Source organism: Microbulbifer regidiadema (SeqCode) (assembly GCF_052467605.1).
Map to the genome: position 1 here is coordinate 70,001 of NZ_CP174315.1, position 52,680 is coordinate 122,680.

Here is a 52,680-nt window from a genome sequence, read left to right on the forward strand (position 1 = left end):
CTATAGATCCAGCCTTATGCCCCTCGAACCAACACTTATCACCGCAATCACAAAACTTATGCCCGCAAAGACCAACACCACATAGCACCAAGCATAGACAGACCAGATACCAGCACCGCTAGCTCGTACCAACACCCCACCATTCCACCAAACGCTCAAACCAGGCCCACCTCAAGCCCCGACTTCACACCAATCGCAAACCGGAACGCATTTCCAGCCACCAACTCACCAGCACCAAAGTCTCAAGGAGAACATTACGGGAATGGACCACGACCAAAACATGCCCCATGCTCCAAACATGCAACACCGCAGACGGACAAGTCCGGGTTCTTTGACAATTGAAGAAAGAAAAGCACCACCTCACAACTAAGCGGGAGAGGTAAATACACGCAGACAGTAAAGGGTGTCTCGCTATGCTTTTGAGGGAAGGAAGGAGAAGCTGTCACAAGCCATAAACAGCCATCTCAAGCACAAGCATAAGTCGCTGGCATTATAATATCAGTAGGGAGGGAAACGCAGCTGTAAAAACCCAAAGGTTACTCACTAAAACGACAAGGGTCTAACAAAAGCCGAAGACCATCACGGCATCACAGCATCACAGCATCACAGCATCACAGCATCACAGACAATGTAGCAGGCATCGCCCCACCCAAGTCAAAAGCTTGTCGCATGTGAGCCGCGACAAGCTGTAGAACTCACATCAATGCACAGAAAGCCAGTCCCGGGCCGCGCGCTGTGCTTCTGCAATTTCCATGGAGGACATTTCCTGAGATACCTCGCGGCGATAACGCACCGCTTGAGTGCTACCGCGCATGGCAGCCAGATTAAACCATTTGTGCGCTTCAATCAGATCGCAAGCACCCGCTTTGCCGGAGGCTGCATCAAGACCACGCCGTAACAGAGATTCCACTTCGCACGCATTTTGCTTCACATGCCGATGAATTACGCCATCAAACTGCAACACAGTCATTAAATCTCTCTCCTAAAACACAGTGAACTCGTTTGGTATTGCTCGTAATTTTTGATGAGATAAGAGGAGGCTCATGACCTCCCCGAAATCTAATTGACGTCGCGGACTATTAGATTTTGACACTCTAAAAAGGCGGTTAAAAACCATGATTGAAACGAAAAAAGCGGCCTCAAAAGCAAAATTTAAGTAGTTCTGTCACGGTGTAAACCAAGGGATATTGCACTGAATGATTTGATGGGTTGTGCGAATCAAGTCCGGGGAGAACATGTCTAGTCCACTGATTGATTGCCTTGCACATTCCTGAGCTTACGATAAGGTAAGGTCATTCTTAAAAGCTTCAGTGTTTTGGGAGGAACCATGAAAGCACCCTTTTTGAAGACATCTCTGGCTGCCCTGCTCTCGCTTGGCCTCACCACATCGGCTCTAGCTGCAGATGCAACTGGCACCTGGATGCGGGCTAACGGGACTGCAAAAATCAAGATCTCCAAGTGTGGAGGCAATCTGTGCGGCAACATTGTTTGGCTGAAGAAACCACGCAAAGATACCGAGAACCCGGACCCCAAACTGCGCGATCGTTCGCTGATCGGTACAAAAACCATCCTTGGCATGAAGCCAAACGGCAAAAACAGCTGGAAAGGGAAGGTTTACAACGCAGAAGACGGCAAAACCTACTCTGGTAAGATGGAGCTGGTTTCTGACAACAAGCTAAAACTTGAAGGCTGCGTTCTGATCTTCTGTAAAGGCGACACCTGGACCCGTACAAAGTAAATTTACCTTAGGCTCAAAGGGCCCAAGCCGAGACAGGCCTGTTATGTTAGCTAAACACCTGCTTCTTGAATGTAGCAGGTGTTTAGGCAAACAGGTTGGAAATGATCCGTCCAGGCATCATCTTTTACTTCTTTCTTTTCACAGCTCCATTGGCAACCCCTGCCCATAGCTCCGATTTGCACGGCCTCTGGCAAACGGCAAAAGGTGCAATCATCAACATTTCCCAGTGTGGCACAGCCATGTGCGCACGGTTGCAGTCCTTCAGGCCACCTGATGGTCAACGACAACAAGACGTATTGGATCTGCGAAACCACGACACTGCGAAACGCTCACGTAAAGTTCTCGGTCTCAGAGTTCTCTGGAACATAAAAGCGGCAGGTGAAAACAAATGGCAAGCGGAAGGGTATGACCCGCGGCGAGGATATGAAGTCAGCATAGACCTGCACCTTCTGCCCAGCGGTCTTTTAAGAATGACAGGCTGCAAAAAAGTTGTCCTCAACTTCTGCGAAAACGTCAATTGGCAACGCCGCTAGCCCTCCCCCTCTTCAGCATCGAAAACTCAACAAATTGAGACATATCTCGCAGCAATCGTTTCCTGTTCTTTTCCCGCTATATGTTAAGGACAAGCCCTTGAACACCTTGCTGACTGGCATCTGAGCACGAACTTTTCGAGATTATGCCAGAAAGGCATGGCATCTGCTTTTGGTTTGCGTGAGCAGAAATCTAAGGATGGTTCAGCGGTTCATGGCCAGCAACAAGAATCCCGATGATTTAATCCCGCCGCACAGGTTGGAAGAGATTTTTAAGATTGCCTTCCAGCTACTGCTGCGAAAGGGACGCGAAGCCGCAAGTATGGATGCAGTGGCTAAAGCTGCTGATATTGATGCTGATCTGCTGAGGCAAAGGTTCGAAGGAGAGCATGATCTCGTCGCCCCGGCCATGCGTTGGTACTTCATGCGGTTCAGCCAGCAGGTCAGCTCCAGTTCGGCCATGTACGCCGATATCTATTCCTGTATGTATCTGATGTTGACTGATTTCGCAGAACTTTGCGAAGAGCAGAACTGCATCGAGGGCAGTCTTTACTGGTCAACCATTGGAGAGATTGGACGGTTTGACCCTGTTTTGGGAGAAGAGTATCTCGCCCTACGCCTTGAATGGGCTGCTGAAATTCGCAGGCGTCTAGTCAAATTTGAAGGGGATCTGCAAACACCGGAGGACATTGATCATCTGGTGGACTACTTCATGATGGCGTTTGAAGGCATTATTCAGATGGTCAAGTTTGAAACTCCGCTGGATCAAATCTTCACCGCTATCGACATTACAATGGAAGCGCTCACCAGCCGCATGAAAAAGAGCCCGAACATGCCGGGCTCCAAATAAGCGCATTATAAGTCTGAGGTGACTTCACCTCATATGTACACTCAGTTCCCTGAGGCAATGGTGCCTTTGCCCTGAAGGTGGCCGATAAAGGTCTCTTGGATCTGTGGAGCATCCCATTCCAGCGATCCTGGAATTCCACCAAGAACACCGCCGTTTTCATCCAGAAAGATTGTGTAGGGCATGGCCGCAACCTGGAACGCAGTGCCCATCGCCTGCATATCGACAGCCTGATAGCTGGTAAAGCGCTCAAGACCCAGACGATCCTGCAGGAAGCTTTGAATACGGCCATAAGGAATATCTTCCAGCGCAACCACGACAAACTGGCCATCGAGCCCTTGCGCTTTCAGCTCATCTTCGAAGCGCTCCATCGCTGGAAGCTCAACGCGGCAGTTTGGGCACCAAGTCGCCCAGAAATGCAAGATAGCTGGCCCTTTGGTGAAAGCCTCACCAAGTGTTTTCGTGCCATTGGCATCTCTCAGTTCAAGGCTGAACTTTGGAACTTCAAAGGAGGCCGCTGAAACGGGAGAGATCAGCGCCCAAACAGCCAGAAAAAGGGAAGTCAGCAGTATTTTTTGAGCCCGCATCATATCAAGGTCCATTCGCAAGTGATTTCAATTTATCATTCTGCGAGAGCCTAATTTTGGCGGCACGCTGGTTCAAATCAACTTAAAGTGCCGGTGTCGTGATTAAAGCTTAAAACTGCTGATCGTTGCAGGTATCAGCGCTGATTGAACAACACAGATTGTGCCTGCTTGTCCTCCGCAATATTGGAGCTATCAGCCTCTGCCTTGCCAACCTCAAGCCCTTTCACAACAGCTGATCGCGCCAGCAACCGCTCACGCCAGGCTTTCACATGCGGGAACTCCTCCAGATCCATGCCCTGACGCTCCCAACGATGAGACCAGCCGAAAATCGCCATATCGGCAATCGTGTATTCTCCGGCGGCCACATAGGAGCGATCTGCAAGCCGCTTGTTGAGCACCCCATAAAGTCGGTGGGTTTCATTGAAATAGCGGGTCATGGCGTATTCAATTTTCTCGGGTGCATAAATGCGGAAATGGTGGTTCTGACCAAGCATGGGTCCAAACCCGCCCATCTGCCACATCAGCCATTCCTCAGTTTCCACTCGGCCGCGCTCGTCAGACGGGTAGAACCGATCAAACTTGCGCCCCAGATACTGCATGATAGCCCCGGACTCGAAAATGGAAATAGGTTCGCCGCCCGGCCCTTCAGGGTCAACAATGGCAGGCATGCGATTGTTTGGGGCAATCTTTAAAAACTCAGGATCAAACTGTTCCCCGCGCCCAATGTTCACCAGTTTCAGATCATAGGGAACGCCCAGTTCTTCCAGCATAATGGAAATTTTCCAGCCATTTGGCGTTGGCCAGTAATAAAGCTCAATGGGTTTGGTCTGTGTTGCGGCCATGGGTCACCTGAAAACAAGAATAGAAGAAAAGCGGAAATAAGGGATTGGCACTGCCGGTCAGATACGAAACTTATTTCAGAACTAGCCAGCAGGAAACATTCGATGTAGCTGCCAGTTAACAGTTAGAAAACCAGCTTGAAGCCTTCGTGTGTCGGCACAAATCCGTTGCTCTCATAAAAGCGGTGCGCATCGGCACGCTCCTTATTGGATGTGAGCTGCACCATACAGCAGCCCTTTTCACGCGCCAACTCAACTGCATGTGAAAGCATCGCCTTGCCAAGCCCCTTGCCGCGCATGTCAGAGCGGGTATGCATGCTTTCAATCTGCCCGCGCGGTTTGCCATTAAAGGCCAGCCCGATCAGAAAGGACAGCTGAAACGTAGCCACTGGCTCACCCGGCTCCAGCTCGCCAACATAAATATCGGTGTCTGCCGCCTGCTGGATGGCGAGGAAAGCTGGTCTGTACGTGTCAATCTCACCGCTTTCCAGATGAACACGTTGGGAGGAGGCCCCTCCGTTCATCATTTGCACAACAGCTTCAAGGTCTTCAGGCCGGGCGACACGTATCTTCAACATCAAAACACCACGTAAGAACTAGCGACAAATTTCAGAATCGCTATCCACTTTGGCGATCCCGAATGTGGTTTTACGGAAGTTCTCCTTCTTCCACAAATGAGGCCAGCTCACATCGATTTGGTGGGAACGCAATGTTTTGTCATGTGCCGGGGCTTTGCTGGACGCAAACCCGCCGCTGCTGAGCGCGGTTTGCATCCCGCGATTGGTACCATCATCGCCCATATCCCAGACGATAAAACAGTCTGAGCGCTGATCTGTGCTGGGTTGGAAGCTTTGGATGATGTGGCGGGCGTCTGGCAAGGTGACGCGTAGGTTGCCGCCGGTGTATTCATCCAGAGAGACGATAGTTGCTTGTGCAGCCTCCGGGAATTGCGCCTTGAGCTGCTCACCGAGGTCCTCGTAGGGCTTCATATGCCGGCAGTAGCCGCCGCACATTTTTTTGTCGGGAGCCAGAAAGCCAGAGATGCGGATGCCGAGGACGACGAGAACCAGAACCGCCAGAACGCTGCTGTAGATTTTCACCGATCGCGCCGCATACGTTCTACGCGAGATCTGAAAAAAGATCACCAGCGGCAACAGCAGCAACACCGGATGCATGTGGCGCTCTTTGATGTATTGCGCACCGCTGAGCAGAACGCCCGTAAACGCCAGGGCCAGCGAGATCAGCAGAGCGCGTTGCAGCAGTTGGCCGACGCGATACACCTCTGGATCAGGAGCGGTACGCTCCCTCACCTTCCCCTTACCAAACAGCGCCGGGAAGAACAGCAGCAAAACCAAGGGCAGAAACGGGGCGGAGAAGCCAAGCAGGCTGGTGAGCAGGCGCAGTTCACCGGTCAGGATGCGGCTCACATCACTCCCCTGCTCTCCTTCCCGCATCACGTTGAGGGCAGAGCCGACCAAGGCTTGCTCGCTGCTGACAACCCAATAGAGGTAGGGGCTGTACATCAGCACCGCGATCACGCCGGAGGCCACCAGCAACGGCAGCCGTATCTGCCCGCGCCAGTGACGATCACTTAAGGCCGCCAGAAACATCGCGGCAGGCACCAGAACGTAAGAGTGCTTTGAGAGCATCCCCAAACCAACAGCAAGACCCAGACACACCGCCGCTCCGACCGTCTTGTCCCGCAGCACCCACAAGGAAGCAGTAGACCGTGGCAGCGGAGGCGGCCATCAACACCGCAGTGTGGGTCACCCCCTCATGCAGGTTGAAGCCGATCTGGTAGAACGCCACCCAGGAGAACACAGCCAAAGCCGCCAGCTTCTCATTGGCAATGGCCTGCCGCGCCACGCCGTAAAGAAACAGCGCAAAACACAACACCAGCGAATACTTGAGAACCAGAAAGCTCCAGATGGTCGGGCCGAAAATCTTCTGCACGCCATAAAGCAGCCACTCGTAAACGGGAGGCTGGCGCACCTGATAGCCAAGCTTCAGCTCCTGCACAAACACGTTCTCAAACATGTCATCTGTGCTGAGTGTGGGAGAGAAATAGCCGCGCAAAAGCAAATGCAGCAGCAAGTAGCCTGCAATCAGAACAACAACGCCCGCCGGTCGCCACCAAAAGCGGGTTGAAACTGTCTCTTCCGGCATTCACTCATCCCCCATGGAGACCCAGACCGGAAGCTTAAACACTGGACAAAACGCCAGATACAAAGAGGGCCACATCCCAGCTGCTCAGCTGGTGGATGTGGCCCTCAAAGCACAAATGAACGGGTTATACCCTAAGATCTGCGGAGTATTTTTCCACATGGGCGAGCAGTTGGGCCGCGCCCTTCTGATCAGAGGAAAGCACAAACCCCAAACGCTCGGCAGCACGACTGCCCACATTGTATGAGCTTGCCCAGATGATGAACGGTGCCAGCAGCATCGGCAGCGCAACCGGCATCACCCACAGCCACAGCGCGGCTTCACCAATCCAGCTCAGGCCCATGGCCAGCGCACCAATCACGCTCACCCACCAAACAGACCGCAAACATTCCAGTAGCGGAAGGCGCGCAGCATCACGGTGAGCATTGGTCCATCCGCTGTCACGGCCCATCAGAACCTCAAACACAGAGCGACACTGGAACGCCATCAGAACCGGAGCGAAAACCGCAGAGCTGATCAGCTCAACAAAACCGCCCAAAACACCTTTGCGAGAGGTCGTCTGATCACCCAAAAACACTTCTTTCAAAACAACAAGCGTCTTTGGCAGCACCAGCAGAGCAACAACACCAAACAATAGAGCAGCACCTTCATACGCCGCACTCATAGGTATGTGACCCAAAACCGGCAGATGGTTCTTGAAGGTGTAAGCTTCCAGCACAGGCAGATCCAGCGGAGCAAACAGGCTGGCCAGCAAAAACGCAGCCCAGACCGGGGAGCTCAGATAAGACATGATGCCAAGCATCAGAGAGAACCGGCCCCAAGGTTTGAGCGCACGCGCACCAATCACGCGGGAGTGCTGCAGGTTGCCCTGACACCAGCGCCGGTCACGCGCCGCGTAGCCAAGAATATTCTCAGGCGCGGCCTCATAAGAACCGGTGATCCGCGGATCACACTCCACCTGCCAGCCGGCACGGGCCAAAAGCACCGCTTCCACACTATCATGGCTCAGGATGTGTCCACCAAACGCCGCTGTATCATCCAGCTCCGGCAAACCACAGCTGGAGGCAAACGCACGAGTACGGATGATGGCGTTGTGGCCCCAGAAAGGTCCGCACTCTCCCTGCATGGCAGCAAGGCCAAAGGCATAGGCACGGCCAAACATGCCAGAGGCAAACATCAGGCTACGGCCAAAATAGCTTTTCAAACCAACCAGCATCGGCACGGTCTGCAGCAGGCCAAGGTTTGGCTCCGCTTCCATACGACCAACCATATGCACCAATGTGTCAGCACGCATCAGGCTGTCCGCGTCCAGCACCACCATGTAACGGTAGGCACCACCACAACGCTGCACAAACTCGGCCACATTCCCGGCCTTCCGACCATGGTTATCAGTCCGGCGGCGGTAGAAGATCTTTTGCTCCGGATAACGCGCAACCAGTTGACGAACAACCTGTTCTTCCTGCACCGCAATCTCATCATTGCGGCTGTCAGAAAGCACATGCCAGTGAAACAGGTGTGTTGCATTCTTCGCGCGCAAATCATCCATCATGGCAGCAAGGCGCGCAGCAACTTCAGGCGCATCCTCGTGATAGATCGGCATCAGAATTGCTGTGGCAGAAGCTGGCAGAGCGCGCGGATCAGCATCAAGAGGCTTAACAGAGCGGCCATAAAGAAGGCCCAGCAAAACAGTTGCTCCACCCCAGGAAAGCCAGAGCGTGCTGATGAACAGCAGCGCGATCCGAACCACCTCATAGATGTTGAGGTGGTCAGCGCTCAGGGCTGCATAAAACAACCCTGTAAAGCTGAGGGACAATGCAAGACAGAAGACAAAAGCCGCAGCCCGGCGGTGCCCTACCCCGTCGCGAAACGGCTTATCCATGGATTACCGCTCCGAGAAGGTGGAAATGGCTTTTCGCAAACTCGTCCGCTTGCCTGGCAAAGCTGAGTAGCTGCGCCCAAACCGCAGGCGGCGCCAGATCAGAACAAACCAGCTGTCACCGGCAGAAAGGTCCTGCACTGGCATGGCAAGCGGTGCAACAGGGCCGCTGCTCAGGTTAACGTGTGTAGAAAATAGTTCAGATTTCATAGGTCTCATGAGCTCCACCCCCACTGGTAAAGCCACTCTTCGGAAACTGCTTTTTCGCCGTCAGTCAGCTGAAGGCGTAACTCAACCGGGATTTCAAGGTCATCGCGGGAAACATCAAGAAACACACGATAAACACCCAGTTCTTCAATGTAGCGAACGTCCGCAAAGTCTACTGTGCCGTTTAAAGCAGCGTTTTCGATAAATGGTTTAGCGCGTACAAGCTGCTCCCCATTCAATCCGCTTTCAGCAAACAAAGAGGCATCAAAGTCCACCACAAACTTGCGGGTCAGCGAGTTCTCTTCAGAAGCTGAATGGCCTGCTTTACCAGAACGGGTCTGGGTAATCGGCATCAGCATCTGCTCAGAACGACCAACTTCATCACCCCAGTACATCTTGTAGTGGAACGAGAGTTCATCACCGGCTTTCACCGCTTCATTGGGCGACCAGAAGGCAACGATGTTGTCGTTGATTTCCTGATCGGTTGGAATTTCTGCAAGCATCACAGCACCGGAACCCCAGTCACCAAGAGGCTCGATCCAAAGGCTTGGACGCTTGTCATAGCGCGCTTCAAGGTCTTGATAATTCTCAAGATTTTTATCGCGCTGCATCAAGCCGAACCCTGCTGGAGAACGTGCTCCAATGAAGGAAAGCTGCAGATTATCCGGGTTGGAAAGTGGCCGCCAGGAGGTCTTGCCATTGGCAAAACGCAGCTTCAGGCCATCACTGTCATGCACCTCAGGTCTGAAGTCATCAAACCCGACACGGTCGTTTTCACCGTAAAGATACATGGAAGTTAGTGGTGCAATCCCAAGCCGCTCCACATCACTGCGGAAGAACAGATGTGCAGTCACATCCACTTCTGTCTGCTGGCCAGGTTCAAAAACAAACTGATACGCACCTGTAACACTTGGGCTATCAAGTTCCGCCCACACAGTCACCTTGTCGGAGCCCTCAACAGGCTTGCCAAGGTAAAATGCGGTGAAGTTCGGAAACTCCTCCGGCTTGCCGCTGGCTGTATCAATAGCAAGCGCACGGGCAGACAAGCCATAAACATTGCCAGCACCCAAAGCACGGAAGTAGCTGGCGCCCAAAAACGCCACCAGTTCATCCATCCGCCCTTCCACGTTCAGTGGGTTCAGCAGGCGGAATCCGGCCACGCCGGGAAAAGAAACATCGCTCAGAGATGCGGTCAGTTCTGCATCCTGATAGTCAAAGTCAGCAGCTTCAAACACAAATGGCTGAGCCGCGCCCTCTTTTACCTCATGAATTTTCAGAGGATTTTTGAACAGCCAGCCCGGATGGAAAGCATGAACACGGAAATTCTCGGTGTCCTTCCACTTGCTGCGGTCACGCTTATAGGCAATTTTCCGATAACCATCGTACTTCAATGCAGCCAGCGCTTCCGGCAATTCTCCGGATGGTTCTGTATAGGCTTCCTGCGCCTGTGCCTTCATCTTTGCCACGAGTGCGCCAAAGGTAAATGGCATCTGAGACTGAGAGCTTTCGCTTGCACCAGCAGCTGCAGAAGAAGCGAAAGCCCCAAACCCAACACTGGAGCAAATGACGCCTAATACAGCGATATTGGAAAGAAAACTACTTCGTTGATTAAGCAACGAGACGCCCCCAAGGTTTCAAATACAACAAAGTGCAGTGTTCGCATACACTGCGCAACTATAAGTTCTAGCAGAGCCTAGATCTCAGACCAGACAAGTCTCCATAACGCCCGATCACCTGAAGTTTATCGTAGCGTAATAAGGCGGAGATGTGGTCGTGGCTAGGCAGAGAGGTGATGATTCACAGCGAAAATTAACCCTGTGAAACATCTCTAAACCATTAGAATTACTGAGATATTAGGGGCAACTTATTCAGGCGACACGTTTTCACCACGCTCTAACCCCAAACCCACCAAAAGCAATCCCGTCTCTTCGTCAACTTCTTTGCCTGCATAGGCTGTGATCTGACTATTCTTGGCAAACCCCAGACACTCAAATTCAGATGATATCCAGTCAACTTTTCTTGGGTGCAGCGCTATCTAGTGCCGCTATGGCAGCAATACTTACACAGAACAACACGCATTCTTATCAGTTTCTCTGAGCAGTTTTTAAGGCACTCCCCCTACCCTTTTCATAGGTTCTGAAGGAGGCCCTATGGAAATTGGCATCGGTCTGATCGGCGGCGGATACATGGGAAAGCTACATGCAGTGGCATTAAACGCAGCCGGTGCAGTGTTTGACACCCAACTTCGCACCCGGTTGGAAATGATCTGCACCACCACAGAAGACGGGGCGGAGGACAAAGCCAGACAGTTCGGGTTTGCACGCGCCACCAGCGATTGGCGCATACTGGTCAACGATCCGCACGTAGAAGCAATCGTCATCGCCAGCCCCCAGACCACTCATAGAGAGATTGCACTTGAAGCATTTCGTCTCGGTAAACCGGTCCTCTGCGAAAAGCCTCTCGGCGCCAGCCTGTCGGATGCCACCGCCATGGCACAGGCCGCAGAAGAATCCGGCCAGATCAACATGGTGGGCTTCAACTACATCCGCACCCCGGCAACCCAATTGGCCCTTAAACTCATCAAAGATGGGATCATCGGCGACATCACCTTCTTTCGCGGAGAACATACAGAAGACTTTTTCGCAGACCCGAATGCCCCGGCAACATGGCGCTCCAGCGGAGATGCCAACGGCACCATGGGGGACCTCTCCCCTCACATGATCAACTGTGCTCATGTTCTGGTTGGTGCAATCAAAAGTGTGAATGCCCAGATCGAAACCGTCTTCAAATCCCGCCCTTCCCAATGTGCACCCAACATCGTCGAGCAAGTCACCAACGATGATGTCGCTCAATTTATGTGTACTTTTGAAAATGGTGTCACCGGCCATCTGCTCTTCAGCCGCGTGGCTCTGGGCAAGAAGATGGGCATCATCTATGAGATCACCGGAACCAAAGGAGCCCTGCGGTTTGATCAGGAAGACCAGAACGCACTCTGGCTCTACCGCATGAAAGACGGCCCGGAACAATCCGGCTTCCGCAAGATCCTCACCAACCCGCATCACCCGGATTACGCCGCCTTCTGCCTCGGCCCCGGACACGGCACTGGTTATCAGGATCAGCTGATCATCGAAGCCCGCGATTTTCTGGAGGCCATCGCAACAGGCGAAACCAAATGGCCAACTTTCAAGGACGGCCTTGAAGTCTCCAAAGTGGTCGACGCCGCCCGCCGCTCGCACCAATCCGGCAGCTGGGTTGATGTGAACTAGCCATCCGCAACAAAAAAGGCCCACCAGATCGGCGGGCCTTTGAATTCTTTAAAGCTGGAAAACTGGCTTATTCCAGACCGATCTTCGCTTTCAGCATGTCAGACACAGCCTGCGGGTTTGCTTTACCCTTAGAGGCTTTCATCACCTGACCAACGAACCAACCCAGCATGCCTGGCTTTTCTTTCGCCTGCTCTGCTTTGTCAGCGTTCGCTGCAAGGATCTCGTCCACGATGCCTTCAATCGCACCAAGGTCAGTTACCTGCTTCATGCCGCGATCTTCAACGATCTGCGCTGGATCACCACCTTCAGTCCAAACGATCTCAAAGAGGTCCTTCGCGATCTTACCTGAAATGGTGCCTGCCTTGATCAGATCAATGATCTTACCCAGCTGCTCAGCAGAGATCGGGCTGGTGGTAACGTCCAGACCTTCTTTGTTCAGACGGCCAAAGGTATCGTTGATCACCCAGTTCGCTGCCAGCTTCGCATCACGGCCCTTCGCAACTTCCTCAAAGAAGTCACAGGAAACGCGCTCAGCAACCAGAATGTCAGCGTCGTATGGGGTCAGACCAAATTCATTGATGTAACGTGCCTTCTTCTCATCCGGCAGTTCTGGCAGGTCTGCTGCCATCTCATCAACCAGCGCCTGAGTGAACTCAAGCGGCAGCAGGTCTGGATCTGGGAAGTAGCGGTAATCATGCGCTTCTTCTTTAGAGCGCATGGAACGGGTCTCACCCTTCACGCTATCGAACAGACGTGTTTCCTGATCGATCTCGCCGCCATCTTCCAGAATGCCGATCTGACGACGTGCTTCATATTCAATCGCCTGACCAACAAAACGGATGGAGTTCACGTTCTTGATCTCACAGCGCGTACCGAACTCACCGCCCGGCTTGCGAACAGAAACGTTCACGTCCGCACGCATGGAACCCTGGTCCATGTTGCCGTCACAAGTGCCGAGGTAACGCAGAATGGTGCGCAGCTTGGTCAGGTACGCTTTTGCTTCATCAGCAGAGCGGATATCTGGCTTGGAAACGATTTCCATCAGCGCCACGCCTGAACGGTTCAGGTCCACAAAAGACATGGTTGGGTGCTGGTCATGCAGGGATTTACCCGCATCCTGCTCCAGATGCAGACGCTCAACGCCCACTTCAACCTGTTCCCCGTCCTTCATGTCCAGATGGATGGTGCCTTCACCAACGATCGGCTGTTTGAACTGGGAGATCTGGTAGCCTTGCGGCAGATCCGGGTAGAAGTAGTTTTTGCGGTCAAAAACAGACTTCAGGTTGATCTCTGCCTTCAGGCCAAGACCGGTACGGATCGCCTGACGCACACACTCTTCGTTGATCACTGGCAGCATGCCTGGCATCGCTGCATCAACCAAGCTCACATTATTATTCGGATCGCTGCCAAAGCTGGTGGAAGCGCCCGAGAAAAGCTTGGCCTCAGAGGTCACCTGAGCGTGAACCTCCATGCCGATTACGATTTCCCAGTCGCCTGTTGCACCCTTAATGAATTTCTTCGGGTCTGGCGTCCGCGTATCGACAAGCGTCATGCGATCAATATCCTGTGTTCGTTAAAGTCTTCGCGTAAAAAATCGGCCACGCAAATGCACGACCACGAAGACCACCTAATTTCTCAATGGTGTTGGGTAGGCCATCAACCCCGCAATGGCAAGTGAATCTTCGCCCGTTTTTTGCGCAGAGTGCCTAAATTTCGGGGAGAAGCCTGTAGAAAGTCATCTTCAGACGTACCAAGCTTGACCCACGCTGAAGTCAGCGCCCTCGCCCATCACTTTGCACGGCGACGGCGTGCCCCGATTTTCATAGCAATAGCACTTACAATCAGGCCCGTTGCAAAGCGGAACGGAAACAGCGCCAGCGGACCAACCTCCGGGTTCCACGGCATCGGAATCCCCACCAACTTGATCGCACCTTCTAAAAACAGGCTCAGCGCAGCAGCAGCAAATCCGGCAATGAAGATCTTTGCTCTCTGATTGGAATAGTAACCCATATAAGCGGCAATCAGGATCGCAAACGGATTCAAAAGCCCCGGCCAGAGCAGGATTACGGAGATATCATCAGTCATCTAAGTCTCATTCAGATCAGGACGGCGGTATCTGTGAACCGCCACATATGCGCTACGTAGTTCCCCTAGCACATTCTACAGGGAACTACTCAATAGACTTAGAGCGCATCCCCGAAAATGCACTCTTACATGACCTAAACCCGGCAAAACCGCCCTGCAACACCCTCACATGCGCAAATCTGCAACACTCTCTCAGCTCCGCGCAGCACGCCTCCTCACTTCCCTTGCATCACTGCACCCCCTTGCCTATAAGGCAGCCATCAATCAATGGAGTTTTGATGCGAGCTCGACAAGAGTCCCGGTAAAGCCCTGTCGAAGATAGACAGGGCATGCACATAGAAACCAACCTCACTGACCGCATGAGCGGGCAGACGAGATAAGTGCATCTTCAAAACTCAAAGACATCAATGGATATTTCGAAAGCTGAACAGCGCATTTTGCATGTGTTGGCACAAGGCGGCTGCATTGAATTGCGCCGCGACGACGACGGCACTCTGGAAGAAATGAACTGCATCACCCGCGACGGATGGTACTACGCCGGCCTTTCTGAACACATCTTCAGAAAGCTGAAGTACCGGCGCCTGATCTCCTCCAAAGGAGGCCGTCCATACCGGATCACCAAACTGGGCCTCTCCCGCGTCCGCAGCCAGCTCGACAATCGCTGACAAAACCACCCCGCAGCATCAGGCTGCGGGGTAAACTTTCACATCTCGCTATCTGGCATGATCAGAGATCTGCTTCAAAACCGCAGCAACAATTGCTTCAGGCCGATCTTCCTGAACCAGATGCCCTGCCTCAAAGATCAACTGACACGCTCGACCAGATAAGGACTGCGCAAGCACCTCCCCTTTCTCAGGAGAAATCCACTCATCACAAGCCCCCCAGAGAACTGAAACCGGACAATCCAACGGCCCGTAAAGCGACTCAATCTCATCCGTATAGATCTGATCCATCTGTGCAATTTGTCGGTAAAAGGCTGGCTGCCCAACCGGACCAATCCACGGCGCGCTGTAAATCTCCAGCGCTTCTTCAGATAGCTTATTATGAGCAGCCGTTTGCAGATAAGCGCGCAACATCGCCTTATGCATATACTCCGGCATCTCGGCAAAGGCGGCTGTGTGCTTGCGAACATGCTGAACCAACGGCGAGCCCCAGGGCGCCAGCGCAACAGCATCGAAAATAGTCAATGAACCATAACGCAAGCCATCCAGATAATAGGCTCGCAAAACCGTTGCTCCGCCAAAATCATGCGCCAACACATCTGGACGCGTCAAACCCCACTCTTCAAACAAGGCTGCCAACACCTTGTTCTGCACACCAAGCGAAACATCCTGCCCTTCACGCATTTCAGAAAGACCGTAACCAACCAGATCAAAATAGTAGACTGTTCTGCGGTCTATGATATGGGGCACAATTCTGCGCCAGACCTGAGATGAAAATGGTGTTCCGTGAACAGCCACCAACGGCGGCCCGTCACCCATTTTGCCCCAGCGCACGGCATTCCCATGAATGTTGGAGGTATATGGAAGTTCAAGCATAACACGACTCACATTGACATTTAGCTAAATGACTATATGAATATTCAAATGGAAAGAGCAATACAAATAAAGGCCATCTCCAGCGAGCCTAGGCTGAAAGTTCTGCGCCTCCTCACAGAGCCTCAAAAACACTTCAGCCATCAGCAATCCGCTGATCCGGTTGAGTTTGGCGTGTGCATGACATTGATTGCCGAAGCTTTAGGTGTTGCCCAACCCACAGCCAGCAGGCATCTGGACATCCTCAAGCAGGCTGGTTTCATAACAGCCCAGAAGCACCTGAAATGGTCCTACTGCAAACGCGATGAAGCAGCGATAAAAGACTTCCTGAAATGGCTGGGAGATGAGATTGCACCGTTCTAACCAACCAGCCCCGCAGTTACGCACTACAAGGGCTGGCACTCACTTCCACAGATGAGCTTGGCCATCAGCAAGTCGTGAAAAAGAACCTGCGATCCTTCTTTTCGCGAAATGGATAAACATGACAGGTAGTTTGATACCATCCCCGATCCCACAGCTCGACGGTAATATGAGTTGCAGATGGGGTTCCGCCGGGATGCCACACGCCGTTCTCATCACGCAGGCGCAGGTACAAACCGTCAGTTCCTTCTGCATTGCGATAAGCACGTTGAATGTTGGTATTGTAGGACTCGCTCAACACTTGCCGAACGGTTGGACCGGTAAAACTTGATCGCGAGTTCAAGGTAGCATTGCCAACAAGCTTATCAGGATCAGCGGCCCAATAAATATCAGCCTGCGCACTCGGCAGAGCAACTCCCAGTGTCAGCAAACAGACACTCATAAACTTTCCGATTTTCATTATTTCTTCCTTTCCCCGAAACTTCGGGCAAAAGGAAGACGCAGCAAACTTGGTGATGCGCAGCTGAAATCAGTAACAGTGTGAACACATCCAAAGCTCTAGCCCATTAAAAACCGCAGGCTATTGCCGCAACAACTCACGCTCATCCACCACGTAGCGCACCGGCTGCATCATGCCGACTGCGAGGTGCCAGATGTTGTGACAGTGGTACGCCCACATGCCGGGATTGTTGGCCAGAAATTCAATGGTCACCGTCTCCCCCTTCGGCACCCAGACCGTATCCATAATCGGAGCAAAGTCATCATCTGCACTGCCAAGCACACGGAAGGTATGGCCATGTAAATGCATCGGGTGAGACATCGGCGAGCGGTTGATCATACGCAGCTGAACCACCTCTCCCTGCTGAATGTCCAGATATGTCTTTTCTGGATGAGGACCAGCAAAAGGCTCTGGCCAGTAATGGTTGTTCATCATCCACTCGTACTTCTTCATCTTGCCGGAAAGAAGCACGTCATAAACCCGGTCAACCTTGCGCCCAAAACCGGATGGATTGAGCGATTGCAAACTCCGGAAATCAACCGTCACCCCATCAAATGTGGGTCGTTTGTCATTCACAGTTACCTGCGCATCATCAGTATGAATGACGCCAAGGCACTGCTTATCATCACCTAAGGCTGCTGCATGAATCGTGTAGCTGCCGCTGTCCGGCACATCAACCAGCACATCATAGCGCGCAGAGGTCGGCACAATCACATTCTGCCCTTCAATGGGCTTTACCCGATTACCATCCACCTCGATGACAGAAAACTTCAATGAAGCTGACGAAAAACGCGAAAGCGTTTCACGATAAATGCGAAAACAAGGATTCATTCCTGATGAACACGGTTAATATCGGCTGGACAACCAACGAAGAACAGACCAGACATAACAAAGAATGCTCTGGCGCCCTTACTGCCCGAACTGGATGTGGTGAGTGGGGTGATGAAAGGGACCCCACCGCTGCAAGGAGTAGTCGAAAGCCTCCCGCACGAGCGTGTGCTCGTGCTACCTCTCCTCTTAAGTAACGGTGACTCCTGCAAAACTGTCCTGCCCGTGGATTGGTGAAGCGGCGCACGAAAAACGCGAAAGCGTTTCACGATAAATGCGCAAAAACTCACAGAGATGGAGTCGTTCTGGGTTATTTGGCGCTTTTTCAATAACGGGTCAAGGTATACAAAAAATTTTTTTTTTTTTTTTTTTTTTTTTTGAAACATATCCATCAGGTTTGTGCAGAAAAAAAACATAACCGACTACCGAGTAAACAGATGTTCCATCTCCATGGCCCGAACCAGAGGCTTGGCCAGTTTTTCCAGCTTGTTTGTGCAGATAGCGGTTTTCCAGCCTGCTTCTCTCAAGCGCGCAATTGTTTCCAGCGCCTGAGGAAAAGCGTGAGTGTGATCGGCAATGTGGGTTTCGTAGTAACGAATAAACTTGGCAAGCAGCGGTTCCAGAACTTCGTCTGTCACTTCAATCTTGTTCGCCTCAAGCCCACGGGTCATCAGCACTTTCACGCCAGCACCCACCATTTTTCTGACCCGTTCAGGTTCAATGGCTTCAAATCCGGCTTCTACCAAAACATGATTCATCGACGCTGTTAGGTCTCCCATGGTCTCCAGGAGAGTACCGTCTAGGTCGAAAACCAGAACTGGTGTTGTCATACTTAAGCTCGTTTCTGTTGAGAAAATCCGCGCCACCCTAACGAAATTCGCCGTGAAGTCAATTTGCGAGGAAAACCTATAGTGTGTTGGGTGGATTGCTGCTTGGCGGGGCTGGCACCTCATGGTAATCAGCAGGAGTTATGTCAGAGTAGACCCAAGCGGTATAACTAGGCAAAATTGTTCTGAATTGTGAATGTTTCCTAAGAAGCTTAGGGTCCGGGGAAGAGAAAATAGTCAGATGGCAATGAGTTTGAAGGCGCAGGCCGCAGCTGCAGCACTCAAGGAAGTTAAGCCCGGCATGAAGCTGGGGATAGGTTCTGGATCAACAGTCAACGAAATGATCCGCCTTCTGGCAGATATGGTCAAGGATGGTTTCGAGATCATCGGTGTTCCGGCCTCCTCTTACTCTCAGGCGCTTTGCGATGAACTGGGAGTTCCACTGACCACACTGGATGAAACGCCAGTGCTGGACCTTGTAATTGATGGTGCGGACGAGATCGATCCGCAGCTGAACCTCATCAAAGGTGGCGGTGCGGCGCTGCTCCGCGAAAAAATCATCGCGGCAGCATCTGGCCGTATGCTTGTCATCGCAGATGAGAGCAAAATTGTTGATACCCTCGGAAAGTTCCCGCTTCCCGTGGAGGTTATCCCATTCGGGCTTGAGGCTACCCGGCAGATGATGCAAAACAGCTTGGACGCTGAGGGGCTGCAAGGCGAGATGATCCTGCGTATGGCAGGTGATAAGCCACTTGTAACCGATAACGGCAACTACATTCTTGATTGCCACCTGAAGGCAATCAGCGATCCGAAGTCACTGGCAAAACGCCTGGAAGTTATTCCGGGTGTCGTTGAACACGGGTTGTTTATTGATATGGCGGTACGGGCTTATGTCGCCGGTACTGATGAAATTCGTGTCTTGGAACCTTAAGCTATCCTGACAGTCATTTAGGGACAGCTGTTTAAAATATAGGGGAGCCATTTTATGCTCGCTAAGTTCAAGTCTGCAGCAATTGCAGGTGTCGCATCACTGGTTGTTGCTGGTGTGCTGATTTCCAGCCCGGTCATGGCTCAGGACAATTCCATTTCTGAAAGCCACATCGAAGCTGCAAAAGCAGCCGTTCGTGCAACAAAGTCCATCGAGAACTTCGACAACATCCTTCCAGATGTTGCTGAGCGCACACGCACCCTGTTCATCCGCTCCAATCCGGCTATGAGTGCTGAGATCGACATCGCTGTCAACGAAGCTGCTGTTGAACTTATCCCACGCCGTCAGGAACTGGACCGCGTGATCTACGAAGTGTGGGCACGCCGCTTCACCGAAGAGCAGCTCAACGAAATCGCGACTTTCTACAACTCTGACACTGGTAAGCGTCTTGCTGACCTGTCCGGCACACTGTCCGCGCTGACCATCGGTGCAGCAAAGCAGTGGGGCGACGCAATCAGCACCGACATGGTTGCGATTGCACGTCAGAAACTTGCTGCGATGGCTGCTCAATAAGCGATCACGAAATCGCCATCCAAAATGAACAGTTAGATCAGATACGCCCCTTGAAATTTGGGCGTATCTGGCCCAAGTCTGAGCCTACGTTTTTATAAGACAAGACCTTAGAGCGTAACGAAACGTCGTTGCATAAGGTTCTATTGCTAACGAAAGTGGGCTGTAATGACTAATTTCGACTACGATCTCTTTGTTATTGGGGCTGGTTCCGGCGGTGTGCGCGCAGCACGTATCGCAGCAACCCATGGCGCCCGTGTTGGTATTGCTGAAGAATTTCGCTACGGCGGTACTTGCGTAATCCGCGGCTGCGTTCCAAAAAAACTCTTTGTATATGCTTCCAAATTCACGGAAGAATTCGCCAACGCTGACGGGTATGGCTGGAGCCTGAACGGCACGCCGACCTTCGACTTTGATAAGCTGGTTGAAAACAAAGACAAGGAAATCACCCGCCTCGAAGGCATCTACCGCCGCAACCTGGACAAGTCCGGTGTTGAGTTGCACGACAGCCGTGCTGTTATCGAAGGCCCGAACACCGTTCGCTTGCTCTCCACTGATCAGGTCATCACAGCTGAGCGCATTCTCGTTGCTGTTGGCGCAACGCCAAACGTGGATGCTGGCCTTGTTGGCTGTGAGCACACCATCACATCCAACGAAGCATTCCACCTCTCCGAGTTCCCGAAGCGCACCATTGTTGTCGGTGGCGGCTACATCGCGGTCGAGTTCGCTGGCATCTTCAACGGAATGGGCTCTGAAACCACGCTGGTTTACCGTGGCGAAGAGATCCTGCGCGGTTTTGATATGGACCTGCGCACCGGTCTGCATGAGCAGATGGAAGAAAAGGGCATCACAGTCAAAACCAAGTCCACCATCGCTTCTATTGTGAAGCATGAGGGCGGCCTGACAGTGACCACCCATGCTGGTGAAGTGATTGAAGCAGATCAGGTGCTTTATGCAATCGGTCGTCGTCCAAACACAGCAGGCCTCGGCCTCGAAGAAGCTGGTGTTGAGCTCGATAAGGCAGGGGCAATCGTCGTGACCCCGCAGAGCCAGAGCTCCGTACCAAGCATCTTTGCTGTTGGTGACGTAACCAACCGCGCCAACCTGACCCCAGTTGCGATCCGTGAAGGCCATGCTTTTGCTGACAGCACCTATGGTGGCAAAGAATGGCATGTAGATCACTCCATGATCCCAACCGCTGTTTTCTCCCAGCCAGAAATCGGCACCGCCGGTCTGACGCAGGAAGAAGCGGAAGCGCGTTTCGACAACATTGATATCTACACCTCTTCCTTCCGTCCAATGAAGAACACGCTATCCGGCAAGCCGGGCAAGATGTTCCTCAAGATGCTGGTGGATGCAGACACAGACAAAATCCTTGGCATTCACATCATGGGCCCGGATTCTGGTGAGCTGATCCAGATCATCGGCGTCACGCTGACCATGGGTGCTACCAAGGCAGATTATGATCGCACCATTGCGGTTCACCCAACTGCCGCGGAAGAGTTGGTGACAATGCGCGAACCAACTGAGCGCATCCGCAAGAATTAAACTTTAGTCGACTTTCAAAGAACCGCTAGTCCTTGCTAGCGGTTCTTTTTTGCCTTGCGACAAGAGCAGGGCATCTCTCAAGTTTTGATAGGAATACCCGTGACTGACCTCACACAGGACCAGATTTGCTATTTTGGTTATGGCTCACTTGTAAACGAAGAAACTCTGCCAACCGGCACAACCGTGATTGCCGGACAGCTGAGTGGATGGAAACGGGAATGGCGTGGCTGCTCAAAGGGCAAAGAAGGCAATGGCCGCATGTCTGGTGTCGGCGTCTGTGCACTTGGCGTTCGCCGTGAAGAAGGCTCTGTCATCCGCGGTGCAATGGTTCTCGATACCAAAGCCAACCTGCCAGCACTGGACAAACGCGAATGGCACTATTCGCGCAAGTCTCTGACTGAAGGAAGCTTCGTGCCAGACTGTGGCAGACAGATGCCTGCGGACACGTTCCTCTATCAGGTTCAGGACCAGTACGCCCATTGGGGCAATGATGAGCACCCAATCCTGCAGAGTTACGCAGACTGTGTCATGGCTGGTTTCTACCGCCTCTGGGGGCAGGAGGGCCTGGAGCACTTCGTGGAAACCACCGATGGTTGGGACCGCGTGCCGATCCTGAAGGACCGCGAGGATCCGTACTATCCACGGGCAATCGTGCTCTCCAATGAGCTGGCCGCGACCATTGACGATCTACTCAAATCTGTGAATGCTCAATATTTAAATCGCTGAAATATGCCTTGAGGATCAGCAGTGTGAACGCTTCATGTATCTTTACACAAGTGTTCATCCGCGATCCAAAAGGGTGCTTTGAAATAATTCTCTACCAAGTTTCGATTCTTTGGAACATAATAGCTCTAAAGCAGATTGGTTTGATGGATTCTCGTGAGAGCTGAATTTTTTGAGGTATCCTCAACCTACAGCGATAAAACAACGTATACGTACCCCTAGTCAGACAATCGGGCGGCGTGTATAAGCCTTTCTGGGCTTTTGTCAGAAAATGAGAACTGCTCGAAAGAATTATAGCTGCCAAAGACAAGTGCATTGGGCGCGCTGGCAGCATTCCGTATTGATGGAGTTTTAAAATGGCGGAGAAATGGACACCGGATTCCTGGCGATCAAAACCGATCGTGCAGGTGCCGGACTATCCAGATAAGGAAGCATTGGCAGACGTTGAAAGTCGCCTCGCATCTTATCCGCCGCTCGTGTTTGCAGGTGAGGCGCGCAAGTTGAAAGCGCAGCTCGCTGATGTTGCCGAGGGGCGTGGATTCCTCTTGCAAGGTGGTGATTGTGCGGAAAGCTTTGCGGAGCACCACGCTGATCACATCCGCGACTTTTTTAGAGCATTCCTGCAGATGGCTGTGGCCCTTACCTATGGTGCACAGCAGCCGGTTGTGAAAGTAGGCCGTATTGCAGGTCAGTTCGCAAAGCCACGTTCTTCCAACATTGAGAAGAAAGATGGCATCGAGCTGCCAAGCTACCGTGGTGACATCATCAACGGTATCGAGTTCAACGAAGAGTCTCGTATCCCGGATCCTGAGCGTCAGGTAAAGGCATACCGTCAGTCTGCTGCGACCCTGAACCTGCTGCGTGCATTCGCGCAGGGTGGTTTTGCAAACCTTGACCACGTGCACCAGTGGATGCTCGGCTTCGTAAAGGGCAGTGTTTGCGTACTGGTTGGGGTTTTGCCAGCGCGATTAACGGTTTCATCTTATCGGAGGGAATGGAGTTTTCGCATTTATCGTGAAACGCTTTCGCGTTTTTCGTGCGCCGCTTCAGCGGTGTGCCTGCGGGCTGTCTTTTACGAAGCCGAGCATCCACTGGTGCACGTGGTCAAGGTTTGCAAAACCACCCTGCGCGAATGCACGCAGCAGGTTCAGGGTCGCAGCAGACTGACGGTATGCCTTTACCTGACGCTCAGGATCAGGGATACGAAGAAACTCTTCGTTGAACTCGATACCGTTGATGATGTCACCACGGTAGCCTGGCAGCTCGATGCCATCTTTCTTCTCAATGTTGGAAGAACGTGGCTTTGCGAACTGACCTGCAATACGGCCTACTTTCACAACCGGCTGCTGTGCACCATCGGTAAGGGCCACAGCCATCTGCAGGAATGCTCAAAAAAGTCGCGGATGTGATCAGCGTGGTGCTCCGCAAAGCTTTCCGCACAATCACCACCTTGCAGATCCGCACCCTCGGCAACATCAGCGAGCTGCGCTTTCAACTTCCACCTCACCTGCAAACACGAGCGGCGGATAGATCCCAGAGGCGACTTTCAACGTCTGCCAATGCTTCCTTATCTGGATAGTCCGGCACCTGCACGATCGGTTTTGATCACCAGAAATCCGGTATTACCATTTCTCCGCCATTTTAAAACTCCATCAATATCCGGAATGCTGCCAGCGCGCCCAATGCACTTGTCTTTGGCAGCTATAATTCTTTCGAGCAGTTCTCATTTTCTGACAAAAGCCCAGAAAGGCTTATACACGCCGCCCGATTGTCTGACTTCGGGTACGTATACGTTGTTTTATCGCTGTAGTTCAGATTGCTACGGAAAAAATTCAGCTCTCACGAGAATCCATCAAACCAATCGGCTTTAGAGCTATTATGTTACAAAATCGAAACTTGGTAGAGAATCTTTCAAAGCACCCTTTTGGATCGCGGATGAACACTTGTGTAAAGATACATGAAGCGTTCACACTGCTGATCCTCAAGGCATATTTCAGCGATTTAAATCTGAGCATTCACAGATTTGAGTAGATCGTCAATGGTCGCGGCCAGCTCATTGGAGAGCACGATTGCCCGTGGATCGTACGGATCCTCGCGGTCCTTCAGGATCGGCACGCGGTCCCAACCATCGGTGGTTTCCACGAAGTGCTCCAGGCCCCTCCTGCCCCCAGAGGCGGTAGAAACCAGCCATGACACAGTCTGCGTAACTCTGCAGGATTGGGTGCTCATCATTGCCCCAATGGGCGTACTGGTCCTGAACCTGATAGAGGAACGTGTCCGCAGGCATCTGTCTGCCACAGTCTGGCACGAAGCTTCCTCGATGAGAGACTTTGCGCGAATAGTGCCATTCGCGTTTGTCCAGTGCTGGCAGGTTGGCTTTGGTATCGAGAACCATTGCACCGCGGATGACGACCTTCTTCACGGCGAACGCCAAGTGCACCAACGCCGACACCAGACATGCGGCCATTGCCTTCTTTGCCCTTTGAGCAGCCACGCCATTCCCGTTTCCATCCACTCAGCTGTCCGGCAATCACGGTTGTGCCGGTTGGCAGAGTTTCTTCGTTTACAAGTGAGCCATAACCAAAATAGCAAATCTGGTCCTGTGTGAGGTCAGTCACGGGTATTCCTATCAAAACTTGAGAGATGCCCTGCTCTTGTCGCAAGGCAAAAAAGAACCGCTAGCAAGGACTCACGGTTCTTTGAAAGTCGACTAAAGTTTAATTCTTGCGGATGCGCTCAGTTGGTTCGCGCATTGTCACCAACTCTTCCGCGGCAGTTGGGTGAACCGCAATGGTGCGATCATAATCTGCCTTGGTAGCACCCATGGTCAGCGTGACGCCGATGATCTGGATCAGCTCGCCAGAATCCGGACCATGATGTGAATGCCAAGGATTTTGTCTGTGTCTGCATCCACCAGCATCTTGAGGAACATCTTGCCCGGCTTGCCGGATAGCGTGTTCTTCATTGGACGGAAGGAAGAGGTGTAGATATCAATGTTGTTGAAACGCGCTTCCGCTTCTTCCTGCGTCAGACCGGCGGTGCCGATTTCTGGCTGGGAGAAAACAGCGTAGGGATCATGGAGTGATCTACATGCCATTCTTTGCCACCATAGGTGCTGTCAGCAAAAGCATGGCCTTCACGGATCGCAACTGAGGGTCAGGTTGGCGCGGTTGGTTACGTCACCAACAGCAAAGATGCTTGGTACGGAGCTCTGGCTCTGCGGGGTCACGACGATTGCCCCTGCCTTATCGAGCTCAACACCAGCTTCTTCGAGGCCGAGGCCTGCTATCTTTGGACGACGACCGATTGCGTGAACCACCTGATCTGCTTCAATCACTTCACCAGCATGGGTGGTCACTGTCAGGCCGCCCTCATGCTTCACAATAGAAGCGATGGTGGACTTGGTTTTGACTGTGATGCCCTTTCTTCCATCTGCTCATGCAGACCGGTGCGCAGGTCCATATCAAAACCGCGCAGGATCTTCTTCGCCACGGTAAACCAGCGTGGTTTCAGAGCCCATTCCGTTGAAGATGCCAGCGAACTCGACCGCGATGTAGCCGCCACCGACAACAATGGTGCGCTTCGGGAACTCGGAGAGGTGGAATGCTTCGTTGGATGTGATGGTGTGCTCACAGCCAACAAGGCCAGCATCCACGTTTGGCGTTGCGCGAACAGCAACGAGAATGCGCTCAGCTGTGATGACCTGATCAGTGGAGAGCAAGCGAACGGTGTTCGGGCCTTCGATAACAGCACGGCTGTCGTGCAACTCAACACCGGACTTGTCCAGGTTGCGGCGGTAGATGCCTTCGAGGCGGGTGATTTCCTTGTCTTTGTTTTCAACCAGCTTATACTCTCAAGTCGAAGGTCGGCGTGCCGTTCAGGCTCCAGCCATACCCGTCAGCGTTGGCGAATTCTTCCGTGAATTTGGAAGCATATACAAAGAGTTTTTTGGAACGCAGCCGCGGATTACGCAAGTACCGCCGTAGCGAAATTCTTCAGCAATACCAACACGGGCGCCATGGGTTGCTGCGATACGTGCTGCGCGCACACCGCCGGAACCAGCCCCAATAACAAAGAGATCGTAGTCGAAATTAGTCATTACAGCCCACTTTCGTTAGCAATAAACATTATGCAACGACGTTTCGTTACGCTCTAAGGTCTTGTCTTATAAAAACGTAGGCTCAGACTTGGGCCAGATACGCCCAAATTTCAAGGGGCGTATCTGATCTAACTGTTCATTTTGGATGGCGATTTCGTGATCGCTTATTGAGCAGCCATCGCGGCGAGTTTCTGACGTGCAATCGCAACCATGTCGGTGCTGGTTGCGTCGCCCCACTGCTTCGCTGCACCGATGGTCAGCGCGGACAGTGTGCCGGACAGGTCAGCAAGACGCTTACCAGTGTCAGAGTTGTAGAAAGTCGCGATTTCATTGAGCTGCTCTTCGGTGAAGCGGCGTGCCCAAACTTCGTAGATTACGCGGTCCAGCTCCTGACGGCGGGGATAAGTTCAACAGCAGCTTCGTTGACAGCAATGTCGATCTCAGCGCTCATCGCCGGATTGGAGCGGATGAACAGGGTGCGCGTGCGCTCAGCAACATCTGGAAGGATGTTGTCGAAGTTCTCGATGGACTTTGTTGCACGAACGGCTGCTTTTGCAGCTTCGATGTGGCTTTCAGAAATGGAATTGTCCTGAGCCATGACCGGGCTGGAAATCAGCACACCAGCAACAACCAGTGATGCGACACCTGCAATTGCTGCAGACTTGAACTTAGCGAGCATAAAATGGCTCCCCTATATTTTAATCAGCTGTCCTTAAATGACTGTCAGGATAGCTTAAGGTTCCAAGACACGAATTTCATCAGTACCGGCGACATAAGCCCGTACCGCCATATCAATAAACAACCCGTGTTCAACGACACCCGGAATAACTTCCAGGCGTTTTGCCAGTGACTTCGGATCGCTGATTGCCTTCAGGTGGCAATCAAGAATGTAGTTGCCGTTATCGGTTACAAGTGGCTTATCACCTGCCATACGCAGGATCATCTCGCCTTGCAGCCCCTCAGCGTCCAAGCTGTTTTGCATCATCTGCCGGGTAGCCTCAAGCCCGAATGGGATAACCTCCACGGGAAGCGGGAACTTTCCGAGGGTATCAACAATTTTGCTCTCATCTGCGATGACAAGCATACGGCCAGATGCTGCCGCGATGATTTTTTCGCGGAGCAGCGCCGCACCGCCACCTTTGATGAGGTTCAGCTGCGGATCGATCTCGTCCGCACCATCAATTACAAGGTCCAGCACCGGCGTTTCATCCAGTGTGGTCAGTGGAACTCCCAGTTCATCACAAAGCGCCTGAGAGTAAGAGGAGGCTGGAACACCGATGATCTCGAAACCATCCTTGACCATATCTGCCAGAAGGCGGATCATTTCGTTGACTGTTGATCCAGAACCTATCCCCAGCTTCATGCCGGGCTTAACTTCCTTGAGTGCTGCAGCTGCGGCCTGCGCCTTCAAACTCATTGCCATCTGACTATTTTCTCTTCCCCGGACCCTAAGCTTCTTAGGAAACATTCACAATTCAGAACAATTTTGCCTAGTTATACCGCTTGGGTCTACTCTGACATAACTCCTGCTGATTACCATGAGGTGCCAGCCCCGCCAAGCAGCAATCCACCCAACACACTATAGGTTTTCCTCGCAAATTGACTTCACGGCGAATTTCGTTAGGGTGGCGCGGATTTTCTCAACAGAAACGAGCTTAAGTATGACAACACCAGTTCTGGTTTTCGACCTAGACGGTACTCTCCTGGAGACCATGGGAGACCTAACAGCGTCGATAAATCATGTTTTGGTAGAAGCCGGATTTGAAGCCATTGAACCTGAACGGGTCAGAAAAATGGTGGGTGCTGGCGTGAAAGTGCTGATGACCCGTGGGCTTGAGGCGAACAAGATTGAAGTGACAGACGAAGTTCTGGAACCGCTGCTTGCCAAGTTTATTCGTTACTACGAAACCCACATTGCCGATCACACTCACGCTTTTCCTCAGGCGCTGGAAACAATTGCGCGCTTGAGAGAAGCAGGCTGGAAAACCGCTATCTGCACAAACAAGCTGGAAAAACTGGCCAAGCCTCTGGTTCGGGCCATGGAGATGGAACATCTGTTTCAACTCGGTAGTCGGTGGTGACACCTTCTCCAAGTGAAGCGGCCAGCCAAACGCGAAAGCGTTTCACGTATAATGTGAAAACTCCTATTTTCTGTCTTTACTGGGGTTAATCGGTTTGCATAACTGAACGAGTAAATAATATATAACTGAACGAGTAGATGAACAGTAAACATACACATCCACGATAGCTGCAACAGCACCTGAATGTTCCAGCATGTAACCCACACGATCTTGAGGGTAAGCTGGGTCCAAAGGTACATAGGCACACCCTGCTCGCATTACGCCAATTAAAGCTGCCACAAGCTCCCAGGAGCGCTTCATGCATACCCCTACCAAGGCGCCGGGTTGAATATCCCGGCGCTCAAGCTCCGCCGCAATCGCGCCGGCCCGCTGCAGCAGGCACTCGTAGCTCACTCTGACCTCCCCATCAATAATCGCTATGCGATGAGGTGCTGCTTTCATTTGCTGTGCAATCAAGTGGCAGACTGAAATATTGAACTGGGATCTTATTTTGGAGTTTTTAACTGGACTACTCACAGAATCTTACCTTTTATCTTTATTAAAGATCTGGAAATTAACTTTCAATGCAAATTAATGTCTTTCAAACTTGGTCAAGTTTCTTACTATTTAGAGCTCCCCTAAATTTAAAACCAAACACACAAGTACAAATATTTATTTGAACCTTACAAAAAGTGTAACACTCAAACTGATACTAAATTCTCTATTTAGAGAGGTTTTTAGCTTACACCAAAGCTTCATCTTTTAAATAAGTACCGCCAGGAACTCTAAACCAACAAACAAACGCTACGCAGACAAAAGCTCTACCAAGTAAATTGTTGAGTTATCTTTCAGGGAAAACTTGATAAACAAGCACCTAAACCCCTTCCCTCGCAACCCTGCAGCTCAATCTTACTATAATCACCTTATATTTTTTTATTGCCAAAGAAATTTATACGACTGCACCCACAGTTAAAAATTTACTAGAAAATGATTCACTCTCATTGAGTATTCAAATAAATGGTACATGCATGCCTACCTGCATTTCGAAAATGTTCACAGAGAGGAATAACAACCAGAAAAAAGGCACCTTAAGTGCCATCAAGATTAAGCGGTTTATTTACAGCTTACTAAGAACAAATAAAGAAAATAAAATCAGACCCCGCGTATCGAAAGGTTTGAGAAGATCGCCATTGACCGCAATGATCCTAATAGCACCCCAATCCCTCCTATTACTCCCTGGACAGCACGATACGATACTTGGGATTGCCCGACTTCAAATGCTTAAAAGCTTCTTCTATCTGGCTCATAGGATAAATTTCCACCTGCGGCCTGATCTGATGGTGTGCGACAAAGTCAAGCATCGTTTCAATGGCTGCAGGGCTGCCCACTGGAGAAGCGGAGATATCGCGCTGGCCAAATATCATGGGGAAGAGGGTAAACTGGATTGGATCCACAACAGCACCGACAAAATGCAGGCGCCCTTTTGGTTTTAAAGCCTGAATATAAAATCCCAATCCAGATTGACATTGACCGTGGAGATTATGAAATCGAAACTCATGGAGGCTGATTTAATTTCCTCCGGATCACGTGAATTCAATGTATTGTGAGCACCGAGAGACAAAGCTTCGGTGCGCTTATGCTCACTGGAAGTAAATGCCGTTACCTCACAACCCCAGGCATTCAAAAACATCAAGGCCAAATGCCCCAGGCCTCCTATACCAATCACCCCCACTTTAGCCGTCGGTTGAATATCAAACTGTATCAGAGGGTTAAATACCGTAATGCCGCCACACAGGAGAGGCCCAGCCGAAACTAGGTCTACTCCCTCTGGAATAACCACCAGGCTACCCATATCTGCACGAACTTTATCGGCAAAGCCCCCGCCGGTAAGGGTGGTAAAGCGAGCTTCGGCACACAAATTTTGATCGCCCCGCCGGCAGTAGTGGCAGGTCTCACAATAGCCGGAATTCCAACCCAGGCCGACAACCGTTGAAGCGGCGCACGAAAAACGCGAAAGTGTTTCACGAGAATGTGTAGGGTAGGGAAACACACGAGAATCCGAAAGGTTAATTGCTTTTTGCGATACGGTTAGTGGGGGGAGTTACATTCCCATGAAGTGGAGAGCAGTTGATCGAAAGCCTTGATTGCCTCCCCCTCCACCGGCGAGTGTCAGGGAACAGGCTCACTTTCCCCGTGTAGCGAACTCTTCCATTTGCGCCAAATCAAAAATACCGGGGTACGACAATATTGGCGAGACGAAGATTACCGCCCCGTCGGCACCGCTCGTGCTCGTGGTAGGTGAAAACATCCACTGCCCATAAAACCGGCCACAGCCACAGGCCACCATCACCCGAAGCAAATCATTGCCCTCGACCCTCCGGCGCCATCACGTTAATAACCAGCACCTCGCGCGCCGGGGCGGCCTTCATTGGCACTGTCCAACCGGGAACGGGCCGGCTGCTCGATATGGCGAGCTCTCAGGTACCGCTTCGGGTTCAGGAACATGAGCGCCATCCATCGCGCTGAGGACTTTCGGCCTCGTCCAGCGCCTGTTCGTACCACCTGCTCCTCTCCCACTGGACTCCATCAGCGTGGGGACCTGCTCTTCCAGATCGAAAACACCTGTACTCCTCACCCCCTCTCTGCGGGCTGCTGCCGGCGAGGGGTTTGCGCGAGGAAATAAAGCTCTCCTGCACCTGGCTATTCACATGCAGGGCATCCTCCGGTGGGGGCGGCGATGCACTACCCGCGCCTGCCCGGGCAATTCACTATTCGCGGACTTGGGGCTCTCCCCGCTCGCGGGGTTTGCGCACCGAGGGCTTCAGCCTCTGCCTCGGACCCAGCGGGTGAAGCGGCGCACGAAAAACGCGAAAGCGTTTCACGATAAATGCGAAAACCACAAAGTACACCGACTAACTTTTCTTGGTTGGTACCCAGTTGCTCCACTGAACGAGACGACATCAGGCCGCCCCTCAAACTGGATCGCATGGTCGCGATCCTTAGCGAGCAGCAGAGGTCCATCCAGATCGACAAAGTCAGCGTTTTGCGCCAGCAGCATGGCAGGGGCCATGGCCAGAGACGTGGCGAGCATGCAGCCAACCATAATGACGTAGTCCATCTCTTCTGCCTTGCGCAGCAGCTTCAGGCCTTCTGTCAGACCGCCGGTCTTGTCGATCTTGATATTGATCGCCGAGTAACGATTGCGCAGGCTTTCCAGATCTTTTGAGGTGTGCAGGCTTTCATCTGCGCAGATTGGGATGAGGTGCTCCACCTCTGCCAGAACAGCGTCTTTGCCTGCTGGTAACGGTTGCTCCACCAGACCAACGCCTGCCTGCTGACAGGCTTTGATGTTGGCTTCCAGATTGCTTTCCGACCAGCCTTCGTTGGCGTCCACAATGAGCTTGCTGTTTGGCGCTGCCTGTCTGACAGCCGCGATGCGTTCCACATCGCCATCACCTGCGAGCTTGACCTTGAGGAGCGGGCGGCTGGCTGCTTTTGCTGCATCCTCTGCCATCTTCTCAGGTGTGCCAACGGAGATGGTGTAGGCGGTTTCCAGAATGCGCTGGGATTTGATGCCGACCAGTTCAGCTACAGTGGTATTTTGGCGTTTGGCCGTCAGATCCCAGAGGGCGCAATCCACTGCGTTGCGGGCAGCGCCTGCCGGGATGAGGCTTTGCAGCTCTTCGATGGAGACACCAGCTTCAATAGCAGCGCGGGCAGCTTCGATCTGCGCGGTGACGCTTTCAACGCTCTCGCCGTAACGGGGATAAGGCACGCACTCGCCGCGACCGGTGAGGCCATCCTGTGTGAGGCTGGCGGTGACAACGTTCACCTCGGTTCGGGAACCGCGGGCAATGGTAAAGCTTCCCGCAATTGGGAATGTTTCAGCTTCAATAGATAGGCGACAGGTCAAACCAGTTTAAACTCCGCGCAAATATGATCAATGATTGGATCGGTCCCGAAGCGGACAGGATCAGTTGCGGGCAGTTTATGCTCTTCACTCAGCTCTTCAATCAGGTTTTTTGCATGATTCTCAGAAAGCATCATGGTGTTGATGGCAAGGCCGACACAGTGGATGTCCGGGTTTGTCAGGCGGCCAAACTGTACGTTCAGGTCGATGATTTCCTGAATGGATGGGATTGGTGTTGAGACGCCGCGCATGGTGGAGCGGGTTGGCTCATGGCAAACCACAAAGGCATGGTCAGCTGCATGAAAGCGGCGCACGAAAAACGCGAAAGCGTTTCACGATAAATGCGAAAACACGTAACTTGGTTTCTTAACGTTAATCGCATGGCTCAATAAAACTGAACCAATAAATGACATAAACATTAAGCCATGAATATAAGCGCCGACGAATAGGAGTGCGTGTCCCATGCGCAAGGTCCTGTAACTTGAATAAAGTCGCGGTGACTTCGGGGACAAGACGCACAATCCAAATTAACGTTTAAGTTGGAGCCAATGGCTCTGCTAGGGTAATAAAATGAAGCGTACTTTCCAACCGAGCAACCTTGTTCGCAAGCGTCGCCACGGCTTCCGGGCACGTATGGCAACCAAAAATGGCCGCCAGGTTCTGGCACGTCGTCGTGCTAAGGGTCAGTGAGTTAACCAGTTGCGACTGAAGTGATGAAACGCGAGAGCGTTTCACGTAGATGCGATCATCGCCGATATACCAAGAAATGAAATGTGAACATCCGGCTCCATATGAGTCGAAAAGACGGAACGTCATGGAGCAGGTTGCAGATGGCGATGAGAATGGTCGAGGTGAGCGGTATGGCAGACTTGAGCCGTGGCATCTCGGCTCGTCCTGCCGAAATGTAGAGCCCCTGGAACAATCAGAGCCATGGCGACCAGCCAGAGGAGGTCGAGGGCGAGATTGTCCAGATCAAAGACGGTTTGCAGGTAACTGAATCACCAGCAACTGGATGCTCATGCGAACGATGGAATATGGCCAGATCTCTGGAGAGGTCTTTGAGGCCCATGGACCAGAGCAGGGACAGCGGGATCACCGCAAGTAGAAAAACGCCATATGACTCCATGGAACAGTTGAGGTCATTGTGAGCGCTCCTCTGTGTTGATGTGGTCTGGTTCGGGAAGCGTGATGACCCGATCTATCTCGCCCTGCAAAATGAGCATCGTGGGTCACGACGAGCAAGGTTTCAGCTTGTTCTAAAAGCAGTTTGGCGCAGGCGAGGGCGTGGGCTTTGTCGAGCGCAGCGGTTGGCTCATCCGTGAAGCGGCGACGAAAAACGCGAAAGCGTTTCACGATAAATGCGAAAACTCGATTCCCTCCGATAGATGAAACGGTTAAAAACCGAGTTTTGCAACCAACGAAATAGGGCAAAACATAAGCCGAAAGCCCACGCCCTCGCCTGCGCCAAACTGCTTTTAGAACAGGCTGAAACCTTGCTCATCGTGACACACGATGCTCATCTGCAAGGCAAGATAGATCAGGTCATCACGCTTCCTGAACCAGACCACATCGGCACAGAGGAGAGTGCACAATGACCTCAACTGTTGCTTGGAGTGATCTGGCGTTCTTTTACTTTATCGCGATCATCCCGCTGTCCTTGCTCTGGTCCATGGGCCTCAAAGACCTCTCCAGAGATCTGGCCATATCCATCGTTCGCATGAGCATCCAGTTACTGGTGATCGGCTTTTACCTGCAAACCGTCTTTGATCTGGACAATCTCGCCCTCAACATCCTCTGGCTGGTCGCCATGGCTCTGATTGCAGCTATCACCTCTGCAGGGCGAGCCGAGATGCCACGGCTCAAGTCTGCCATACCGCTCACCTCAGCCATTCTTATCGCCATGCTGCCAGTACTGCTGATGTTCATCGTCGTGCTCAGCCGCACTCAAGCGGCGCACGAAAAACGTGAAAGCGTTTCACGATAAATGCGAAAACTCCATTCCCTCCGATAGATGAAACGGTTAAACAACCGCCTGGCTTCAGACAACTGACGAAGTAAACAGGACATAAACACCGCGCTGGCCAAGGGTGGTGAAGTAGTTCAGCACGTTGAAGCTGGACACTTTCAGCTCACCGCCAACATCAGCAGGCTGCTCAGGACGTGCACCGGAGTTGGTGCTCTCGTCGATGGACAGCTGACCATCAACAACCAGAGTATGGCCGTCGAAGCCTTCTGTCAGAACACCTTCGATCGGAGCGTCGATTTCTGTGCCGAGACGCAGAGTTGCGCCAGCAGAGAAGTCGTCGTCTTTGTCGAGGTAACCGTTGCCGTTGTCGCCGTTTTCAGCAGTCACAGGAACGTAGGTGAACTCATCAGGGTTCTGCTCAGAAGAACCATCATCAATGAGGATGCGGTTGTTCTGGTTCATTTCCTGATGTTCGATGATCTGGTCCAGCTCGTCCTGCGGATCATACAGGTGAGTTGCCTGATACTGGGAGCCAGCGGAAACTGTAATCTGACCGTAGCGGTCGAAATTGAAGTTTTCGATGACTGTCAGAGCATCGTCTGTGCCGGAAGCAATGCTGACGCGCATACCTTCCAGAGCTTCCAGGTTATGCTGGTTTGTCGGAGACAGAAGCACCTGCATGTATTCTGGAAGTTCGTTGCCAGAAGACAGAACGTTCAGATCAGCAATGTTTGTCAGCTGGGTCTGGCCGCCGAACTCAGCAACTGTACCGCCGAAGGACACTGCATCACCAACTGCAACGGTTGGAGCCGCGCCGGTGTAAACGAAGATACCTTCAGAGGTTGCTGCATTGCCGTCACTGTCAGTGGTTTCTTCCTGAAGGTAGAAGCCATTGCTGGTCAGGCGGGTTACAAGCGCGCTCACGTAAACGAACTCACCAACCATGCCGGATTCTGCACCTTCACCCTGAATGGTGGAGATGAGAGTAGGCGCGGTGTCGTCGTTCTCAACAGTGCTGGTTGCGCTCTTTGTTGTGATCTTGCCACCGGTTGGGTTGCTCAAGGTCACGGTCAGAGCTTCGCTCAGTTCTGTTGTTTCATCACCAGTGATGTTGACTGTGATGGTCTTGGTGGTTTCGCCAGCTGCAAACTCGATGCTACCGGATGGCAGAGTGCCACCGAAGTCAGCTGCATCAACGTCACCGCCAACAGCAAAGTCAACAGTACCAGCTTCAGACAGATCACCATCACGGGTCACGGTGAACTCGAAGGAGGTTACGCCGCTGTCGCCTTCAGCTTTGGAGTCAGCTTCAGCCGCAATTGCGTAGGTTGTGGAGGTACCACCGCCACCTGTTGTATCGCCTTCCAGCTTCAGGTTCTGCAGTTGAAGCGGCGCACGAAACGCGAAAGCGTTTCACGATAAATGCGCAACTCATGGGTCCCAAGTACTTGTCGTTAATATCCGGCTGGAACATAAGACTGAGCCAGTAACTTAAAAAGTACCCATCAGCCCAACCACTTCGGAAAGCTCCGAGACTGTGGCCCAGCGCGTGGCAAGAGCACGGGCTATTCAGCAGGCACGTTATGCATCGCTGGGACTGGACATAACTGTAAACGCTCATGCAAGTGCGCGGATCATCGAACAGATTGTTGCGCTCGATAATGGCAGCAAAGAACTGATTGAGCAGGCTTCCATTCAATTTGGCCTATCGGCGAGAGGCTATCATCGCGTTTTAAAACTCTCTCGCACAATCGCAGATATGGATGGCTCGGATAAAGTGCAGAGAATCCACTTGGCCGAAGCGCTGAGTTTCAAGCGCTCTTCGGCCTATTTGGCAGCAGCATAATCTGTTATATCCTACCAATTGAATTTTACTGAATTTCCGAAATAGTTCGGCTGGAGCAAAAGCAGTGTTGAAGCGGAGACTAAAAACCGAGGAGAGCACCCACGTTGTTACTCAGGCTCGCGTGTCTCTGATCAAGCAAACAGAAGTCTCAGAGCAGTCCTCGTTTATTCTCAAGAGCCTTTCCATCTTCGTTGGTGTTGTTTGTCTTGCAATCGCGCTGCTTTTGACGGATTGGCGTTCTGCACAAAGCCTTTATGTGGTGCTGCTTGCCTTTGGTGCCGGCGCTGTTCTGTTCCGCCGTTTTCCTGCAAGTGATGTGATTGCACAAAGCTGGAAAACTGCCCAAATCCAAAGTGAGGTGGAGCAGCTGGAAGATCCTTCTGAACTGGCCAGTGATGCGGATTGGCAGTTGCGAGAAGCCGATGATCGGCACCGTTCCATTCTGGATGCGCTGGGCGCTATTGTTATTCGCTGTGACAGCAGCGGTCTCGTGCTCTCCATCAATGATGCCGGGAAGCGGAATTTTCCTGCTGGATTTGGCATTGAAGTGGGCAAAGCCATTCACTTGCCTTATGCGGAAGACTTCACACCAGAACTTGAAGAAAGTGCAGCAGGAACAACGGAAGATGTCGCCTTGCGCACAAAGCACGGTACTCGTTGGTATTCTCTGCTGCGTTTGAGCATTCGTGACGGCAGCGGGGGAGCTCCGATCATCCAATGGATCCTCACGGATGTCACAGACCGGCGGCACGCAGAGCAAAAGCTACGTGCAGACCGGGACCATGCCGCAAATGCCAGTGAAGCTAAATCCCGGTTTCTCGCAATGGTTAGTCATGAAATCCGAACGCCGCTCAACGGCGTGCTGGGCATGGCTGATTTGCTTGACGACACTTCAACAACCGCCGAGCAGCAGAACTACATCAACGCTATCAAAACGTCCGGCTCAACGCTTCTCATGCTGATTGATGAGGTTCTTGATTACTCAAAGATCGAGGCCGGAAAACTGGAGCTGGAGACCGGAGCGGTAGAACTGACACCATTGGTCGAGCGTGTGGTGGAGTTGCTGTCTCCCAAGGCTCATGCCAAAGGGCTTCAGATCGGTTCTTACATCGCACCGGAAGTCCCGGAGACGATCCAGAGTGATCCAGCCCGGCTTCAGCAAGTGCTCTACAATCTGGTCGGCAACGCAATCAAGTTCACGGAGCAGGGCGGTGTTTCACTGGTCTTGCAGGTGTCGCAGGATTCCGCTGGCAATCATCTGTTGGAATTTGCAGTAAAAGACACTGGCCCTGGTATGGATGACGTGACTGCAGCGCGCATCTTCCGGGAGTTTGAACAAGGTGAATATGGACGCGATCGCAAGTTTGATGGTGCTGGATTGGGACTGGCGATTTCCAAGAGACTTGCAGAGTTGATGGGCAGCTCGCTGACTGTTCAAAGTCAGCTCGGATGTGGTTCGACGTTCCTTCTTGAAATGCCACTCGATCAGATTGTCGATGAGGCTATTGAAGAACATTCAGAGCACATTGCAATCCTGACCAGTAATCATATTGAAGCTGATCTGGTTCAGAGAACTCTGATCAGCAACGGTTTTGCTCATACCCGAGTACTTGATACAGAAGATTTAGAAGCAAATCTGCTTACAGCACAGCTTGATCGCCTGTTGGTTGGCGAAGAGTATGTTGAGCGTATTCGCGACTTCTATCAGGAGCATTCTATTCATGCTCCTGAGATCATCGTGTTCATCAAACCTCAGGAACGAGCTCGCATTGCCGATATCAAAACTGGCGAGTTTTCTGGCTACCTGACACGTCCTGTACGCCGCGCATCTTTGTTGCGCCTAATTGCGCTTGGTCCCGAAGTTGAAGAAACGGATGAGCAACACAGTGCGGCTCCAGAGGAGAACAAGCTGCCGACAGAACCGCAAGAGCACGAGCCTCATCTCAATGTTCTTGTAGCAGAAGACAATCCGATCAACTGGATGCTGGTCAAGGCGCTACTAAGCAAACTGGGGCACCACGCAGAGCTCGCCGAAGATGGGCATAGGGCTGTCACTCTCAGCGCAACCGGAACATTTGATGTGGTTCTGATGGATCTGCACATGCCAGGCCTTGATGGACTGGAAGCGATTTCCCAAATTAGAGGCAGAGAAGACAATTCTGCGGCTCAGGTTCCGATTTATGTTGTTTCAGCGGATGTTATGCCGGAGGCAAAAGAAGAGGCCCTGAAGGCTGGTGCCGATGGATTTTTGAGCAAACCCCTGAAAAAGCAGGATCTCGAAGCTGTGCTAAAGCGGTATGCTAAGGGGTAACTTGGTATATTTAGCCTGTTCAATATCAAGAGGCGGTTGTTATACTCAGGTTAACTGTGGTGACAGCATGGTTTAGCAGATATGGGCACGCTTAAGCGGATAAATGTTGGTGTTGTGTCACTCAACTGTCCTAAAACGAGCTTATATCAGAGATTGACTACCCAAAATTGACATGGGTTACTCGATTGGTGCAAATTCAGAAAGGCGTTCTCATTATTGCAATGTTTTTTAAACACCTAAGCAATATGAGATATTTATAGTATGGCTGGATCTGGACATCTTTCCCCGATGAAAGTCCTAAGAAAAATCACACCGAACAAGCTTGCAGGGCGACCTGCGCCGCGGTGGATCCCACAGGCAATGCTGGGAAAAATGCCGGAGGCAGGACAAAGCCTCGGTAAGATTGGACCGCTTGAAGTTCGCCTTTCCAATGGCGCCAAAGAACTCAAGATGTCTCAGCGTTTGCGCTACGAAGTGTTTTACGAAGAGATGTCTGCGATTGCAGATGCTCAAACGCAGCTGAGCCGCCTTGATCGCGACAGTTACGACGAGATCTGCGATCATTTGCTGGTAGTGGATCACAACAGTCAGGTTCGCAATAAACCGTTCTCCAAACTGAAGCCTCAGATTGTCGGCACATATCGCCTTCTCCGTCAGGAACTGGCTGAGTTGAACGGTGGTTTCTATACGGCTGGCGAGTTTGATATTCAGGGCATTTTGGATCGTCACAGTGATCTGAACTTTATGGAGCTTGGTCGCTCCTGTGTTCTGAAGCCTTATCGCACCAAGAAGACCGTTGAACTGCTATGGCATGGCATCTGGTCTTATGTGTTGATGCATAATGTGGATGTGATGATTGGTTGTGCTTCGATTGAGGGCACCGATCCTGATCTGCTTGCAGAACAACTTTCCTTCCTGCATCATTTTGCAGGAGCTCCGGAAGAATGGCGAGTTTCAGCACTTCCTGACCAGTATGTGGACATGAACCGCATTCCAAAAGATCAGGTCGATCAACGAGCTGCACTGCGTTCATTGCCACCGCTCATCAAGGGTTATCTGCGTCTTGGTGCCTTTATCGGTGATGGTGCTGTAATTGACCACCAGTTTGGAACAACTGATGTGCTGATCATTATGCCGGTCTCCAAGCTGAACTCGCGCTACGTGAATTACTATGGCGAAGATGCCAGCCGGTATTCCAGCTAGGTTCTCAGAAGCATCTCATTCAATGAAGGGCGGGTTTCCGCCCTTTTTGTTTGCGCAAATATCGATAAACGCTCTGCAGTTTTGGTCTCTGATCCTCGCAATTCGCGTGAATGGTTTAACGCAGAATTAAGCCTGTTTCCCTAAAATCGTTCGTGTTTTGTATCCAGGTTACGGTCTCTCTCCCAAGCGGTCTGTGGCCTGTGTTTGTTCAGGCATGCTCAGTCTTATCTGATCGCCATCGTCTGAGATAAGTGATTAGTATCGGGGTGATTTGGAGTTATGGCGACTGGCCAAAATGGAAATGGCAGAAAACGGAGGCCTGTGCGCCCCGGGCAACGCCCTTCCGGCAGACCGCCTCAGCAGCCCGGTGCCGGTCAGCCTAAACGCCCTCCACAATCACAGCGTCCTCGTTTGCAAGGCGTAGCACTGCGACCTGAAGACGACGAAGATTACATCCGCCGTCCAAACAGGGTCGCGGCCACGAACAAGCAGGCGTCCCCACGATCACGTCCTTCACCACAAGCTCCCTCAGCACCGAGCAGAAAACCTGCACCGCAGAGGCCACGGCAAACGCAAAACACCGCAGCCAAGCGGCCTGCGAAGAAGCCGAGCCGGAAGGCGAAGCAGCAGACATTGGCAGCACTGGATGCTGCAACATCCTCCGGAAAGCCCAAAGGCCAGAGTAAGTTCCGGCGGTTTATGTGGAAGTCGCTGCGCTTCTGCATGTACTGGAGCGTGGTGCTTGGCATCTGGGGCATCGTTGTTGTCGGCGGTATTCTTGCTTATTACGCGGCGCATTTGCCGCCAGCTTCAGAGTGGGCTGTGCCGCAGCGACCACCGAATGTGCGCATTGTTTCTGCAAATGGTACTTTGATCGCAAACCGTGGAGACACTGGCGGTGAGGCCGTTCGGCTGGAGCAACTGCCGAAGTACTTGCCTGATGCCGTGATGGCGATTGAAGATCGGCGGTTTAAGTATCATTTTGGGATCGATCCGATCGGTCTCGCCCGTGCAGCGTTTGTAAACTACACCAGCGGGCGTACCGTTCAGGGCGGGTCCACACTCACACAGCAGCTGGCTAAGAACCTGTTTTTGAAGCCGGAACGCACCATGCAGCGTAAGATGCAGGAAGTGGTGATGGCACTGTGGCTGGAGTGGAACTACAGCAAAGAAGAAATTCTGGAGATGTACCTGAACCGGGTCTATCTCGGCGCTGGAGCATATGGTGTCGATGCGGCGGCTCGTGTTTACTTTGGCAAATCAGCACGGCTGATCAATCTGGCTGAGGCTGCGACCATTGCAGGGCTGCTGAAAGCGCCGAGTAAGTATGCTCCAACGCGTAACGCGCAGTTGGCGGAAGGGCGCGCGCAGGTGGTGATTGCCGCTATGCATAGCGCGGGCTTCATCACGGCAGATGACGCCAAGAATGCTCTGTTTAATCCCGCACATGTGGTCACCAGTCACAACAGCAGCAGCGGCAATTATGTGGCTGATTATGTGATGGAGTTGTTGCCGGGCTATGTGGGGTCTATCGGTGAAGACATCATTGTCGACACGACGATCGACTGGGACATGCAGCAGGCGGCAGAAACAGCGCTTACCTCACGCATTGCGGAGTCTCGCCAGGAGTTTAACGTGACCCAGGGTGCTGTGGTTACGCTCAATCGCAGTGGCGCGATCCGCGCTCTGGTGGGCGGGGTAGATTATCGGAAGAGCCAGTTCAACCGTGCGGTTTATGCACGCCGACAGCCCGGTTCTGCCTTTAAGCCGTTTGTTTATCTGGCAGCGCTGGAGCGTGGACTTGGGCCGAATACCATTCGCCGTGATGCACGCGTGACATATCGCGGTTGGACGCCGAAGAACTACACAAAGCGCTACTATGGTGATGTGACGCTGACACAAGCGCTGGCATTTTCCATCAACACGGTTGCTGCCAAACTGGCACATGAGGTGGGGCCTGCGAACGTGGCGCGAACTGCGCGGCGCTTGGGCATTACTTCCTCTTTGAAGTCCAATCCATCGATTGCACTAGGTACCTCTGAGGTTACTCCATTGGAGATTGCAGCAGCTTATGTGCCATTTTCCAATGGTGGATATGGTGTGGTTCCGCATGTGGTTCGGCAGATCCGCAATGAGAAGGGTGAAGTTCTATACCGGCGTTCTGGTGATGGGACAGGGCGCGTTGTTCGAGGCGATAAGCTCAGCGAAATCAATAGCATGATGGCGCAAACCATTTATGGCGGCACAGGTAAGCGGGCATTGTTGGCAGGGCGTCCTGCAGGCGGCAAAACCGGGACCACGCAGGGCTATAAAGACGCTTGGTTCATTGGTTACACGAGTTCACTGACCACTGCTGTCTGGCTTGGAAATGACAACAACAAGCCGATGAAGAAGGTGAGTGGAGGGACGCTGCCGGCAGAGATCTGGGCCTGGATAATGGAAACGCAGCATCAGAACATTCCGATTGCGCGGTTGCCGGGCGTGCCGATCAATCTTGCAGAGACATCTCCATTGCAAAAGCCGGGTACAGCACCCGCACGGCGTCAGCCAACCTTTGTGACTGCTCCTCAGCAGCCACAGCCACCGCGGCCAGCTGTGCAGGCAACAACCGCTCCACCACCGCGGCAAAACAACAACAGCGCCAGTCCTTTGGATCTGCTTGGAAGGTTATTCGGAGGTGGGTAGGGTTATTCTTGCCCGTACAGATGTAGCTGAGAGCCGTGCTCTTTGAGCCAGCGTTGGGCTTGCTTGGTGTGAGGAGCTAACTCCTCACATATGCGCCAGAACTCCGGTGAGTGGTCCAGCTTCACAAGATGGGCAACCTCATGAGCCGCCACATATTCCAGAATATCAGGCGGAGCCATCACAAGGCGCCATGAGAAGGACAGCTTGCCATCGTGGGAGCAGGAGCCCCAGCGGCTTTTGGTATCTCGCAGTGTGATGCTGTGATAGTTGCGGCCGAGCTGTTGAGTGAAGTGCCGTACATGGCCTTCGATATCATCCTTGGCCAGTTTGCGCAGGAAGTCTTTGGTTTTGCGGTGGAAGCTTTGCGTTTCACCGGGGAGCAGCAGCAGTGGCTCTTCGGTTTCCTCTTCCATATCAAGCTGGGCCAGACCGCGCAGTTTGCCTGAGGAGCGCAAGGTATGCAGCACGCCTCTGATCGGGATGCGGGCATGCTCTTCAAACTTGATTGTATCTGGGCGGGAGCCTAATCGCTGCTTGAGCCAGCCCACTTGCCGATTGGCGAAGTCCTGAGCTGTTTTCAGATTGCCTCGGGCTGGGACGGTGATAACCGGGGTTGGGTCTCCCGGTGGAATTCTGAGGATGTAGCGCTTTGCTCTTGAGTTTCGTTTTAGGCGGATCTGTAGGGACTTATGGCCCAGATCCACCTCAATAAACTCCGGCAAAACCTTTGTCGCAAAGAACCCCATGTCACCTCAAAAATTGCACTGATTGCTCTCGTTATTACAGAGAAAAGGGTGATTTGAAAGTCAACCAGTGCCATTTACTTTAGTGCGCTGAAGTCTTGCAACACAGTTCAAACGCAGAAAAGGGTGCCCTGCCAAGACAGAGCACCGGATGCTTGTTATGAACCTTTAAGACCCATTAGATTGCTTCACCTGCTGAAGGTTCGCTTGGGCGGTTGTGACGGTTTCTCATGAACCGGTCGAATTCTTCCTGATCTTTAGCCCGACGCAGGTCGTTCATGTAATCATCGAATTCCTGACGCATGCTGTCGAGCTTTCTGCGCTCTTCTTCCAGGCGGTTCAGTTCTTTTTCACGGTAGTCGTCAAAAGCAGCGTTACCGCTGCGGGTCGCAGTTTGCATATTATCCATCGCATTTTTCAGATTGCTACGATTCCACTGGCATTTAGCTTCACGCTTCCAGCCATTAAAGTTGTCGCCCCACAAGATGTAGGCAAGCATAGCAAGACCAAGAGGCCAGAAAACTACGAATCCCAGAACCATAAGTGCAATACTTAGAGGATTCCAGGAGGGTTTTATTGCATTTACATTCATTAAAATCACCCCTTCTCAAATCAACAGACTTGAGATGGGGTGGTTCTATTTTCTTTTCAAGATATAGAATGAAATTTTATTAGACGATTGGTTATATTCACTTACATTCAATTAGAATGCACTGAATCATTGAGGCGACGCGCCTGCTCAACCCAATTGTCACGAACCATGCGGCCACGGATGTCCAGACGGTCATCCAGAGCGGCTGCCTGATCTTCTGTCAGGTTTGCAATCTGCCAGTAATGGAATATGCCAGCGCCGTTTAGTGCACGCTCTAATTTCGGCCCTACACCGCTGATCAGCTGCAAATCGTCGGCGGCACCTTTTGGCTCAGCCAGCAGGATTTCGCGCAATGGATCTCCCGCGAATTTCTCAGAAGGATTGTCGCGAAGTGCTTTCTTGGCAGCACGTTTGGTGGCTTGCTCTGCGCGAACATTGATCGGATTGTCCTGAATGAACTTCACGATCCGCGGAGCGATTTCGGAGCGGTATTTTGAACCGTTGAAGACCCCGTAGTGACCCACACCCGGCTGGATGTAGTGCATGCGGCGGCTGGACGGAATGTTTTCAGCCAGTTTTTGCGCGGCCTGCGTTTGGCCAACGCCGGAAATATCGTCATTTTCACCTTCAACGGTGAAGAGCGCGGTTCCGGTGATCTTTTTCGGATCAACCATCTTGCCACGATGCATCATCTCGCCCTTTGGCAGAGAATGCTCAATAAAGACCGTCTCGACTGTCTGAAGATAAAACTCAGAGGTCAGATCCATGACAGCAAGATACTCGTCATAAAAATCACGGTGCTTTTCAGCGCTGTCGCCATCACCTTCAATCAGGTGTTGGAAGAAATCGCGGTGAGCAACCATGTGGCGGTCCAGATTCATGCTCATGAAGCCGGAGAGCTGCAGGAAGCCCGGATAAACCTGGCGCGTGAACCCTTTGTGTGGGAAGGGCACTTCCATGATGACATTGCGCTTGAACCAGTCGATGCCTTTTTCGACGGCCAGATCATTCACGGCAGTTGGCGCTTCGCGGGTGTCGATTGGACCGCCCATCAGCGTCATGGTTGCCGGAGCGCATTTATCTCCGTTTTCTTCCATCAGAGAGACGGCAGCATATACCGGGACTGACGGCTGACACACAGCAAGGACGTGCGTGTTTGGCCCCAGATAATGCAGCATTTGCATGATGTATTCGATGTAGTCGTCCAGATCGAAACGGCCATCCGCAATAGGCACCTGACGGGCATCTTCCCAGTCTGTGATGTAGACATCCAGATTTGGCAGAAGAGCCTCAACAGTACCGCGCAGCAGTGTCGCGTAGTGACCAGACATCGGAGAGACGATCAGGATTTTTGGGTCGTCTTTTCTGCTTTTCGGCAGATCCCGCTTGAAGTGCAGCAGGTCGCAAAATGGTTTGGACCAGATGACTTCTTCCGTAATGTCGACTTCTTCGCCATCAACAACAGTGGTGTAGAGCTCAAATTCCGGCTTGCCATAGCGACGGGTCACACGTTCCAGCATCTCACAGGATGCGGCGACTGTGCGGCCAACTTGCGTGTGCGCCATGGGGTTCAGCGGGTTTTGAAAATACAAACGTGTCATATCCGCTGCAGCCCGGACAGGGGACATCGCTGCATGGTTCATTTCATACAAATGGTAGAACAGCACAGAATGTTTCCTCCCCAGACGTTCGCTTCAGCCAACTCTCGTTCATGTAGTTTTTTGATTTCCGCAGCACGAATACACTTTAGCCCGAAGTGCTGCACCGCAAAAGTATAGGCAGCCCTATACCTTTTCAGCAACATAGACTCATGGAGAAATACAAACCAACCTTAACTTGCATTGAAGATCAATAGGTTCTTCACCGCTGCCAAAGTGATTGTAAGTGTAACCGACCATGTTGCATTGCACAATATGTAAAATAATACCCCAATCGAATTGAGTAATTCGAATGCAATTATTTCACTAAGTTGAAATTGCTAATGAAATTTATTTGGGAATGTTAGTCGGAAGCCAGCTCAGCAATTACGGCATTCAGTAGAGGAAAGCCTGTTTGCGTTGCACGCAGGCGAGTGTTGCTCACCCATTCTACCATTCCGTTTTCCTGCAGGTTCAGCAGGCGTTGCGGATTGAACTGACGACCAGAGAGCTGTTCATAACGCGGTACGTCGATGCCTTCATGCAACCGCATACCCATCAGCAACAGCTCATCACCTTGCTCATCACGAACAAGTCTATCTTCAGAAATAGCGCCGTGGCCTTTGGTTTCAACCAGCCCCAACCATGTTTCCGGATGCTTTTCGGTGGACGTGGCCAGTTTGGTGCCGTCCTCCAACGTCAAACGACCATGAGCACCGGGACCAACGCCGACATAATCGCCGTAGCGCCAGTAAATTAGGTTATGCAGGCACTGAACGTCAGGTGCGGCGTGGTTGGACACCTCGTAGGCCGGTAAACCGCGGGCAGCAGTGATTTCCTGTGTCAGGTCAAACATGTCTGCGGCCAGATCAGGGTCCAACATCTCCAGCTTGCCAGCTGCGTAGAGGCGCTGGAACATGGTGCCGCTTTCGATGGTGAGCTGATACATGGACAGGTGGTCAGCTGCCAGATCGATGGCCCGGTTGAGCTCTTGCTCCCATGCCTTCAAGGTTTGGTTTGGACGGGCGTAGATCAGATCAAACGAAATGCGCGGGAATGTCTTGCGCGCAATTTCAACGGCTTGAATCGCTTCCGAAACAGAATGTTGACGTCCAAGGATCTTCAGTTCCTTGTCATCCAACGCCTGAATACCGACGGACAGGCGGTTTACACCAGCGGATCTGTAGCCTGCAAAGCGGGTCGCTTCCACGCTGGTTGGATTGGCTTCCATGGAGATTTCAGCGCTATCCGGCAGATGCCAGAGGCGGGCAATCTCGTTGAGAATGGTCTCAACGGTTTTGGGCTCCATGAGAGAAGGTGTGCCGCCGCCGAAAAAGATGGAGTTGACTGTGCGACCCGGCACCATCTGCGCATAGCGTGCCAGCTCTGTTGCCAGAGCTTTGGCGTAATGCTCCTGTGAGACCGGCTGATGGCGTACGTGGGAGTTGAAGTCGCAATACGGGCATTTTGCCAGACAAAATGGCCAATGCACGTAAATCCCAAAGCCGCCAACCGGTGACACAGTCATTCTTTTTCCTTTGCGCTTGCCAAAGATTTTTTTGTACGAGTTCTTATCCGAAAACCGGAAGCCACTTTTCGGGAACGCGTATTACGCCGGCAAGCACTCTTTCTGAAACTTAACAAAGGCGCGGGCGCGATGAGACAGGGCCTCGCCTTCCTTCGTTGTGTGTTTTTCTTGTTTGTCCATTTCGCCGAAGGTTCTGTCGAACCCTTCTGGTACGAACATTGGATCGTAGCCGAAACCTTCCAGACCGCGTGGCGGCCAGGCCAGCTCGCCGTGGATTTCACCGCGGTAGAACTGGGTGTGACCATCCGGCCAGGCCATGCACAGCACAGCTACGAAGTAGGCGGTGCGATCTGTAGCGCCGGTTTCTGTCAGCTTGTCCTGCACAGACTGCATGGCAACGCCGAAGTCTTTGCCCGGTCCTGCCCAGCGTGCGGAATAGATGCCCGGATCACCGTTCAGGCCGTTTACACAAAAACCGCTGTCATCCGCAAGAGCTGGCAGGCCTGTAGCCGTTGCAGCAGCCAAAGCCTTGATTGCCGCGTTAGCTTCGAAGGTCTCGCCATCTTCAACCGGTTCTGGCAGGTCCAGATCACCGGCAGAGAGAACCTCGAAGCCGTGCGGGGCAAGCATATCCTGAATTTCGCGCAGTTTGCCTTTGTTGTGGCTGGCAAGCACGAGCTTGCCAGGTTCCAGGCGGCGACTTTCTGTTGTTTCTGCCTGCATTAGAGCACCGTCAGCTTCTGCAGCTCAACCAGTTTGGAAATGGACTGTTTTGCAAGGCCCATGAGCTGGCCGAGTTCTTCTTCAGAGAATGGCTCACCTTCAGCAGTGCCCTGAATTTCAACAATGCCGCCTTTGCCAGTCATGACGAAGTTTGCATCGGTGTCAGCAGAGGAGTTTTCTGCGTAGTCCAGATCAGCAACCGGAGTGCCTTCGTAGATGCCGCAGGAGATCGCTGCAATGTGGTCTTTCAGAACCTTATCGGTCTTGACCATATCGCGCGCTTCCATCCACTTCAGGCAATCATGCAGAGCAACCCATGCGCCGGTGATGGACGCTGTGCGGGTGCCGCCGTCTGCCTGAATGACATCACAGTCAACGGTGATCTGACGCTCGCCCAGCGCACCCAGATCAACAACAGCGCGCAGAGAACGACCAATGAGACGCTGGATTTCCTGAGTACGGCCAGACTGCTTGCCTGCGGAGGAACTCACGGCGCATACGATCGTGCGTTGCACGTGGCAGCATGCCGTATTCTGCGGTGACCCAGCCACGGTTCTGACCACGGAGCCACGGCGGAACGCGCTCTTCCAAACTTGCTGTACACAGAACGTGGGTATCGCCGAATTTGATCAGGCAAGAGCCTTCGGCATGCTTTGCAACACCGCGCTCCAGGCTGACTGGACGCATTTCTTCAGGTGTACGTTTGGATGGACGGTTCAAGGTAAGCTCCCTCGGGTTGCTTAATAGCTATAATCTCACAAATGGTATTGCGGATCTTTTAGCTGCGGATTGCCGTAAGCGCAAAGGCTGGTTTTGGTTTGAGAGCCGATTTTCTGCTAAAATTGCGTTTTGGCTGTTCAATTGTCCTGTGCTAGGGATTGAAGGAGGCCATTGCCCGAAACCTGCTGTTGATGTGGAGTACCGATACCGTGACGAGCGTTCCTCCTTCTGTCCCTCTTGAGGATCTTGATGAGCGTTCCCGCGAGATCTTCCGGCGCATCGTCGAAAACTACCTTGATACCGGCGAACCGCTCGGCTCCCGAAATCTTGCCCGCGGCCTTTCCCAGCCTCTTTCTCCGGCCTCCATCCGCAATGTGATGGCTGATCTGGAGCATCATGGACTGCTTTATTCCCCGCATACCAGCGCAGGTCGTTTGCCAACACAGTCGGGATTGCGGCTTGTTCGTGGATGGCTTCCTTGAAGTGGGTGACCTGACCAAGGAAGAGCGCCAGCAGATTGCTGTGCAGGTGAAAGCCAAGGGCGGAGATAAAACGCCGGAACAGGTGCTGACGGAAGCCAGCCAGATGCTCTCTGGTTTGAGCCGTGGGGCAGGAGTTGTTCTTTCCAACAAGACGGACACAACGCTTCGCCATATCGAGTTTGTGCAGATTGAGCCGCTGAAAGCGCTCGTCGTGCTGGTGAGCGAGGATGGCTCGGTCGAAAACCGTGTTGTTGATCTGCCTGCTGGCCTGCCGCCTTCCGCTCTGACAGAAGCTTCTAACTACCTGAACTCCATCATCCGCAACCGTACGCTTGCCGAGGCGCAATCTGAGCTTGTTCGGCAACGAAACGAGTTTCAGGCGGAGCTGGATACACTCACCTCTAAGGTGGTGGATGCAGGTGTTGCCGTTTGGGGCGGGGACAAGAATGATCCTGGCACACTGATCGTGCGGGGGCGCTCCAACCTGCTGGAGAACGTGGGCGCAAAGGAAGATCTGGAGCGCATTCGACTGTTGTTTGATGATCTTGAAAACAAGAGCGAGCTGATCCGGCTGCTGGATCTTGCCAAGGGCGGTGAAGGTGTACGTATTTTTATCGGCTCAGAAAACAAGCTGTTCTCGCTTTCCGGTTCTTCCTTGATCGTTTCCCCATACCGCGATAGTGAACAGCGCGTTGTGGGCGTTCTTGGTGTTATCGGGCCGACTCGTCTCAACTATGCGCGTGTCATTCCCATGGTGGATTACACAGCCCGACTGGTGAGCCGCCTGCTCGGCTAAACTATTGGAGTCCGACTTGCTTTCCCTTACAGCTTCTGAACTGGAACGTTACGCTCGTCATATCGTGCTGCGCGATGTTGGCGGCCCAGGACAACAAAAACTAAAAGCTGCGCGTGTTCTGGTGATTGGAGCAGGGGGACTTGGTGCTCCGGTTCTGCAATACCTTGCTGCAGCGGGTGTTGGCACCATCGGCATTGTTGATGATGATGTTGTGTCTCTCTCCAACCTTCAGCGTCAGATCATCCATGATACTGAGAAACTGGGGGAGCCAAAGGTTGCCAGTGCTGCCGAGGCAATCGCGCGTCTGAACCCGAATGTGCGCGTCGTTCCGCATCCAACCCGCATCAACGGACAAAACGCCATGGCGCTCATCAATGACTACCATATCGTCGTTGATGGCTCTGATAACTTTGCCACCCGCTACCTCGTTTCGGATGCGTGTTTTTATGCCGGGCGTCCTTTGGTTACCGCTGCTGTGGGGCAGTTTGATGGATCTGTTACGCTGCTGAAGCCCTTCGTGCAGGATGAGGATGGCAACTACATTAACCCAACCTACCGCTGCCTTTTCCCGAAACGCCCTGAAGCTGGTTCCATCCCAACCTGTACTGAAGCAGGTGTGCTGGGTGCCTTGACCGGGCTTGTCGGTACGCTTCAGGCTCTTGAGGTGATTAAAGAGATTGTTGGGTTTGGAGAAGGCCTGATCGGGCGCATGTTGCTGGCTGATACCCTGAGCATGCATTTTGAGACCATCAAATACAAACGCTCCAAGAAAAACCCACTTAACGGCGACAGTCCAAAGACCTGGGCCGAGATGCTGGAAACGGAGCACGGCTAAGCCGCTCTCGTCACTGCCTAAAACGGCCCCGCTTTTCAGCGATATGCTGCAAAAGAAAGCGGCGGAGAATTGCTTCCCCGCCGTCTCCAGCCCTCCGCCACAAAGGGCCTAGCCTCATTCAGGCAAATCTGTCTCACCAGCATTGCCAGACACGCCGCTCTCACAGCGCGCCGAAAAGAGGCTTAGAATGTTTTCGCCAAGCTAAGTTTGAAGGAACGGCCTTTGCCTTCAGATGAGCTCAAGTGAGATTGGAACTTCTTATCAAAGATGTTTGTCACACTCGCTCGGACTTCAGCACCTGCAAATGCACCTTCCTGAGGCTTCCAGCTCAAGTTGGCCTGATGCAGGGCGTATCCTGGAGTTTTGTTGTTTGGATCTTCCGTGCGATTTTGCGGAGCATAGACATCTACACGCCAGGATGCATCCAAGCTCCACGGCTGGTACTTGTAACCGACGCGCAAGAAGCCGTTATCCGCGGCAACGCTTTCAAGATACTTGTCTTTATCGCCAGAGGTATCATTACCACGTGTAATTGTGGAGCCGAAGCTGCCGTACCAGTTTGGAGAGTCATAGGCTGCTTCCAGCTCCAATCCGCGAAGGAGTGCTTCTTCAGTAATAACGGTCCGGGCAAAGGTTCCATCAAACACCGTTGAAATATGGTTCTCAATAATGTTGTAGAACCCTGTTGCTTTAAAGCGGATCGCATCATCCTGCTGCAACGTGTCATCAAACGAGAACGTAAAGCCTGCTTCAAAGTTATTGGATTTTTCCAAATCCAGATGTTGCAGCTTACCGTCAACAATGTTGCCATTGCTGAATGTTTCATCCACGGTCGGCAGGCGTTCTGTGTGGGCGATTGAGCCGAATACACCAAACCAATCATTGACCTTATAAAGCGCTGCAATCTTTGGTGAATATGCAAACTTCCTCAGCTCTTCATCACTGGCGACACCATCACCTGGCTTAAGACGCGTGTAGTCAATGCGCATGCCTGGTGTCAGCGTTAGCTTTTCTCCAACAATGATCTCAGCTTGACCGAAGATGCCAGCAAGCTCGGTTCTTCCTTCCGGGTGAGACCCTGAACCTGGCTGAACAACACCGCCTGGTCTGTAACGTGGGTTCAGACGCTCTCTGTTCAGGTACTCACCACCATATGTGAAGTAAGTTTCGACATTGTCTGAAAGATCAAAGCGGGACGTGTTCTGCAGGTTGGCCTGCCACGTCGTGTAGCTGTACTTTGCCCGATCACCGAAATAGATGTTTCCAGGATGCTTTTGATCAACTTCAGTATCTGAATAAGAAATCTGAGCTTCGATATCCAACAGGTCATTGCCATAAAAGGTGTTCTCATAAGAAAGCACCGCAGTTTGGTCATCGACGATACGATCTGTCAGACCGAAGGCATCGCTGTAGGTGAGCTGATCGTATGGCAGGTTCTCACCATCAGCATACAGGCGCTGATAACTGGCTTCGATCTTCTGATCGCGGTTTGTGCCAAAGGTGTAGCCCAACTTCGCCAGACCTGACAGCGAGGTGATGTCACCGTTCTCAAGTTCCTTGCCTTTTGCAGCATCGTAATTGCCGGATTTGCGATACTGAAAGTTGGCCAGAAACTCGAGATCTTCTGTCGGTTTCACAGCTGTAATAATAGAAGCGAGTGGTGAGTTACCATTGGATTCCCAAGAGGTTTTAGCGCGGACCGCATATTTGTCATCGCCAGTAAGAAAATCACTCGCATCCTTTGTTTCAAGGGCGATCACACCGGCAATTGCCCCAGCACCATACAGAGTAGAAGAGGCCGGGCCGCGAAGCACCTCAACTCGCTTCATCAGCTCTGGATCAGTGAAGAGAGATCCCATCCGGTACTGTTCAAAGTACTTTTTTACACCATCGACCTGAATGATAATTCTGCTTTCATCTGCAGCAAAAGCACCACCAATGCCACGAATATTGAAGCCTTGCCCGAACGTTGCATCAGGATTGGTGACGGACACACCAGGTAAAGCATCAATGATTTCACCCAGTGTTGAAGCCTGAGCAGCGTCAATTTCTTCCTGTCCCACAGCAGACACGGATTGCGGTGTATCGATAGCCACCTTCTCCTTGCCTGCATTTACGATGATCTCATCAAGCATCGTAGTCGGATTTTCATTAGCTAGCCTCGGAGCAGCTTCTTGTGCCGAGACACTCGCAGAAATCAGGGCGAGCGAGAGGGTCGTGCCGGCCAGGAGGGCCGCACGGGAGTAGCGCGAATTAGACATGATCGCCTCAGTCTGAATTTGTATGGGAGTGGCTGGCTGAGACGCTGCTTTAGCTAGCTTGTGTCTGCATTTTGCAAACGTTGTTTCTAGCTGTGTTTTATAAATATGAGTATAATAGTCAAGTTTTAATTGAGGGGTTTTCCCTAGCTGGGGATTGAATGAGCAGATGTAATTGGCCCTGCTCACATCTTTTCAAAATGTGGTAAGGTGAAGCGGCGCACGAAAAACGCGAAAGCGTTTCACGATAAATGCGAAAACAAGGATTCATTCCCACGGTAACACGGTTAGATCAAGTTTTTCACAACCAACCAGTAGGCGACATAAAAA

The 52,680-nt window shown here is 52.2% G+C and carries 48 protein-coding genes and 7 pseudogenes; 21 read left to right on the top strand and 34 right to left on the bottom strand.

Annotated elements, in window-relative coordinates:
* Positions 1-700: 700 nt before the first annotated feature.
* A complete protein-coding gene (locus tag ACJJIF_RS00410; RefSeq protein WP_008552958.1) occupies positions 701-970 on the bottom strand; it encodes a hypothetical protein in 270 nt (89 codons plus the stop codon).
* 357 nt (positions 971-1,327) lie between these two features.
* Here ACJJIF_RS00410 and ACJJIF_RS00415 point away from each other — a divergent pair, with 357 nt between their 5' ends.
* The 3 genes from ACJJIF_RS00415 (at position 1,328) to ACJJIF_RS00425 (ending at position 3,118) form a co-directional block, all read left to right on the top strand.
* Positions 1,328-1,738 carry a DUF2147 domain-containing protein gene (locus ACJJIF_RS00415; RefSeq protein ID WP_008552976.1) on the top strand — a complete coding sequence of 137 codons (411 nt, stop codon included), beginning with the start codon at positions 1,328-1,330 and terminating at the stop codon, positions 1,736-1,738.
* 101 nt (positions 1,739-1,839) lie between these two features.
* Entirely contained in the window at positions 1,840-2,271 is a 432-nt protein-coding gene (locus tag ACJJIF_RS00420; protein ID WP_444928426.1) for a DUF2147 domain-containing protein, read from the top strand.
* A gap of 211 nt (positions 2,272-2,482) precedes the next feature.
* Entirely contained in the window at positions 2,483-3,118 is a 636-nt protein-coding gene (locus ACJJIF_RS00425) for a TetR/AcrR family transcriptional regulator (RefSeq protein WP_444928359.1), read from the top strand.
* 41 nt (positions 3,119-3,159) lie between these two features.
* Here the strand turns inward: ACJJIF_RS00425 and ACJJIF_RS00430 are convergent, their stop codons facing one another.
* The 8 genes from ACJJIF_RS00430 to ACJJIF_RS00465 all read right to left on the bottom strand — a co-directional run bounded on the left by ACJJIF_RS00430 (position 3,160) and on the right by ACJJIF_RS00465 (position 10,403).
* Positions 3,160-3,705, bottom strand: a complete 546-nt coding sequence (locus ACJJIF_RS00430; protein ID WP_444928360.1) for a TlpA family protein disulfide reductase — start codon at positions 3,703-3,705, stop codon at positions 3,160-3,162.
* 131 nt (positions 3,706-3,836) lie between these two features.
* The gene (locus tag ACJJIF_RS00435; protein ID WP_414134538.1) at positions 3,837-4,544 is read right to left on the bottom strand and encodes a glutathione S-transferase family protein; all 708 of its coding nucleotides are present in this window, start codon (positions 4,542-4,544) and stop codon (positions 3,837-3,839) included.
* A 122-nt stretch (positions 4,545-4,666) separates the two neighbouring features.
* On the bottom strand, positions 4,667-5,119 hold the full coding sequence (locus tag ACJJIF_RS00440; RefSeq protein WP_444928361.1) for a GNAT family N-acetyltransferase: 453 nt from the start codon (positions 5,117-5,119) through the stop codon (positions 4,667-4,669).
* An 18-nt stretch (positions 5,120-5,137) separates the two neighbouring features.
* Positions 5,138-6,190, bottom strand: a complete 1,053-nt coding sequence (locus tag ACJJIF_RS00445) for a glycosyltransferase family protein (protein ID WP_444928362.1) — start codon at positions 6,188-6,190, stop codon at positions 5,138-5,140.
* Positions 6,129-6,707 (bottom strand): glycosyltransferase family 39 protein, encoded by a 579-nt coding sequence (locus ACJJIF_RS00450; RefSeq protein WP_444928363.1) that lies wholly within the window; start codon positions 6,705-6,707, stop codon positions 6,129-6,131. Before ACJJIF_RS00450 ends, ACJJIF_RS00445 begins: the two co-directional genes overlap by 62 nt.
* A gap of 124 nt (positions 6,708-6,831) precedes the next feature.
* The gene (gene mdoH, locus ACJJIF_RS00455) at positions 6,832-8,583 is read right to left on the bottom strand and encodes a glucans biosynthesis glucosyltransferase MdoH (RefSeq protein ID WP_352936604.1); all 1,752 of its coding nucleotides are present in this window, start codon (positions 8,581-8,583) and stop codon (positions 6,832-6,834) included.
* Positions 8,584-8,586: 3 nt separating this feature from the next.
* Positions 8,587-8,790 (bottom strand): hypothetical protein, encoded by a 204-nt coding sequence (locus tag ACJJIF_RS00460; RefSeq protein ID WP_054784822.1) that lies wholly within the window; start codon positions 8,788-8,790, stop codon positions 8,587-8,589.
* A 5-nt stretch (positions 8,791-8,795) separates the two neighbouring features.
* Positions 8,796-10,403, bottom strand: coding sequence for an OpgD/OpgG family glucan biosynthesis protein (locus ACJJIF_RS00465; RefSeq protein ID WP_008552934.1), 1,608 nt, complete (start codon positions 10,401-10,403; stop codon positions 8,796-8,798).
* 534 nt (positions 10,404-10,937) lie between these two features.
* On the opposite strand from ACJJIF_RS00465, the gene ACJJIF_RS00470 reads away from it, so the two are divergent.
* Complete coding sequence (locus tag ACJJIF_RS00470) at positions 10,938-12,053, top strand: Gfo/Idh/MocA family protein (RefSeq protein ID WP_444928364.1); 1,116 nt, start codon at positions 10,938-10,940, stop codon at positions 12,051-12,053.
* Positions 12,054-12,120: 67 nt separating this feature from the next.
* Here the strand turns inward: ACJJIF_RS00470 and gatB are convergent, their stop codons facing one another.
* Entirely contained in the window at positions 12,121-13,605 is a 1,485-nt protein-coding gene (gene gatB, locus ACJJIF_RS00475; protein ID WP_444928365.1) for an Asp-tRNA(Asn)/Glu-tRNA(Gln) amidotransferase subunit GatB, read from the bottom strand.
* A gap of 236 nt (positions 13,606-13,841) precedes the next feature.
* On the bottom strand, positions 13,842-14,138 hold the full coding sequence (locus tag ACJJIF_RS00480) for a hypothetical protein (RefSeq protein WP_008552962.1): 297 nt from the start codon (positions 14,136-14,138) through the stop codon (positions 13,842-13,844).
* Between the two features lie 407 nt (positions 14,139-14,545).
* Here ACJJIF_RS00480 and ACJJIF_RS00485 point away from each other — a divergent pair, with 407 nt between their 5' ends.
* A complete protein-coding gene (locus ACJJIF_RS00485) occupies positions 14,546-14,803 on the top strand; it encodes a YjhX family toxin (protein WP_014286212.1) in 258 nt (85 codons plus the stop codon).
* A 48-nt stretch (positions 14,804-14,851) separates the two neighbouring features.
* Here the strand turns inward: ACJJIF_RS00485 and ACJJIF_RS00490 are convergent, their stop codons facing one another.
* The gene (locus ACJJIF_RS00490; RefSeq protein WP_444928366.1) at positions 14,852-15,676 is read right to left on the bottom strand and encodes an alpha/beta fold hydrolase; all 825 of its coding nucleotides are present in this window, start codon (positions 15,674-15,676) and stop codon (positions 14,852-14,854) included.
* Between the two features lie 48 nt (positions 15,677-15,724).
* On the opposite strand from ACJJIF_RS00490, the gene ACJJIF_RS00495 reads away from it, so the two are divergent.
* Positions 15,725-16,036, top strand: coding sequence for an ArsR/SmtB family transcription factor (locus ACJJIF_RS00495; RefSeq protein ID WP_444928367.1), 312 nt, complete (start codon positions 15,725-15,727; stop codon positions 16,034-16,036).
* Positions 16,037-16,100: 64 nt separating this feature from the next.
* On the opposite strand, the gene ACJJIF_RS00500 is transcribed toward ACJJIF_RS00495, so the two are convergent.
* The 3 genes from ACJJIF_RS00500 to ACJJIF_RS00510 form a co-directional block, all read right to left on the bottom strand.
* Positions 16,101-16,493, bottom strand: coding sequence for a hypothetical protein (locus ACJJIF_RS00500; RefSeq protein WP_444928368.1), 393 nt, complete (start codon positions 16,491-16,493; stop codon positions 16,101-16,103).
* 120 nt (positions 16,494-16,613) lie between these two features.
* Positions 16,614-17,363 (bottom strand): multicopper oxidase domain-containing protein, encoded by a 750-nt coding sequence (locus tag ACJJIF_RS00505; RefSeq protein ID WP_444928369.1) that lies wholly within the window; start codon positions 17,361-17,363, stop codon positions 16,614-16,616.
* Positions 17,364-17,782: 419 nt separating this feature from the next.
* Complete coding sequence (locus ACJJIF_RS00510; protein WP_444928370.1) at positions 17,783-18,190, bottom strand: HAD hydrolase-like protein; 408 nt, start codon at positions 18,188-18,190, stop codon at positions 17,783-17,785.
* Between the two features lie 238 nt (positions 18,191-18,428).
* Here ACJJIF_RS00510 and rpiA (ACJJIF_RS00515) point away from each other — a divergent pair, with 238 nt between their 5' ends.
* The 5 genes and pseudogenes from rpiA (ACJJIF_RS00515) to ACJJIF_RS00535 form a co-directional block, all read left to right on the top strand.
* Complete coding sequence (gene rpiA, locus ACJJIF_RS00515) at positions 18,429-19,118, top strand: ribose-5-phosphate isomerase RpiA (protein WP_008551913.1); 690 nt, start codon at positions 18,429-18,431, stop codon at positions 19,116-19,118.
* Positions 19,119-19,172: 54 nt separating this feature from the next.
* Entirely contained in the window at positions 19,173-19,688 is a 516-nt protein-coding gene (locus tag ACJJIF_RS00520) for a DUF2059 domain-containing protein (RefSeq protein ID WP_008551909.1), read from the top strand.
* A 165-nt stretch (positions 19,689-19,853) separates the two neighbouring features.
* Positions 19,854-21,233: a glutathione-disulfide reductase gene (gene gor / locus ACJJIF_RS00525; RefSeq protein ID WP_444928371.1), complete on the top strand. Its 1,380-nt coding sequence runs from the start codon at positions 19,854-19,856 to the stop codon at positions 21,231-21,233.
* A gap of 84 nt (positions 21,234-21,317) precedes the next feature.
* Entirely contained in the window at positions 21,318-21,959 is a 642-nt protein-coding gene (locus tag ACJJIF_RS00530) for a gamma-glutamylcyclotransferase family protein (protein ID WP_444928372.1), read from the top strand.
* Between the two features lie 353 nt (positions 21,960-22,312).
* Positions 22,313-22,891 (top strand): annotated as a pseudogene (locus tag ACJJIF_RS00535) (3-deoxy-7-phosphoheptulonate synthase); the annotation flags it as partial.
* A 114-nt stretch (positions 22,892-23,005) separates the two neighbouring features.
* Here the strand turns inward: ACJJIF_RS00535 and ACJJIF_RS00540 are convergent.
* From ACJJIF_RS00540 to rpiA (ACJJIF_RS00570), 7 genes and pseudogenes are all read right to left on the bottom strand, one after another.
* Positions 23,006-23,552: pseudogene (locus tag ACJJIF_RS00540) on the bottom strand (3-deoxy-7-phosphoheptulonate synthase); the annotation flags it as partial.
* A 405-nt stretch (positions 23,553-23,957) separates the two neighbouring features.
* Positions 23,958-24,098 (bottom strand): hypothetical protein, encoded by a 141-nt coding sequence (locus ACJJIF_RS00545; RefSeq protein ID WP_444928373.1) that lies wholly within the window; start codon positions 24,096-24,098, stop codon positions 23,958-23,960.
* 575 nt (positions 24,099-24,673) lie between these two features.
* Positions 24,674-25,053: pseudogene (locus ACJJIF_RS00550) on the bottom strand (oxidoreductase dimerization domain-containing protein).
* A gap of 39 nt (positions 25,054-25,092) precedes the next feature.
* Positions 25,093-26,055 (bottom strand): annotated as a pseudogene (locus ACJJIF_RS00555) (FAD-dependent oxidoreductase).
* Positions 26,056-26,219: 164 nt separating this feature from the next.
* Positions 26,220-26,441, bottom strand: coding sequence for a DUF2059 domain-containing protein (locus ACJJIF_RS00560; RefSeq protein ID WP_444928427.1), 222 nt, complete (start codon positions 26,439-26,441; stop codon positions 26,220-26,222).
* On the bottom strand, positions 26,429-26,734 hold the full coding sequence (locus tag ACJJIF_RS00565) for a DUF2059 domain-containing protein (protein WP_444928374.1): 306 nt from the start codon (positions 26,732-26,734) through the stop codon (positions 26,429-26,431). The genes ACJJIF_RS00560 and ACJJIF_RS00565 overlap by 13 nt, the downstream gene beginning before the upstream one ends.
* Before the next feature lie 54 nt (positions 26,735-26,788).
* Positions 26,789-27,478, bottom strand: a complete 690-nt coding sequence (rpiA, locus tag ACJJIF_RS00570; RefSeq protein ID WP_008551913.1) for a ribose-5-phosphate isomerase RpiA — start codon at positions 27,476-27,478, stop codon at positions 26,789-26,791.
* A 238-nt stretch (positions 27,479-27,716) separates the two neighbouring features.
* Here rpiA (ACJJIF_RS00570) and ACJJIF_RS00575 point away from each other — a divergent pair, with 238 nt between their 5' ends.
* Positions 27,717-28,136, top strand: a complete 420-nt coding sequence (locus ACJJIF_RS00575) for an HAD hydrolase-like protein (protein ID WP_444928375.1) — start codon at positions 27,717-27,719, stop codon at positions 28,134-28,136.
* 63 nt (positions 28,137-28,199) lie between these two features.
* Here the strand turns inward: ACJJIF_RS00575 and ACJJIF_RS00580 are convergent, their stop codons facing one another.
* From ACJJIF_RS00580 to ACJJIF_RS00595, 4 genes and pseudogenes are all read right to left on the bottom strand, one after another.
* Positions 28,200-28,652 (bottom strand): AMP-binding protein, encoded by a 453-nt coding sequence (locus ACJJIF_RS00580; RefSeq protein ID WP_444928376.1) that lies wholly within the window; start codon positions 28,650-28,652, stop codon positions 28,200-28,202.
* Positions 28,653-29,344: 692 nt separating this feature from the next.
* Positions 29,345-30,102, bottom strand: a pseudogene (locus ACJJIF_RS00585) (NAD(P)-dependent alcohol dehydrogenase); the annotation flags it as partial.
* Between the two features lie 891 nt (positions 30,103-30,993).
* Positions 30,994-32,028 carry an N-acetyl-D-Glu racemase DgcA gene (gene dgcA, locus ACJJIF_RS00590; RefSeq protein ID WP_444928377.1) on the bottom strand — a complete coding sequence of 345 codons (1,035 nt, stop codon included), beginning with the start codon at positions 32,026-32,028 and terminating at the stop codon, positions 30,994-30,996.
* Positions 32,025-32,339 (bottom strand): DUF1611 domain-containing protein, encoded by a 315-nt coding sequence (locus ACJJIF_RS00595; protein WP_444928378.1) that lies wholly within the window; start codon positions 32,337-32,339, stop codon positions 32,025-32,027. Before ACJJIF_RS00595 ends, dgcA begins: the two co-directional genes overlap by 4 nt.
* Before the next feature lie 256 nt (positions 32,340-32,595).
* Here ACJJIF_RS00595 and rpmH point away from each other — a divergent pair, with 256 nt between their 5' ends.
* The 3 genes from rpmH to ACJJIF_RS00610 all read left to right on the top strand — a co-directional run bounded on the left by rpmH (position 32,596) and on the right by ACJJIF_RS00610 (position 34,009).
* Positions 32,596-32,715, top strand: coding sequence for a 50S ribosomal protein L34 (gene rpmH, locus ACJJIF_RS00600; protein ID WP_444928379.1), 120 nt, complete (start codon positions 32,596-32,598; stop codon positions 32,713-32,715).
* Positions 32,716-33,410: 695 nt separating this feature from the next.
* A complete protein-coding gene (locus ACJJIF_RS00605) occupies positions 33,411-33,620 on the top strand; it encodes a hypothetical protein (protein WP_444928380.1) in 210 nt (69 codons plus the stop codon).
* A complete protein-coding gene (locus tag ACJJIF_RS00610; RefSeq protein WP_444928381.1) occupies positions 33,617-34,009 on the top strand; it encodes an ABC transporter permease in 393 nt (130 codons plus the stop codon). Before ACJJIF_RS00605 ends, ACJJIF_RS00610 begins: the two co-directional genes overlap by 4 nt.
* A gap of 54 nt (positions 34,010-34,063) precedes the next feature.
* Here the strand turns inward: ACJJIF_RS00610 and ACJJIF_RS00615 are convergent, their stop codons facing one another.
* Positions 34,064-35,374 (bottom strand): Calx-beta domain-containing protein, encoded by a 1,311-nt coding sequence (locus ACJJIF_RS00615; RefSeq protein ID WP_444928428.1) that lies wholly within the window; start codon positions 35,372-35,374, stop codon positions 34,064-34,066.
* Between the two features lie 121 nt (positions 35,375-35,495).
* Here ACJJIF_RS00615 and ACJJIF_RS00620 point away from each other — a divergent pair, with 121 nt between their 5' ends.
* The 4 genes from ACJJIF_RS00620 to ACJJIF_RS00635 all read left to right on the top strand — a co-directional run bounded on the left by ACJJIF_RS00620 (position 35,496) and on the right by ACJJIF_RS00635 (position 42,036).
* Complete coding sequence (locus ACJJIF_RS00620; protein ID WP_444928429.1) at positions 35,496-35,837, top strand: magnesium chelatase subunit ChlI family protein; 342 nt, start codon at positions 35,496-35,498, stop codon at positions 35,835-35,837.
* Positions 35,838-35,901: 64 nt separating this feature from the next.
* Positions 35,902-38,148 (top strand): response regulator, encoded by a 2,247-nt coding sequence (locus tag ACJJIF_RS00625; RefSeq protein WP_444928382.1) that lies wholly within the window; start codon positions 35,902-35,904, stop codon positions 38,146-38,148.
* Between the two features lie 288 nt (positions 38,149-38,436).
* Positions 38,437-39,351, top strand: coding sequence for a l-ornithine N(alpha)-acyltransferase (gene olsB / locus ACJJIF_RS00630; RefSeq protein ID WP_014283314.1), 915 nt, complete (start codon positions 38,437-38,439; stop codon positions 39,349-39,351).
* A gap of 633 nt (positions 39,352-39,984) precedes the next feature.
* Complete coding sequence (locus tag ACJJIF_RS00635) at positions 39,985-42,036, top strand: transglycosylase domain-containing protein (protein WP_444928383.1); 2,052 nt, start codon at positions 39,985-39,987, stop codon at positions 42,034-42,036.
* A 2-nt stretch (positions 42,037-42,038) separates the two neighbouring features.
* Here ACJJIF_RS00635 and ACJJIF_RS00640 read toward each other — a convergent pair whose 3' ends face one another.
* The 6 genes and pseudogenes from ACJJIF_RS00640 to rph all read right to left on the bottom strand — a co-directional run bounded on the left by ACJJIF_RS00640 (position 42,039) and on the right by rph (position 47,946).
* A complete protein-coding gene (locus ACJJIF_RS00640) occupies positions 42,039-42,782 on the bottom strand; it encodes a M48 family metallopeptidase (protein WP_444928384.1) in 744 nt (247 codons plus the stop codon).
* Between the two features lie 175 nt (positions 42,783-42,957).
* Entirely contained in the window at positions 42,958-43,371 is a 414-nt protein-coding gene (locus ACJJIF_RS00645) for a DUF2852 domain-containing protein (RefSeq protein ID WP_041767818.1), read from the bottom strand.
* A gap of 107 nt (positions 43,372-43,478) precedes the next feature.
* On the bottom strand, positions 43,479-45,038 hold the full coding sequence (gene phaZ, locus ACJJIF_RS00650; RefSeq protein ID WP_507021908.1) for a polyhydroxyalkanoate depolymerase: 1,560 nt from the start codon (positions 45,036-45,038) through the stop codon (positions 43,479-43,481).
* 334 nt (positions 45,039-45,372) lie between these two features.
* Entirely contained in the window at positions 45,373-46,536 is a 1,164-nt protein-coding gene (gene hemW / locus ACJJIF_RS00655; protein ID WP_444928385.1) for a radical SAM family heme chaperone HemW, read from the bottom strand.
* Between the two features lie 81 nt (positions 46,537-46,617).
* Positions 46,618-47,259 carry an RdgB/HAM1 family non-canonical purine NTP pyrophosphatase gene (gene rdgB, locus ACJJIF_RS00660; protein WP_444928386.1) on the bottom strand — a complete coding sequence of 214 codons (642 nt, stop codon included), beginning with the start codon at positions 47,257-47,259 and terminating at the stop codon, positions 46,618-46,620.
* A pseudogene (rph, locus tag ACJJIF_RS00665) lies at positions 47,259-47,946 on the bottom strand (ribonuclease PH). The gene rdgB and the pseudogene rph overlap by 1 nt, the downstream one beginning before the upstream one ends.
* A 224-nt stretch (positions 47,947-48,170) precedes the next feature.
* Here rph and hrcA point away from each other — a divergent pair.
* A pseudogene (hrcA, locus tag ACJJIF_RS00670) lies at positions 48,171-49,257 on the top strand (heat-inducible transcriptional repressor HrcA).
* A 16-nt stretch (positions 49,258-49,273) separates the two neighbouring features.
* A complete protein-coding gene (locus tag ACJJIF_RS00675) occupies positions 49,274-50,092 on the top strand; it encodes a HesA/MoeB/ThiF family protein (protein WP_444928387.1) in 819 nt (272 codons plus the stop codon).
* Between the two features lie 182 nt (positions 50,093-50,274).
* On the opposite strand, the gene ACJJIF_RS00680 is transcribed toward ACJJIF_RS00675, so the two are convergent.
* The gene (locus tag ACJJIF_RS00680) at positions 50,275-52,353 is read right to left on the bottom strand and encodes a TonB-dependent receptor, heme/hemoglobin family (RefSeq protein WP_444928388.1); all 2,079 of its coding nucleotides are present in this window, start codon (positions 52,351-52,353) and stop codon (positions 50,275-50,277) included.
* Positions 52,354-52,680 lie beyond the last annotated feature (327 nt).

Bases quoted from the DNA above. Each gene is read 5' to 3' on its own strand.
- ACJJIF_RS00445 (WP_444928362.1), bottom strand. From the start codon at position 6,190: ATGCTCTCAAAGCACTCTTACGTTCTGGTGCCTGCCGCGATGTTTCTG.
- hemW (WP_444928385.1), bottom strand. From the start codon at position 46,536: ATGACTGTGTCACCGGTTGGCGGCTTTGGGATTTACGTGCATTGGCCA.
- ACJJIF_RS00450 (WP_444928363.1), bottom strand. From the start codon at position 6,707: ATGCCGGAAGAGACAGTTTCAACCCGCTTTTGGTGGCGACCGGCGGGC.
- ACJJIF_RS00645 (WP_041767818.1), bottom strand. From the start codon at position 43,371: ATGAATGTAAATGCAATAAAACCCTCCTGGAATCCTCTAAGTATTGCA.
- ACJJIF_RS00500 (WP_444928368.1), bottom strand. From the start codon at position 16,493: ATGAAAATCGGAAAGTTTATGAGTGTCTGTTTGCTGACACTGGGAGTT.
- olsB (WP_014283314.1), top strand. From the start codon at position 38,437: ATGAAAGTCCTAAGAAAAATCACACCGAACAAGCTTGCAGGGCGACCT.
- ACJJIF_RS00680 (WP_444928388.1), bottom strand. From the start codon at position 52,353: ATGTCTAATTCGCGCTACTCCCGTGCGGCCCTCCTGGCCGGCACGACC.
- ACJJIF_RS00440 (WP_444928361.1), bottom strand. From the start codon at position 5,119: ATGTTGAAGATACGTGTCGCCCGGCCTGAAGACCTTGAAGCTGTTGTG.
- ACJJIF_RS00610 (WP_444928381.1), top strand. From the start codon at position 33,617: ATGACCTCAACTGTTGCTTGGAGTGATCTGGCGTTCTTTTACTTTATC.
- ACJJIF_RS00460 (WP_054784822.1), bottom strand. From the start codon at position 8,790: ATGAAATCTGAACTATTTTCTACACACGTTAACCTGAGCAGCGGCCCT.
- rpiA (WP_008551913.1), top strand. From the start codon at position 18,429: ATGGCAATGAGTTTGAAGGCGCAGGCCGCAGCTGCAGCACTCAAGGAA.
- ACJJIF_RS00415 (WP_008552976.1), top strand. From the start codon at position 1,328: ATGAAAGCACCCTTTTTGAAGACATCTCTGGCTGCCCTGCTCTCGCTT.
- ACJJIF_RS00470 (WP_444928364.1), top strand. From the start codon at position 10,938: ATGGAAATTGGCATCGGTCTGATCGGCGGCGGATACATGGGAAAGCTA.
- ACJJIF_RS00490 (WP_444928366.1), bottom strand. From the start codon at position 15,676: ATGCTTGAACTTCCATATACCTCCAACATTCATGGGAATGCCGTGCGC.
- ACJJIF_RS00605 (WP_444928380.1), top strand. From the start codon at position 33,411: ATGAAACGGTTAAAAACCGAGTTTTGCAACCAACGAAATAGGGCAAAA.
- gatB (WP_444928365.1), bottom strand. From the start codon at position 13,605: ATGACGCTTGTCGATACGCGGACGCCAGACCCGAAGAAATTCATTAAG.
- ACJJIF_RS00565 (WP_444928374.1), bottom strand. From the start codon at position 26,734: ATGCTCGCTAAGTTCAAGTCTGCAGCAATTGCAGGTGTCGCATCACTG.
- ACJJIF_RS00435 (WP_414134538.1), bottom strand. From the start codon at position 4,544: ATGGCCGCAACACAGACCAAACCCATTGAGCTTTATTACTGGCCAACG.
- ACJJIF_RS00430 (WP_444928360.1), bottom strand. From the start codon at position 3,705: ATGATGCGGGCTCAAAAAATACTGCTGACTTCCCTTTTTCTGGCTGTT.
- ACJJIF_RS00505 (WP_444928369.1), bottom strand. From the start codon at position 17,363: ATGAATCCTTGTTTTCGCATTTATCGTGAAACGCTTTCGCGTTTTTCG.
- rdgB (WP_444928386.1), bottom strand. From the start codon at position 47,259: ATGCAGGCAGAAACAACAGAAAGTCGCCGCCTGGAACCTGGCAAGCTC.
- rpmH (WP_444928379.1), top strand. From the start codon at position 32,596: ATGAAGCGTACTTTCCAACCGAGCAACCTTGTTCGCAAGCGTCGCCAC.
- gor (WP_444928371.1), top strand. From the start codon at position 19,854: ATGACTAATTTCGACTACGATCTCTTTGTTATTGGGGCTGGTTCCGGC.
- ACJJIF_RS00480 (WP_008552962.1), bottom strand. From the start codon at position 14,138: ATGACTGATGATATCTCCGTAATCCTGCTCTGGCCGGGGCTTTTGAAT.
- ACJJIF_RS00420 (WP_444928426.1), top strand. From the start codon at position 1,840: ATGATCCGTCCAGGCATCATCTTTTACTTCTTTCTTTTCACAGCTCCA.
- mdoH (WP_352936604.1), bottom strand. From the start codon at position 8,583: ATGGATAAGCCGTTTCGCGACGGGGTAGGGCACCGCCGGGCTGCGGCT.
- rpiA (WP_008551913.1), bottom strand. From the start codon at position 27,478: ATGGCAATGAGTTTGAAGGCGCAGGCCGCAGCTGCAGCACTCAAGGAA.
- ACJJIF_RS00575 (WP_444928375.1), top strand. From the start codon at position 27,717: ATGACAACACCAGTTCTGGTTTTCGACCTAGACGGTACTCTCCTGGAG.
- ACJJIF_RS00425 (WP_444928359.1), top strand. From the start codon at position 2,483: ATGGCCAGCAACAAGAATCCCGATGATTTAATCCCGCCGCACAGGTTG.
- ACJJIF_RS00510 (WP_444928370.1), bottom strand. From the start codon at position 18,190: ATGACAACACCAGTTCTGGTTTTCGACCTAGACGGTACTCTCCTGGAG.
- ACJJIF_RS00520 (WP_008551909.1), top strand. From the start codon at position 19,173: ATGCTCGCTAAGTTCAAGTCTGCAGCAATTGCAGGTGTCGCATCACTG.
- ACJJIF_RS00410 (WP_008552958.1), bottom strand. From the start codon at position 970: ATGACTGTGTTGCAGTTTGATGGCGTAATTCATCGGCATGTGAAGCAA.
- ACJJIF_RS00640 (WP_444928384.1), bottom strand. From the start codon at position 42,782: ATGGGGTTCTTTGCGACAAAGGTTTTGCCGGAGTTTATTGAGGTGGAT.
- ACJJIF_RS00485 (WP_014286212.1), top strand. From the start codon at position 14,546: ATGGATATTTCGAAAGCTGAACAGCGCATTTTGCATGTGTTGGCACAA.
- ACJJIF_RS00495 (WP_444928367.1), top strand. From the start codon at position 15,725: ATGGAAAGAGCAATACAAATAAAGGCCATCTCCAGCGAGCCTAGGCTG.